Below are 57671 nucleotides of genomic sequence, written 5' to 3'. Positions count from 1 at the left end.
GCCCAGTCGATGGAGTCTCTGAGCAGCGGCACTTAAGTAAGGTTTAAAAAGTGAGTAACAAAACATAGATTTGACCTTAGCAGATAGTTGCTATTATATTTCGCGGCTCCTAAATTCTTCAACAATCGGCGATCGCGCCTCCCAGATCTATCCGATTGTTCCGAGTCCCCAAAACACGGGGGATTGAAATACCGCCGAGGCAGGCAATCGCCAGCCTAGGCGGAGGAATTATTCTTGATTGCGATTCCTCCGGACATAACATTAACTCTGCCCGTAGCAAAAACCACCCGATCCCACGGTTGCGAACGCCAGAGTCGTGACCCTTTCTCGAAAAAAGGCCACGACTCCTGGTCATTCCATCCCTGACGCTTTACCCTTCAGCAGGGAAGTAGCTGGAAAACATCCCTCGTTTTACTCTTCCCCCACTGCCAAAGTAATACCCTCGGGTTGTGCGGTTTCGATGAGGATTTGCTCCACTTGAGCCGGACTCAAATTGGGATTGGCTTGCAGCATCAGCGCCACCACCCCAGAGACATGGGGGGTTGCCATCGAGGTTCCCTCCTCGAACTGGTATTTCTGATTTGGAAAAGTAGACAAAACCTCAACTCCCGGCGCGACTACAAAATCCAAAGGAGAGGGACCTGCTGGGTTAGAGAAGGTGGCCAATTCCTTCTCGCGGTTCACGGCCCCGATCGCGATCGCCAAATCGTTGCGCGCCGCAAACGCTGGATCGTCGGGTCGGGTCGCACCATAGCTATCCCGTTCGTTTCCGGAGGCAATCACCGCCACAACCCCCCGTTCCCGGGCAAACGCGAGAGCTTCTTCATCTACCAGTGAAGGCGGATCGCCGGGATTGTTGCCAAGGCTCATTTGCAAGACTTGCGCCCCATTCTCCACCGCGTAGCGAATGGCATCGGGAAGCGGATCGAACTCCTCATCGGGATTAGACTTCGACTCACCAAGTGCCCGAATTGGCATAATCGTGGCATTGTAGGCCACTCCATTCATTTCAGTAGATTCACCGGTTACGATATCTACCCCATTGCGTTGCGCCGCAACCGTGCCTGCCACATGGGTACCGTGAGCGTCCTCGGGGCCGCCGCTCGGATCGCTATCGTTATCCACAAAGTCCCAGCCTCGTACATCATCCACGAACCCATTGCCATCATCATCGATGCCGTTGTTGGCAATTTCATTCGGGTTCACCCAGATATTATCTGCCAGATCCGGGTGCTTCCAGTCCACCCCATCGTCCAATACCGCTACCACCACGCCTTCGCCGGTAAACCCTCGGTTCCAGACTTCTGGGGCATTAATCAAGTTCAAGTCCCCGGTGTTGTTCCGCGTGGCGCTACTGGTAATCTCGGGAACCTCGGCTAAAGCCGATTCGCCGAGCGCTCGGGTGACGGCGGCGGCAGCATCCACTAACCCATAGCCAAACAGGGTGTTAAATTTCCCGGTGGTAGGCGTTGCGGAAAGGGTGAGATTGTAGTTGGTCTCGCCTTGGAACTGATTGACTCCGACAAAGTAGTTACCCGCCGACAATCCAACAAACGAAAGCGCTTCTGAATCGCTGCTATAGGTGCCAACTTCATTCACGATCGGAATCGCCTTTTCTGGCCCGGGGGCGCTGCTGAGAATCTCACCACTCTCCACTATACCATTGCTGTTGATATCCTGAATCAGATACAATTCAGCACCAGCCGTGAGGCCATCGAGATTGAGTTGGATATCGCTGGGAGTATCGAGACTGAAGCGGTAGGTATCTGCGGGATTTGCCGAACCTAACTCGCCCGTCACGCTTTGCGGCGTAGGGTTCACGCTACCAACCTCTGCCGCTTCTGAGAGGGGAAACTGAATCGGTGTGGTTTCCAGGGTCACGTTATAAGTGGTATCCCCCTCGAATTGCTCGACAATGATGTAATACTCGCCTGTAAATAGAGTTGGAATGAAGATCTCCTCGGACTGATTCCCTTCATTTTCGGAACTGGCGATAATTTCATCCAGAGATATGCTGCCATCGTCGTCGAGATCCGTAGCGATCGCCACATCCGCATCGGCGCTGAGTTCGTCGAGTACCAAGCGAAATCGATTCGGTACTAACATCGTAAAGCTGTAGATATCGGCGGGGTCAAAATCGCCCACCTGTTCCGGCGCTTCGATGCCTACATTTTCCAGAATCGAATTAATGGTAAAACTTCCCAGATTATCAAGGGATAATACCTCACTCGCCTCATTCAGATCGAATGCTTCGCTTAGGGTGTTGCCCACATTATCGGGGGGGACGTCGGGGCGCGGTGTGGCTGAGAGGTTCAGGTTGTAGGTGGTGTTGCCTTCAAACTGCTCGATCGCCACAAAGTAGGTCCCCGGACGCAACCCGCGCGCGATGGTTTCCGTGGCGGTTCCTTCTTCATCGGACCAATCCACGATATCTTCAACGTCGATTTCGCCATTGTCGTTGAGGTCTTGCAACAGCGTCACGTCTGCATCGGCGCTCAACTCGCCAAGTTCTAAGTTGAAGTCGCTGGGAGTGTTTAAGGTGAATCGGTAGAGTTGCTCTGGGTTGCGATCGTCGATCGCGCCAATAACTTCGGCGGTTCCCAGATTCCCTAACTCGATCGCCGCATTCAGATCGGCGGTGGGGTTGGCGATCCGTCCTTCTGCTTTGCCAAACAAAAAGTAATGGGCGATCGCGCTTAACTGTCCCTCATTGACTGCTCTGGCCACATCCGGGTTATTCGCCAAATAGAACGATCGCTCGAACAGCAAGCCGCGATCGCGTCCCTCTGCCAAACCGAATTCCACAAAGTGCTGATAGGGAGTTAGCTCGCTGCCTGCTACTGCTGCGGCTACGTCTGGATAGGTTTCCACGTAAAGCTCGGTAAAAAACTCGAAGATCGGATCGCGACCTTCTAATTGTCCGAAATTGACAAAGTGTTCGATCGCCGCGATCGCACCTTCTGCCACTGCCTCGGCCACATCCGGGTACTGTGCTAAATAATACGCCGTGTCAAACAAAGCGCTCGGATCCCGCCCTTCTCTTTGACCAAAGTTCAGGAAGTGTTCTAACCCACTGGCAAAAACCCCTGCGGCAACTGCCTCCGCCACGTCCGGGTTTTGGTTTAGATAATACCGTTCATCATACAACTTGCTGATGTCTAGCATTCGGCTGCTCTTTTTTGCTGGAAACTGATTGATTACTCAATCTTAAAGCATTTTCATGTTTCATTATATTAATTTATGTTAATTTTTTTTTGCTTTTGTCAATGTCAGAAAAAGCCAAGCTCGAAACAAGCTAACCGTAGATTTGCAAGCTTAACTCTTTGCGAACCCTCTATTTACAATCAATCCTTTTTTACCCTCTTTCCCCCTACCTCCTAGTGGATCGGATTTTTTACTTCATCCCGAAACCCAACTCTTTTGCTCCTCTTGCCCCCGGGAAACGCCGCTTTTCAATTGTCTTAACCCTAGCAAAATTATTGGAGCTTGACACGGATAACTTCATCGGTTAAAATAATTGCTTTTTCAAGTAAAGCAAGGGTGCAAATTATTTTGCACATTTATTGGGGGAGGGAGGCAAAGCCTCGTTAACTCGTTCCCAGGCGACCGCCTGGGAACGAGTTAACGAGTTAAAACGTGCTTGCTTATTTTGCATAAGTGCTTAACTTTTTCGCGGTCAGGCAAAGGGGGTGGCGAAAAACCGGGGGAAATTCGGTACGGGGAAGGAGCGCCAAGATGAGTCTCGGCGTTAGGGCGATCGCTAACTTATCTCACATGAGGCGCGATCGCCCTAACGCCCCCGATCGGTGCAGTCTCGGTCACGCAGAATGCAGGTGGGAAGCATCATTAGTAATTGGTAATTGGTCATTGATAATTGGTTAGTGGTAATTAGTTATTGGTACTCCTACAAATGACAAACCCCAAATGACAAAGGACCAATGACCAATGACCAACCACCGCCCCTGTTGCCAAATGGCGTGGAAATGGTAAAACAGCAATAGAAAAAGCGATCGCGCGGCGATCTGAGGGGAAAAACTGCATCTAAACCACCAGTAGCTCGCGGAGGGTGCGCCAGGATAGAGTAAACTACGGTGAAAATCCACCGGGTGTTAGGGAAAAATGGGGCAAACTGGAGCCGAAGAAGCGATCGCGCTTTGGGGAAAACCTAACTTAAAATTGAAAATCGCGCTCAACACCGAACAGGAGAGAAAGAGATGACCAGTTTCAGTAGCAATGCCTACCCGTCAATGCTAGACCTAGCCAGGGCCGGTAACTTTCGGGCGATCGCCTACCTGATCAACTCATACCTTGCCCCGCAAGGCATTTACGCCCGGGTCGATCCGGTGAAAAGCGGATGTTTGCCCATCCGCCTGGAACTCAACGCCATACCCGCGCAACCGGACCGAGCCCACCAAATCCGATCGGGGCTGATTAAATTCATCTGTCACCACATTTGGCGGCTCAACTCAGAGGCGATCGAGGGAGTTCGTATCATCGCCACCTGCGTCAACCCCGCAGGACCGACCAATCTGCTATGGCAACAGTCGGTGAGAATCGTCACCCCAGCCAACCAGCAGCGGCAAAATCGCCACGTGCAACGCTTGAGTAAGCTATTTGCCAAAACCACCGAGTGGCTAAAAACCTTCAAACTCTTTCGCCTATTTCTGCTCACCGGGGTTGTCGGTTCAGCCTTTGGGGTAGGACTGTTCGTCAGCTACGCTCAGATGCGCCTGCAAGAGCAAAGCACCCGCCAAACTGCGCCGATTATTCCCCAAAACCGGGAAGGCGACAATCGCGAAAACCCGCAAATGGTGCAAGGAGCATTAGAAAGCGTGCCGGTGGTGGAACACACCCAACTAATGAACCCCACCGATCCCACCGTCACCTTAATGATGAGCGGCGATGTCACCCTGGGTCATGCCTTTGAAGACCTAGTAGGCGAAGACTACACCTGGGCATTTGACGGGATGCCAGAATATCGCGAAGCCGATGTAGCAATGGTCAACCTAGAAGGCACCTTAACCACCAGCGACACCAAATTAGAAAAAACCTTTAATTTCAAAGCCAATCCCGAATCCATCGAAGTTCTGACCCATGGCGGCGTGGATATCGTCAACCTAGCCAACAACCACGCAATGGATTATCGAGAAGCGGGACTGCAAGACACCTTAAACACCTTAGAACAAGCCGGGATTCACGCCGTGGGGGCCGGGATGGATGTCACCGAAGCCCGCCGACCGGAAATCCTGGAGGTAAAAGGGCAGCGGATTGCGTACTTTGGGTATTATACCGCAGATTACCACGCGGCGGGAGCCGGAGTAGCCGGCACCAACCACGGTTTAGAAGAGCGGATCGCGCAAGACATTAAAGCAGTGCGCGACGAAGTAGATTGGATTGTGGTGAATTTCCACTGGGGCGTGGAACTGGCGAACTATCCAGAAATTTGGCAAAGCGAACTCGCCTATTTCACCATTGACCAAGGAGCGGATGTGGTGGTGGGTCATCACCCCCATGTTTTGCAAGGGGCGGAAATTTATCGGGGTCGTCCGATCGCCTACTCCTTGGGGAATTTTATTTTTGGCGGCAATGCGCGCAGCGATTACGATACCGCAGTGTTGAAAGTGTCCTTGCGCGAAAAACAAATGAAGGTGGAGTTTTTGCCCGTGGAGGTGCGAAAGTACCAGCCAAAAGTGGTAAAAGGAGAAAGGGGCGATCGCATCCTCGAACATATTGACATGCTCTCGGGCATTTTCGACGAACCGATGAGCTCGCCGATGATTCTCGATGTCCGCAATTCTCAGGTGGTGGAATCTGCCGAAAATTCTGTATTTGAGATGCCAGCGACGGCAGAAAATTCCAATGCACCGGCACTAGGCGATGTAGAAAACTCCGACAGCGATGCATTTGATGCCTCACCGTTTACCTCCGAGTTGGACGAAGAACTCTCCTTTGGCGAAACCGAACCCCTGCCCTCAGAGGCAACCGAAGCGGAAACCCCATCGTCGAACGGCCCTCGTGCGGCAGGAATGGCCCTAGCGGCGGCAGCAGCAGGCGGGGCGATCGGGGCGGCAGGTCGCGCCAAAAAGAAAATTCAACTGCCTCGGTTGACCAATAGCGCGGCTTCAAATTAATCCGGTTCTGGGTGGTGATGGGTCAGTTGTCCGAACGGAATTGCCCATCAATGAATATGCTAAGAACAAAGGACAATAGATAAGGACAGCTCCTCTCAGCAGGATGGGGCCTCCGATTCCCGGACAACTGACATTGGACAAAGGACAAGGCACAAACAGTGTTTGCGATCGCAGTAAAACAACAACAGTACAAAACCTACATCCTCTCCGATGGCGAGGGGAACTCCCGCATGGAAATCGTTCCCGAACGCGGCGGGATGGTCACCCGTTGGCAAGTCCAAGGTCACGAGATTCTCTACCTCGATAGGGAACGGTTTGCCAATCCGGAATTAAGCGTGCGCGGCGGGATTCCGATTCTGTTCCCCATCTGTGGGAATTTGCCCGAGGATACCTACACCCATAACGATAGGGAGTACCGCCTCAAACAACATGGGTTTGCCCGGGATTTACCCTGGGAAGTGACCGAGCAAATTACCAAAGAGGTGGCGAGCATTACTCTGGTCCTCAAAAGCAGCGATCGCACCCGCGCCGTCTATCCCTTTGACTTCGAACTGGCATTTACCTACAAGCTCAAGGGCAATTCCTTAGAAATCGACCAGCGCTACACCAATCTCTCGGACGAACGAATGCCTTTCTCCACCGGTCTGCATCCCTACTTCTGGGCACCGGACAAGTCCCAACTACAGTTTAAAATCCCCGCCGTCCAGTTTTGCGACCAAAAAACCCAAAAGCTTCACCCCTTTACCGGCACCTTCGATTTATCCCAAGACGAAATTGATGCCGCCTTCACCAAAATCACCGGCTTATCCGCTACGGTGAAGGATTTCTCCCGCCACTTGCAAATCGGGCTGCTTTACAAAGCCAGCTATTCCAATTTGGTGTTCTGGACTATCAAAGGCAAGGACTTCTATTGCCTAGAACCTTGGACCGGACCGCGCAACGCCATCAATACCCGCAAACACTTGCTGCACCTGAATCCTGGCCAGAAATGGGAAACCCAAGTGCGCCTCAGCGCGGACTTTTTAGAAAAAACTTAGATTTTTTTTAAAAAACCCCTTGCATTTTTCCAGAAGGCTGTGTTAGGGTAGTCAAGGTGTTGAGAAAGACACCAATGGGTCGCTAACTCAACGGTAGAGTACTCGGCTTTTAACCGATTAGTTCCGGGTTCGAATCCCGGGCGACCCATAGAATAGGCAAGTGGTTGGGAAAAAAGCGAAATTTATCGCTTTTTTTTTCGCGATATGTCCCAGAATCCCCACCAGCTCTGGTTAAATTTTTTTATAATCGGCTGAAAAATCCAAATCTCTTCCGAAAGGAGAGGATTTTTGTTTTTGGGAAAAAATTCGCCTCTACCCTTGCCCATGCTGGATTGTAGCCATTCAGCAGACAGGGACGAATGCAAAAATCCTGATTTGGCCCTTGTCCCGATTTCAGATATAATTCGCATAAATCTGAAATTTGTCTTAAGATTGTCTGTAACAATTTCAGCTTATTCATACCCAAATCGCTGAAAAAAAAAGAAACGAGGAGGATCCCATATGGCGCTAGTACCAATGCGATTGCTGCTGGATCACGCGGCAGAAAACGATTACGGCCTTCCCGCCTATAACGTCAACAACATGGAGCAGATCCTGGCAATTATGCAGGCTGCTGACGAAACCAATAGCCCGGTGATTCTACAAGCTTCTCGCGGCGCTCGCAAGTATGCTGGCGAAACCTTCCTGCGCCACCTAATTCAGGCGGCGGTGGAAACCTATCCCCACATCCCCATTGCCATGCACCAAGATCATGGCAACGAACCTTCCACCTGCTACTCCGCCATGCGCCACGGCTTCACCAGCGTAATGATGGATGGCTCCCTCGAAGCAGATGCGAAAACTCCTGCTAGCTTTGAGTACAACGTGAACGTCACCGCTGAAGTGGTGAATGTGGCTCACGCCATCGGCGTCAGCGTTGAAGGCGAACTCGGTTGCTTGGGTTCCCTGGAAACCGGCATGGGTGACAAAGAAGACGGTCACGGGTTTGAAGGAAAACTGACCCGCGAACAACTGCTCACCGACCCGGATCAAGCCGTGGAATTCGTGGAGCGCACTCAAGTGGACGCTCTGGCAGTGGCGATCGGCACCAGCCACGGCGCTTACAAGTTCACCCGCAAGCCCACTGGCGAAATCCTGGCCATCAGCCGGATTGAAGAAATCCACCGTCGTCTGCCCAACACCCACTTGGTGATGCACGGTTCCTCCTCCGTGCCCCAAGATCTGCTCGAACTGATCAACCAGTACGGCGGTAAAATCCCCGAAACCTACGGTGTGCCCGTCGATGAAATTAAAAAAGGCATCAAGAGCGGTGTGCGGAAAGTGAACATCGACACCGACAACCGTTTGGCCATCACGGCGGCAATCCGCGAGGCGGCTGCTAAGGATCCGGCTAACTTTGACCCCCGCCACTTTATGAAGCCCTCGATGAAGTACATGCAAAAAGTGTGTGCTGAGCGCTATCAGGCTTTTGGCACCGCAGGGAATGCCACCAAGATCAAGCAAGTCACCCTGGATGAGTTTGCGGCGAAGTACGCTAGCGGCGAACTCAGCGCCAGCGTCAAGAAAGCTGTGACGGCTTAATTCAATACTCCGAAAAGGGGGAGTGCGGTGTTTGCCTCTCCCTCTTTTCCCTCCGAGAAAGAGAGAATATCGGGTGGCGCTTGGCGCTGCCCGCTTTTTTTATGGCCACAGTCGCCAAATTTTCACCGTCTGGTCTTCACTCCCACTGACTAAGGTTTTTCCATCGGGACTAAAAACGACTGCTTTCACCGGTCCGAAATGCTCCAGGGTTTGCAACAGTTTGCCGGTGCGATAATTCCACAGTCTCACCCGGTTGTCTTTGCCTCCACTGGCGAGGGTTTCTCCGTCGGGACTGAATGTTACCGCTAGGGGGTACCCCTCGGGTTGGGTCACGGTCCGCAGGAGTTTGCCGGTTTTCAGGTTCCATATCTGAATCAGCTTTTGCCCGGTATCCGCACTGGCGATCGCTTCTCCATCGGGACTGATGGCGAGGTCCCAAATAAATCCCACGGTCGTATCAAACCAGCCTCTAAATCCCTGCAACCAATCCTCTGCGCCCTTGAGGGTCTGCTCTCGTTTTTCTCCCCGCCAATTCCAAGTCATAATCGCCCCATCGTTACCCCCACTTACCAATTTTTGACCGTCGGGGGTAAAGGCTACTGAATGCACTTCCCAACCATGTCCTTTTAGGGTAGATTTTACTTTGCCACTGGGAAGATGCCAAAGGTAAATCGCGGTATCCAAGGCGGTAAACCCCAGATGTCCGCTGGCCAAATGTTGTCCGTCGGGACTAAATGCGACGCTAGCCGCACGCAGGGCTAACCAGGACTTTCCCAGGTTTTGTTTGACGCTTCCGCGCTGCAAATCCCATATTTTGATGCTGGCATCCTGAAATTCCATATTGCTGCTACTGGCCAGGGTTTTTCCATCGGGGGAAAAGGCTAGGGAAAGCAGGGCACTGGTATGTCCTTTGAGGGTGGTTTGCAACTCGCCGGTTTGCAAGTTCCACAGCTTAATCGTGCGATCGTAACTTCCACTGGCTAGGGTTTTCCCATCGGGGGCGATCGCCAAACATTCCACTACGTCCGAATGCTCCCGGATGGTTCGTTGCAGTTGCCATGACGGTGGCGGCAACAATCCGCTCCAGGTTGGCGGCATCACTGCCGGATTTTGACAAATCGTCGGCAACCAACTCGCTCCCGGATACTTTTTATCCCAAGTATCTTCTAACTTCAGGCGAGTTTCGCGCATTGTTGTATAAAGTGCGAGGCCCGCCGCAAATAATGTGAGAAAATGACGCAAAAAGTCTTTGGCTACGGCGTCGGGTATCGGTTGACGCATGACGATACTTTGTGGCAAGTGCAACTTGGCCAACTGGTGAGCCAATCCCAACCCATCACAGGAGTTGAAAATCGCCAGTTGCAGCCCGTGGGCGATCGCCCCGGTGAGGCTATTTCTTAACTCCTCAATCGTCAAATGCTCGGTCCGATTTAGGGCAATTTTCCCCGATTCCTTCTCCGTTTTGCTGTGACCCGCAAAAAAGAAAATTTGCCAGCCGCGATTTTGCCACAGGGTTTCGAGTAACTGTTGCTTGGTCGGTTGTTGCAAAAATTCCAATTCCGCACCGCGATTTTCCAGCCCTTGCACCTCCTGGCGGTCGAACTCGATATCGATACCCTCACTATTGCCCAATACCGCTAAAATCCTCACGCGATCGCGCCCCAGGGTTGTCTGGATTTTTGGTAACTTATACTCCGGTTCGCTCAACCCCACTTCCACCCGGCGATCGCGGAATAACTCCCACACCTGCCAGGGCAACTCACGCATTTCCCCCACTTCACTTTGAACGATAACCCGAATTTCCGCCTCGGATTGACCCAAATTCTGCTGCAACCCATCGCGAATTTTTTGCCATCGTTCATCCCCAGAATTAAGCCATTGATTCATCTCCTCCTTTAACTGCTGCGCTGAGGAGGTTACCGAAGATTTACTCTGTTTTCGCTTAGTTGCCCGCGCCCCACCTGCCCCGGAAGACCCGCACTTCTTATTCAACTGCTTCTCAAACGCAGCTTTCCACCCTTGCAGGGATTCCGGAATGTGCGGTGCTGGTGGCAAATGACCTTGCAGGGCAATTTCTGCCCGCGCCCCATCCGCACCGATTTCCAACAAAGCCGGAAATCCGTCCTTGAAGTTGCCCTCCAGCAATTTCAGCACCACCAGTTTTCCCATCCTGTCTCCCCTTCAACTATGGATTGCGTCTATTATAAGCGATCGCCGGATAACCGGGCGGGGAATGAATTCCCCGACAGGTGTTGCAGGTTCATTCCCATCGATTATAACTCTTGGGCGATCGTCACATCGCCGAGGGAGACGCGGATGGCAATCAGTTCCCCCGGTTCCATGCCAAACTCGAATCGCATCGAATCATCCACCTCCCCGGCGCTATCTTCTAGCACGATTTCATCCGACTCGTCCAAAATCGCCACCTGCAGCCCCGCAGGCAGGTAGCGGGCGTCCTCCGCCGGCTCCACATCCACGATCGCTCCCACTTCTGACTCAGTTTCTGGGGTCAATTGTGCGACTAAGACCACTTTTTCCCCGCCGCCCAAGTCAATTTCCTTGGCGCGGGTGATGGTGCCTTCTGGGAGGATGCCCTTGGCACTTCTGGAACGACTTTGCCGAGAGGGCGATCGCACCGCTGTTTCCGGTTGCCAATTTTGAGCCACTTCCGCCGCTGCTAAATCGATTTTCTGTTGTTTTAGCATCACATTGGCTGACAGTTGTTGGATGCGAAACACCAACTGGTCTATCTCTTCTTTCACCGTATCTTCAATAGTGGCTTGCAACTGAATCTCCCACTGGTATTCCAATTGGTCATTGCTTGCCGAAGTTGGCGCAGGCGCCGGGGCAGTGTCATCCACAATCTCTTGCCAGTTTTCCACCCCCACCGCCTGACAAATCCGCACGAAGTTTTCCTGCGTAATCGGGATACGCCGCCAAAATCGCCGCAAACCCGCTTTGCCCACTAAGGCTTTGTCAGACCAAGCTGCAGCGGTTTTAGTCCAGCCTTTTTTTCGGCGCGCTGCATCCACGATTTCGAGTCCTGCTTTCGAGGCTTTTAGAGAAACTGCCATGTTTGTCCTCTCCCCGGGTGGGTAATTAAATTCGCTTTTCGACCAGTTTATCACTCATTGCGATCGCTTTGGGAGCGGTTTTTCCCGAGAAACAAAGTGGGAATTAATGTGTGCCGTTTGTTCTTCGATATATCAGCGATTCTAGAGTTGTGGAGAAAAAACAGCAGTTAGCGCTAACTCGCTTCTCCTCTCCGATTTACTTTTGAAAGGAAGCGAGATATGACTGTCAAACAATTCTATATTATCCCCCTGTTGGTGTTTCTGTCTCTCACCCTCCGGGTTAACATGGCATCCAGTGCCTATCGGGTTAACTCCGTGAGTACCAACTTCTCTATCTCTCGCAGTAGCGAGTCAGACAAGGAGGAAGAATCAGACCTGCTCCCCACTAAAATGGCGCAGGTTTTCAACCAAAGCGGCGCGATCGGGCAATCTGTACCAGTGGAACCATGCCCCGCTGAAGAAGGGGAAGAAGCGGGAGATATTATTTGCCCCAGCTAATCTCAAGTGAGTTAAACCCCCTTTCTACTCGTTCCCCCCTGGGGGGAACGCTCTCCCCAAGCTACCGCCTCCCCGCCCAGTAATATCGACTCCGAAATCAACTTATACCAAAAGTCCGCGTAGGCGGACTATAGCGCTGTCGCGGGCTACGCGCTTGGCTTGCCCAGGCGCGATTTCAATCCCCCGCCTATATTTCCCACCCAAACTATGGCACAACATCGATCCACTCTTGGGCTTCCCGAGAAACTGTTGCGTTCGGGTCGTATTTCAGACAGTTTTTCCCTGCCCGGTTGGCGGCTGAAAAATTCTCTTCCGCGTCCCACACTTGTGCTAACACACAGTAAGCGGGGGCACGGTTGGGAATTAGGGAAATTGCCCGTTGTAAGTGCACTTTGGCGGCTTCAGAGTTTTCCAATTTGAACTGCAGCCAACCCATATTTTTCAAAAAGGCATATTGAACCCGATCGCTGCTGGCAAGTTGCAACCCTTCTTCGAGCAGGTCAATTGCCTTATCGTATTGTGCTTCTTTTATATACAATCGCGCCCGATTATTGTAGGGTGCAGAGAGATTCCCGACGGCGATCGCTTTGTCGTATTCCGCCGCCGCTAACTCCAGCTTTCCCTGGTTTTCGTAAAGCACGGCACGATTGTAGCGGGCTTTGGCATAGTTTGGGTTCAAGAATACGGCGCAATTATAGGAGAGTTCGGCCAACAATTCTCGACCGCTCACATGGTGGTGGACGCCGCTATTGTTGCAGGCTAAAGCAATTTTAGGCGAGGTCAATTCTGCTGTCGTCACTGTAGCGATCGCCAACAGTCCTACCAGACTTATGCCCAAGCCTATGACAGTTTTGCGGCGCAGTTTATCCGAGGGGTTGCTGTGGATTTCGCCGAGAGATTGGGGATTGACAATTGTATCTAATTCTGATAAAATTTCTGCTACGGTTTGCGGTCGATTGGCGGGAAAGGGAGCCATCATGCGGTCGAGTAAATTCGCCAGGGAGGCAAAATTTTCCAGGGTATTTCGGGAGGATTGAGGAACGCAATTGTGCCACAGCAGTTGACCGGCGATCGCATCGGTTTCCAAATCTAAGGGATGTTGGCCGGTGAGTAAATGAACCAGGGTATGTCCTAATGCAAAAAAATCGGACTGAGGGACAGCTTTTCCGTAGGCTTGTTCTAGAGGCGTATAACCGGGAGAAATCAGTCCAGTAATTTCGCGATCGCCGCTAATTTTGGCCAGATAGGTATGGGTAACTTGTCGCACGCCGCCGAAATCAATCAGCACCAATTGTCCGTCGGGTTTTAACATAATATTCGACGGTTTGATATCCCGGTGAAAATACTGCTGCTGATGCAAGCGTTGTAAAATATCTAACAGTTGTTTTAACCAGTTAATGGCTTGTTGTGCGGTAATCGGAGAATGGTTTGCAAGCCACTGTTCTAAATTCTCGCCAGGGATTTTTTCCATCACCAAGCAGTGGAAAGGTTCGCTGCAGTTTTCCCGTTCTACGGTAAAATATCCGTCGGGTTCGACTTGGGGAATGCCCGGGTGATTCAGGTGGCTTAACACTTCGGCTTCCCGCTGAAATAGAGCGATAGCCTTGCGATAGCCTTCGTCAACGCTGGGGGGAATTTTCAGCACTTTAAGCAATTTAACCGCAGGTTTTCCTCGGGTAAATTTGACGCGGCGATCGCTGACTTCAAAAGTGTGGGCAAATCCGCCGTTACCGAGTTTGCGACGGACTAAAAAGCGATTGTTAAAAAGAGTTCCGGGATAAATCATAGCGGATTAAACTCCATTTATTGCGGGGAAAAGCGATTGAGTACGTATTTCCTAATCACCGGTTGCAGGGAAAAGCGAGGTTGAGCGTTTTCCCTGTGGTTTTCCACCAGCGATCGCCCTGCTAAAGACTCCAGGGCTTCCATTAAACTAGAGGTACGAACCGCGTCAGCAAAGGCGGTTTTCAAGTCAGGGAGAGAAAGGGCGGTGGTGGCGATCGCTAACTGCACCATTATTTCTATTTCTAATGGAGTCAGGCGCTCGAACTGCGCGTCGAGTACCTTCTGTAATTTTCCCACAAATACGGTATTTTGTTTGAGAAATTCCGTGACATTTCCCGCAAAAAGCTGTAGTATCGTGCCAGAAACAATTTTCAGCGCCAAAGGATTGCCTCGGTACAGTTGAATCAGTTTGTCCAATTTTGCGGCGGGAAATAAGCCTTGTTCTTGCAGGAGCGATCGGGCGGCGGGAGTTTCTAAATCCTTCAGCAAAAAAGAGCGCACTGGTTGCCTTTTGCCTTCCATCAACCCAATCTCGCTGGGTTTTTCGCAACTGGTGATTAGCAAGCAACTTTGATGCGGTTCTTCTCCCACTCGTCGCATGAGTTCGCCGTAGTTTTCATACCCCGGGCGATAGGAACCGACGAGAGTATTGCTTTGCAAAATTGCTTCAACGCTATCGAAAATTAGCAGACATCGGCGCTGTCGCAATACCTCCATCAGTTGGGTCATGCTATGAGTTATAGATGCGGGATTTTCTCTGTACTGCTGGGGATAAAAAAAGCACCGCAAATCGGCGAGCAAATCTGCAAGAGATGGTGCATACCGCAAACTGCGCCACACCAAAAAATCGAACTGGGTTTGCATCTGTTGTGCCAATCTCACCGATAAGGCGGTTTTGCCAATTCCCCCCAGTCCCAAAATTGCCACCAATCGGCATTTTTCGACGACTATCCAGTGCTGTAAACGGGTTAGCGGTTCCTGGCGATCGTAAAATCGGGAAATATCCGGCGCACTTTCCCAGTCTTGACGCAAATTGAGCGGCGGAACATCGCAGACTTTATCCCAGGTTTCGCTTTTGCCCGGAAGGGGGAGGGAATTAATCGATGGATCTGCGGTTGTGTAGAAATTTGTAGATGGGAAAGTTTTGCGCTGCGATTGCGATTCAGACAGGGGTGGTGTGGGATTGGGTTGAGTGAGGGAAGCGAGGGTTTGCGATCGCCCTAATTGTTGCCAAATATTCTTTTTTCCCACTTTTTCTCCCGGTTCGATAATCCCGGCATTTTGCAATACTTCCCCCAGCATTCCCCACAGCTTCGGCGCAACGTCTCGCGCCAGATAGCTGGTTTGATAGTTGCGCGCTTCTATCTCGGTGGCTTTGATTTCTTCGTAGGTGCAATCCGCCAACGCGCCGCGCAGTAACGCGACTTGCAGCCCATTCAGGCGATCGCCAGTCTGCTGATACACCAACTCATCCGCAATTTTTACCGCTTCTTCAATATCCATCGCTTCAGTGCTTCTATCCTTTTAACTCAGTATAACCTCAAATTTTGCATGGCGAACCCTTTCACCCGCCAGGGATTCAATTTTGAGTCGTCTTTAGACAACTTGAGCGATGAGGCTCTGACTTTGAGTCCCCGCCCGCCTTTTCCGAACCAAACTGATTTTTCCGATTTTTTCCCATCGAGGGGCGAGTTCACCTCCAGAACTTTTGCTTTCAAAGTCCTGAATTTATGAATTGATATTTTTGGCGGCTTCAGCCAGAATCGAGTTATCACCTTACATCGGCATCAAACTATGGCTCGAATAATCATGCATTTCGGCAAAAGTTACTCTGGTTTCAAGACAAGCATAGAATCAATTACCCGCGAATTATTATTTGGTAATTATGCAAAATATTCAGGGTAATAGAAGAGGCGGAGCCTCGGAGAAGGCGTTCCCAGGCTGGAGCCTGGGAACGAGTATGCGGCTGGAGCCTGGGAACGAGTATTAAAACTTTCCGTTCTTCTCCCGCAGGTATCTCCTTGTAAGTTTCAACTGTTATTTACCTTGACAGGAGTGAATTATGGTATCTTCTCTCTTTTATGACAAAGGTGGAGTTCGCATCACCAAGACAATCTTTGAAGTGCCTTCCGGTACGCAGTACCAAATTAAAAACATTGATTCGGTTTCTATACTCAAAGAAGACCCCAACCGCAAAGGCCCGCTTATTTGCATCCTTGTGGGAGTATTATTGCTGGCTGCTTATGGTTTGGGTTTGATTTTCATTGGATTGGGTATCTGGTGGTGAACGCAGCAGAAACCGATGTATTGGATTGCAATTACTACCGCCGGCACCCAAAAACAAGGATATGGCTCTAACAATTCTGAAGAAATTCGCGAAATTCGCTCGGCTTTAAATGCGGCGATGGAATAACTCTGCACCAATTTTGCTGCTGATTATGCAAGTGATTCGGCTTGCTGGAGTCGGCGGCGGAGCCTCGCAAAATGCGTTCCCAGCTCATGCTGGGAACGAGTATGAAATAGTCTGCTTAGGCGAAATTTAATTGCCTAAGCAAGATTTCAATACCCCGCCTTTTGTTGTTGATTTTTAATGGGAGAAATAATGATGGCTGTTGACCGAGATTTGTTGGCAAAATTTAACTTTCGCCGCACTATCGATCGCTATTGCGATCGCCTGGGATGGATAATCCAAGACTTGGACGATCGCAGCGCGGTTTTAAGGTTTAATGCGGCTTCTGGAACCACGCAAACACTATTTATCGTTGGCTACGATACCACTTTGGAGTTTTCCGTGCCCAGTGCTTTAAAATTTGATGCCCTAGAGGATATTCCCGGCTGGATATCCACCCTGCTGCTGTGCCGAAATAGCGAATACCGCATCGGGTTTTGGTGTGTGGAAAAAATAAACCACCGTCACGTTTTTTCCGTGATGCACAATGCCGAAATTAACCGCATGGATGTTGACTACTTCCGCCAAATCGTGTTAAAATTGATTAAGGATTGCGATGAATTCGAGCAAGTGGTGGAAACTGCGCTCCTTGATGCATAAGAGTGGAAAATAATGACAACCGCCACCTTGTGACACCCGATCGCCGCCGTTTCCCCCCGGAGAATGAACTGGGGGGCAAGGTTTTGTGGGCACAAACTTTAACTATTGTTGCTAAATGCGGTCAATTTTGGAACTTGATGCTTTAATAGAAGTCAAGACAGCTTATAACAATTGCTCCTAGGAACTTGACCGATGGCTCTAGAACTGTTTGACGCCAACTACTATTTAGCCGCAAATCCCGACTTAGCCGCAGCCGGTATCGATAGTCCGGACGAATTATATCAGCATTTTAGAAACGCCGGCTTAAACGAAGGGCGGGCGTTTTCACCGTTTGTGGATATCAACTACTATCGCCTGAGAAACCCGGAATTGGCGAGCTTTCGCATCACCAGCAACCGCCAACTGTACGATCACATGCGAGAGTACGGTATCGGCGAAGGTCGAGACTTTTCGCCGATTATCGACCTAGATTTTTATTTAAGCAAAAATCCCGATTTAGCGCAAGCCTTCGGGAGCGATCGCACCCTCGCCTTACAACATCTGATCGCCAGTGGTATCAATGAAAATCGCCCCTTTTCCCAATTTATCGACTTAGACTTTTATGCAGCAGCAAATCCCGACTTGCAGCAAGCATTGGGCAATAATCGAGAACAATTGCTCGACCATTTATTAAATGTAGGAATTTTTGAAGGGCGACAATATTTACCCGGAGACTTGGGCGTATTAAATGGCGCGCAGACTGTGGGAGAAAATCCCCAAGCGCGCCCGGTGGTCAATAGCCTGGATTCGGAAGATTACTATCACTTTCGCCTCAATGAGTTTCGCGATGTGAGGATTAACGGAGAGGGAAGCGAAGCCACCACAGAGATTGCCTTGTTTAGAGATAGTAACAACAATGGCATCCTGGATGAAATCGACCGACAAAATGCGATCGCCGGCGATAAAACCCGCTTATCCCAACTGGATTTATTCGGCGTCGGACCGGGAAGCTACTTCGTAAACGTCTCCCATTTAGAAGAAGACACCCCCTACAAACTGGATGTATTTTCCACCCCCGCCAGCATCCTCTCCCAACCGGATATTGGCGGAAACAGCCTCAACGCGGCACATTATGTGGGAGATTTGCTCTATCCCCAAGCCGTCAACGGTTACATCGACAGCAACGATCCGGTAGACTTTTACAGCTTTACCCTCAGCAGTCGCAGTGACGTGAGCTTGAGACTCAATGGGTTGAGTACCGATGATGTGTATTTGCGAATCGTTCAAGATTTAAACGCCAATGGAGTACCAGATCCCGGAGAAGTGGTGGCCTCGATTTCCGATGAAAATCGCAATCCCAACGATATTAATGGCGATGGGAGAATTGATGTAGACGAGTATTTTATTTCCCTGCTCGAACCCTCGAGTGAGGATATATTTCCCAACGCGATTCGCGCCTTCGATCTGAACCCGGGAAACTATTTTATCAATGTGTCTCGCCTAGAAGAGGATACCAGCTATGACTTGCGGATGGACTCGATTCCGGTTGACGTGCCTACCTCCGGGGCGCGAAACCTGAATCCCGTGGGATTTGCCACCATCGGGGTATTGCGCGATCGCTTTGAAGTCGCAGACTTTATCGGCGAGGCGAATCCCTACGATATGTATGAATTTTCCCTGGAAGATACCCGCAATGTGAACTTCCAACTCGATCGCATCGTCCAACCCACCGATTTCTTCCTGATTCACGATATCAACAAAGACGATATCTTTACCTTTCAAGAATTTCTCGCCTTTCCCACCACTGAAGGAGACATGGCCCCGGAACTCGAACGCATTTTAGGGCCGGGAACTTACTATCTCGGCGTGGCCAAAAAGGGCAGCAACACGCCCTATTTGCTCACAATGGAAGAATCCGACCCAGAAATTGCGCCAGATGCGGCGGGGAATACGGCGGCGGCGGCCCTGGATGCGGGGGTGTTAGCCCCAGAAGCGAAAATCTATAGCGATTATATCGCCACCAGCGATCCGGACGATTACTATCGGTTTACCTTGCAGGATTGGCAACAGGTAGGACTGTATCTGTATGACATGAGTGCCAACGCCCAACTCAGTTTGAGTAAAGACTTGAATGGGAACGGGGCGATCGCACCGGATGAGGTTATCTTGGCGTCGGAATCGAAAGGTGCCTATCAAGACCAACTGACCCCGATATTAGGACCGGGAACTTACACCTTGCGCGTTTCCCAGGCATTAGGGGATACCACCTACAGTTTGTGGATGGATGCCTTGACGGCGGAAATTCCTCCCCCGGTGGCGGGAAATGGCGTAGCGGATGCCTTCGATGTGGGTCTGCTGGATCGGATACATCGGCAAAGTGGCATTGTGCGAGATAACAATCCCAACGATTTTTATCGCTTCCAGGTCGATCGCCCCCGGGATGTGAGCGTATTTTTAGATGGGTTGAGCGGCAATGCGGACTTGCGGCTGATTCAAGACCGGAATGGGAATGGTCTGGTAGAACCCGAGGAAATCGTCGCCCTGTCGGCGCAAGGGGGTGCCACGTTAGAAGAATTGCACGTGAGTTTGGGTCCGGGGGAGTATCACCTGTGGGTGTCTCGCCCCAGCGGGGAGACCTATTACGACTTGACCCTCGCCCCGGAACAGTTCGATCGCAGCTATGGATATGGTATGCTGGATGCAGCCGCCGCCGTCGCCAGCGCGATCGGCGTCGCACCTTTCCCGCAAGCCGCTCCCTTGGGCGGGTCGAATTGGCACCTGGATATGGTGAATGCCCCAGCAGCTTGGCAGCGGGGTTATACTGGTGCGGGAGTGACGGTGGCGGTGATTGATGGTTCCCTGGACTATACTCACCCGGATTTGCAGGGGCAGGTGTGGCAGAATGTAGACGAAATTACCGGCAACGGAATTGACGATGATGGGAATGGATTTATCGATGATGTGCGAGGCTGGAATTTCCGGCGGAATACCCCAGAAGTGAGGAGCTTAGATCCCCTAGAAGGTCACGCCAGCCACGTGGCGGGGATTGTGGCCGGCAAAAATGACGGCGTGGGCACCACGGGAGTGGCTCCCGGGGCGAAAATCATGCCGGTGCCGGTGCTCGATCCGTTTACCGGCACCGATGAAGATATCGCCGCCGGGATTCGGTATGCCGTGGATAATGGCGCGCGGGTGATTAATTTGAGTTTGGGGGGTGGCGCGCCTAGTGAGATGCAGCGGGAAGCCCTGCGGTATGCCAACGATCGCGGTGTGGTCGTAGTGATGGCGGCGGGCAACGATGGGTTGAGCCTGTTAGGCGGCGGGAAGCGGTTTAGTCCGGTGAATTATCCCGCTGGGTTGGCCGGTGAAAGCGGGATTTCCGTGGGGTCCGTGACTCGCGATCGCGCGATCGCCGAATTCACCAACCGCGCCGGCACCGAGGTGCTAGATTATCTGGTGGCACCAGGTGAGGATATTTATTCCGCCTTGCCGATTAATCGGTATGATTTTTGGGAGGGCACTTCGATGGCCGCACCAATGGTGGCCGGTGTCGCCGCCCTCATGCTCCAGGCAAATCCGAATTTGACCCCGGAACAAGTAGAGCAAATCCTCACCGGCACCGCCAATCCGAATGGGATTATTGAGGATGGGGCGTTCGATTTTTTGGGGTAAGGATTGCCCGCAATTGGCGCGATCGCCCCCGTAACTCACCGGGGCGATCGCCAAAATTATGAGGGTTTAAATTGGGGTGTTTCATGGATTCGGTTAACCCCGATTCCACCGTTAATTTATTATGATTTTCCTCAACAACGGTTAATTTATGTAACCCTAGAGAGAGCCTCATGGAAGCTCAATCACCGAGTCTTTGGATCGGGTTTATCCAAAATGCGATCGCAGTATTCCTCGCCTCATCAGCCAATACCGTCTCTAACCTGCAGCGCAACTTCTCCCGCCCCCGGGCGGTTCAACCCCCAGGGAAACACCGAATATTGGATCCGTTCCCCATGCCCTTGCCGCATTTTGTACGCCTTGCGCCCGCGCTTCGGGAATATTGGGAAAACACCACCCAAGCGCGGGCTTCACTGATTGTCCCAGCTCATGAGAAAATCAACTAACCGAACGCACCGAGTTCTGTGCCAAAATTGATGTCAACCCGCTCAGCCAATCTCTGGAGGCGCAGAACGCGGATAGGTTCGCAGAGATTGGAAACCCGAGAGTTGTGAATTGCCCTGGCGATCGCCCCAGGGAAAGTCTTGCAGACCGCAGTGTAGCGGAGTTTCCCACGGAGGTTCCCAAGATGACCCAGTTTGACCAATGGCAAGTAACCGAAGCGTTGACCCCACCCGACTCGCCGCCGGACACTTCGCCACCCGCAAAACCGAGTTCGCCGCTTTGGTCGTTCGTCACCCACTTATTGGGAGCCGGATCGGACTACGAACGGGGAAATCGAATGTACGATCGCAAAAATTATCCGGCGGCGATCGCCTTTTACGATAAAGCCCTGAAAAAAAACCCGCGACTGCACCGGGCATGGTTGAAACGGGGCGCGGCCCTAATGAATTTGCATCGCTATGAAGAGGCGATCGCCGCTTATGACGGGGCCATTCAACACCATGCCGATAATTATTGGGCTTGGACTTTCCGAGGGCGATCGCTGTTTCACTTGCACCGTTACACCGAAGCGCTTGCGTCTCTCGATCAAGCAATTCAAATTAAAAACAATCAATACGAAGCCTGGTATTACCGAGGGCGATCGCTCCTGGAAGTACAACAACCCAAAGCTGCTTTATCGGCTTTCAACCGGGTGGCCAAACTCAACCCGAATTTAGCCGGACTCTGGTACTATCGCGCCCTTGCTTTAATGGAATTGCAGCGCAATCAATCAGCGGTAGATTCCCTCAACAAAGCGGTGAAATTACAACCAGATAATGCCGCCGCTTGGTATAACCAAGGGCTGGCATTGGAGGGCTTAGAGCGCGATACCGAAGCAGTAGCGGCTTACGAAGCGGCGCTGAATTTGGTGCCGGATAATGCGGCTTGTTGGTTTAATCGCGGCTTGTGTCTGGAACGGTTGCAGCACTACACGGAAGCGGTGGCATCGTTCGATCGCGCCTTGTCTCTAGCACCGAACAATCCGGTGATTTGGTTTTATAAAGGAAGAGCGCTCAAACATCAATGGGCCGAAGCCGCGATCGCTTGTTTCGATAAAGCAATTGAATTGCACGCCAATTGGCCAGAAGCTTGGATGAATCGCGGCGTGGCACTCTCTGATGCCCGTCAGTACGAAGCCGCTTTAGCCTCTTTCGACCAAGCCACTAAAATTAATCCCAATTTGTCTACCGCTTGGCTGGGTCGCGGGATGGCACTTTACGGTCTCGGCGCTTATCAAGATGCGATTCAAGCTTATAACAATGCCATTTTAATTCAGGCCAAATTTCCCGAGGCATGGTATCACCGAGGCATGGCATTAGAAAAATTAGAAAGATATGAGGATGCTTTAGCTGCTTATGAGAAAATCGGTCAAATTACCTCGGATCCGACATTTATTTACCGCGCTTGGGTGAAACGCTCGGAAGTGTTGGAAATTTTGGAACGCTATGGGGAAGCACTGGATGCATTTGCTAAAGTGTTGGAAGTCAAGCCCAATGACGCTCGCGCCTGGATGAAACGGGGGGATTTGTTATCCAAAGCACAGCGGTATATCGATGCCCTGGTGGCTTATGATGAGGCGATCGCGATTTGGCCAAATCATTACGAACCTTGGATGAAACGCGCCCGAGTGCTAGGAAAAGTGGGTCAATACACCCAGGCGATCGCCGCTTACGATACGGTCATTCAACTCAAACCCACTCACTCTCTCGCCTGGTTGCGTCGTGGGGAAACCCTCGAAAAATTACATCGCTATCCGGAAGCCGTTCGATCTTATGGGGTGGCGATTGAAGTAGATCCGAATGCCACGGATGCGATTGAAAAGCGCAACCGACTCCAAGAACAGCTCGATAGCGGTCCGTTTCTCCCCGAAGAACGGGATTACTCTTAAAAATCACAACCGCATTTATCTTGTTTCAGGGTTTTTTCATGCTCAAAAAATTTATTTTTACCACCGCAATACTTATCCCTTCGGTGGCGGTTGTCAAACCTATGGCTTTAGCCGAAAATCCCGAACACCTCCTGCAATTGCAACGGGGAAATGAATGTCGCCATTGCGACCTCACCGGTGCGGATTTAACGGGGATTGATTTACAAGGTGCTGATTTAATCGGCGCTTCTTTGCGAAATGCAGTGCTCGATGAGGCGAATTTGGTTCGGGCCAATCTCACGGCGGCTGACCTGCAAAGTGCCAGTTTAGTCGGAGCTAATTTGTTTAGTACCAACCTCAGTTATGCTAACCTCAGCAGTGCGAATCTGTACAATGCAATTTTAGTCAGTGCAGATGTTACGGGAACTGACTTTACAGAGGCAAATTTGGTTGGGGTGACTGGATTGGAAACGCAACCGCCACCGAGAACCGAAGAGCATGAAGAATGGATATTTGAAAATGGAGAATTGAGACGGAAAACGCAGTAGCAAAGTGCGCTCCCGCCCGGGGTCTCGGTTCCCTCGAACAAACGTTGCTCATTCCTAACGATTTATAGCGCTTTTTATCGGGGCGAGGGAGAGTGTTTCTCTCGATGAGGTGGCGACGCGGGTGGGGCACGAGAGACTTCTTCCCCCATCAATTCGGTGGGAAGCGTCCCATTATCGAACCGATCGGGGATTATAATGAATCAGAACCAACCCCGGCGGCTAGGTCATACTGCTGCGGGGTGACCCGTAAAGTGATTCGATCCCCCCATTAGCCCGGTTGGCGTTCCAGGGAAAAAGCGTTTAAATTGCATACTTTCATCGAGGTAAATTTTCCTCATTGTCCCCGATTTCACTGAGGGAGGAACGCGCCAGGTAGGTTCCCCAGATTGTTTGATGCAACTTAAACGAACAACAGCGATAAAGTTAAAATCGAAAGTTAACATCGAGGGTTGCATGAAAACTAGAAATTCGCAAGCGGTGGGGGGAAATATCGGAACATTCTTTTACAATGAGATAGAGAAAGGTTGAGCGAACCGGGGCTTTTCTGCAAGTCTCCCGGAAGAGCGCAATTTTCCTCTTGAACGCGCGAAAACTTCCTGAATTGAGAAGATTAATGCAGTTGTCTCATCTCCAATTGAGTTTGTTGTTGCCAATTCTCGCCGCCGTACAGTTTGCCATCGGTATCGTTTTCGTCGAAATGATTTTTGACGAAAAATCCTTGTTTGGCATGGTGGAATGGGGTGGATTCCTCACGCCGAATCTGGGAAATTGGTGGTTGCTTTTTTTACTTCGCAGCATTGTGGGAGTCTGTGGAATTCCCCTACTGGCAAAAGTGCTTTATCCCCTCACCGGGCAAGATTTGAAACATCAGTTGCAACATCCCACTCGTTCGGTGTTGTGGGTGGGGATAATTAGCGGGTTGTGTTTGTTTGTGGCGGAATGGTTTATGTATTTTGCAGTAGGATTCGTTCCACTCGCAGTGGCGATCGCCTCGGGGTTGTTGTATCCGACGATCGCCGCGATCGGCGCTTGGACATTGTGGGGCGATCGCCCGACTCCACTGCTTGTGCTGGCGATGACGATGGTGGCGATCGCCAGTTTTGTAGCAGTTCCCCTCCCCCGTTTTTTCGTCGGTACCTTGAGCGATATTCTGTGGGGAATAAGTGCGGCGGCTGTAAGTTCTCTGGCATTTGCCAGCTATCTGCTGCTGACCCAACGCGCCACCCGTCAGTTGCACCCGCTTCCGTTTACGGCGATCGCGTTGGGCACGGTATTTGTCTTGTCTTGTCTCGTGGGAATGTTGCCAGTTGACTTGATGGAAATTACCCTAGAACCGAGACAATTTCCCACCCTTGTGGTGGGTGGCGCAATCGTCGGCGTACTCACGTTAGTGGGATATCTGCTGAGTAATTATGGCGTGGTTTTAGTGGGGGCTGCCCGCAGCGCGATCGCGATCGCCAGCATGCCGGCATTTACCATTTTACTGACTGTGATTCTATTTCAATCCGCTTTAGAATTCAAGCAAATTCTCGGAATTTTAGGCGCAGTTTTGGGTTTGGTGGTGCTGATGAGCGAACCCCCGGCGGATGGCTAGGCACTTGGAACCAAAACCCGGATTTTTGCACCTGCAATTTCCCTTTTACAAGACATTGAAGCAATCACCCCGTTTTTTGTGGTTTTTTCTCTTATCTCATTTTCTCAACCCTTGATAGATAAACGGGTTGGCTAAAAAAAGAAATCGAAGTACCCCGTCGATTTCGAGTTAGAAACTCCCCTTTTTGGAGAAAAAGCCGCCTCAACGTTTTCTTTTTTTTGCCAAAGGTTCTAAAATAAGGGACTGAGGTTTTTGCAAAGGAATTGTTATGTCAGAAATTGCCGATACTTTAATGTTGCGCCGATGCCGACTGCTGACCGGTTCGGTGGTGGATATAGAGATTCGCGCCGGCAAATTTGTCGCGATCGCCCCCAAACTATCTCACTTTAGCGAGCGGGAACTCAATGTGGGCGAGCGGTTAGTGAGTCCGCCGTTTGTGGACTCCCACATTCACCTGGACTCCGCACTCACGGCGGGGGAACCGCGCCGGAATCAAAGCGGCACGTTGTTTGAAGGCATCGAAATTTGGGCGGAACGCAAGCGCAGTCTCACCGTGGCGGATGTGAAGCAGCGGGCGATCGCCACCCTGAAGCAGCAGGCAGCTTGCGGCGTGCTTTACGTGAGAACTCACGCCGATGTCAGCGAACCGCAGCTCACTTCAGTGCGGGCATTGTTAGAAGTGCGCGAAGAAGTGAAAGACTGGCTCACCGTGCAAGTGGTGGCATTTCCCCAGGATGGCATATATGGGGGAACCCAGAATGAGGCATTGTTGGAAGAAGCGTTAAAATTAGGCGCGGATGCGGTGGGCGGTATTCCCCATTACGAGTACACCCGGGAAGATGGGGTGCGATCGCTGCATCGCATCTTTGAACTGGCGCAACAGTATGACAAACTCATCGACATTCACTGCGACGAAATCGACGACGAACAATCGCGCTTTTTAGAAGTAGTAGCCGCTTGCGCCCTTCGCAGCGGTCTCGGTTCGCGCGTGACGGCGAGTCATACCACGGCATTTGGGTCATATAATAATGCTTATGCCACCAAATTAATGGGCTTGCTGAAGCGATCGCAAATTAATTTTATCGCCAATCCCTTGATTAACATTACCCTACAAGGACGCAGCGATACCTATCCCAAACGGCGCGGCATCACCCGGGTAAAAGAATTGTGGCAAAATGGACTAAATGTCTCCCTCGGCCATGATTGCGTTTGCGACCCCTGGTACGGTTTGGGCACTGGAAATATGCTCGATGTGGCATATATGGCGCTTCACGTCTGCCAGATGACCGGCGTAGAAGAAATCAATGCCTGTTACGATATGATAACCCATCATGGCGCAAAAACCTTAAAAGTTGAGGATAACTATGGGCTTGAGCCGGGAAAACCCGCGAATCTGATTATTTTTGATGCCGAGAGTAAATTTGATATTTTGCGCCGTCGCCCCCCGGTGAGATATGTCATTTCGCGCGGGGAATTACTCGCCCAAACCGAAACCCCCGCCACCCAGTGGGAAGCCGATCGCTTGGGTTAGGTGCATTCTGCAAGTGGCGATCGCCCGCCCATGCGCGGGCGATCGCCTGTCGGTGCGCTCCCGAACTGGAGTGAGCATGGTTTCCCAGAGAAAAACAAGGGGTTGCTATCAATCCATCGCCCCGATGTCAAAGCCAATCGCCAATTCCCTTCGCTATTATTATTCTAAGAGAGGAAAAATTCAGGCGATCGCAGCCACCAAACCCGTGACCCACGGTGTTACCTCGGCGACAGACGCCACTTTTGCCGCCAGGGCAACCCGATCGCCCTCATTCACGATTGGTGATATAATTGCGATCGCTAACGATTTGGGTGCGCTACGAGTAATTTACTCTTTTACTTGACAAACCAAGAAAACTATGGTACAGGCGCAAACTGTTTACTTGCCAGCCAAAGGATGGCACCTGCTGCAAAAGCTGCAATTGCACGGCTTGAGAATCAGGCCGATATTATCTGGCTTGGTTTTACTCGCCACAACCGTATTATTCCTGCCCCCCGGGCGATCGCAAATCCTCCCTGATGGCAGCTTACCAAACAACTCCAGCATTGTCCCCGAAGCCAATACCCTGCGGATCGAAGGCGGAACCGCGATCGGCGACAACCTCTTCCACAGTTTTAGCGAATTTTCCCTACCCACGGGAAGCGAAGCCTTTTTTAACAATAGCTTAAACATCCAGAACATTTTCACCCGCGTCACCGGGAGCAACCCCTCCCTCATCGATGGCATATTGCGCGCCAACGGGACCGCCAATCTATTTTTACTCAATCCCAATGGCGTGGTATTCGGTTCCAACGCCCAACTGAATATCGGCGGTTCCTTTTTCGCCACCAGTGCCGACGCCGTAGTATTTGACGATGGGAACCGCTTCAGCGCCACAGATCCGGAAGCGCCGCCCCTGCTGACCATGAACGTCCCCGTGGGATTGCAGTACGGACCGGCCCCGGGAACCCTGGTCAATCAATCCCAAGTGAGCGATTCCCAGGGTGCAACCACCGGATTGCAAGTTGCTCCTGGCGAGACCTTAGCCTTACTCGGAGGAAACGTTATTTTCCAAGGGGGACATCTGCAAAGTCCCGATGGACGGATCGAAATTGGCAGTGTCGGGGGGAACAGTAGCGTCAGCCTCACCCCCACACAGAGCGGATTTGCCGTAGGCTATGAGGGAGTGGAGAACTTCCAAGATATCGGAGTGCTGCAACAAAGTACCCTGAATACCAGTGGTGAGGGGAGCGGCGCGATCCACCTGCAAGGGCGGCGGGTAGCGGTGCGCGAGGGTTCCCGAGTCAGCGCGATCGCCCCAGGCTCGCAACCGGGAGGAAACATCCGGATTCAAGCCAGCCAAGGGGTGGAAGTCAGCGGTGCCGATCCGGAGAACTTTACCGCGATCGCCACCGATACCCGAGGAGCTGGGGACGCCGGCGACCTCACCATCGAAACCGGGCGATTTTTGCTGCAAGGCACCGCATTTTTATCCACCTCCAGCTTTGGCAGCGGAAACGGCGGAAATCTCACCCTCCGCGCCCGCGACTCCATCACCGCGATCGGCGTGGGAATGGAATTTCTCGATCGCGCTTTCCGTGCAGGCTTCTCGGGAGAACTGCAACCCAACACGCGCCTAGGCGGACTGTTTAGCGAAACCCTCGGCTTTGCTCCCGCCGGAGACCTGACCTTGGAAACTGCCGGAGATGTGAGACTTTATAATGGCGCGATCGCCTTTAATGGTACCTTCGGCGCAGCCAACAGCGGCAAGATTACCATTCGGGCAGGAAACGCCGTAGAAGCGATCGCGTCTGGCGTCTTCAACTTAAACAGCCTCGGCAGCAGCGGATTGGGCGGTCAACTCACTATCAATACCAACCGCCTCACCATCCGCGATGGCAGCGTGATGGCCAACGTCACCTTAGGCAGTGGCGCGGCAGGAGATTTATTCGTCAATGCCGCAGACTCGATAGAAATTAGCCGCACCCTTCCCCAAAACCTGCTCCCCACCGGACTGTATAACAATACCCTCTTCGGAAGCGGTGCGGCAGGAGACATTGAGATCCAAACCGGACGATTGGTGATGCGCGAGGGGACATTGCTTGGCTCCAACAGCGGCTCGGCGATAGACGGGGAAGTGATTCCCGCCTTTGGTGCGGGAGGAAACATCAATATCCAAGCCACCGACTCGGTGGAAATCCTGGGGGTTTCGCCCGATGGACGAGTCACCAGCGGTCCGGGCACCAGCACATTTGGCTCCACCCCTGCCGGCGAGTTGACGATTTCCACTGGCAAATTAATCTTGGGAGACGGGGCGATTATCTCCAGTGCCACCTTTGGCAGTGGAAACGCCGGCACCCTGACGGTGAATGCTTCGGAATCGGTGGAAGTCTATGGCACTTCCCCGCTGACCGGCCTGCCCACCACTATCAATTCCTCATCCGGGCGCGCCGACTATCCGCAACTGCGACCTACCGGCCCGGGAGGCGACGTGCGAGTGAGAACGCCAGAATTAATCGTCCGCGACGGAGCCAGCCTGGATGTGAGAAGCGGGGGGATTGGAGCCGCAGGGGTGCTAGAGATTGACGCCGATCGCCTGCGATTGGAGAGTGGGGGAAGCTTAAGTGCCGCCACCGTCGCCGGCACCGGGGGGAACATCCAAGTGCGATCGCGCGATATCCGGTTGCAGGGGAATAGCAATATCAACACCGACGCCGGCAACACCGATGGCGGAAACATCACCATCAGCACCGAAACCCTAACCGCCTTCGAGAATAGCGATATCACCGCCAATGCCTTAGAAGGGCGCGGGGGTCGCGTCAGCATCAGCGCCGAGGGCATTTTCGGGATTGAATTTCGTCCAGCCCAAACCGCCAACAGCGACATCACCGCCACCTCTCAACTCGGTTCCGAGTTTAGCGGGATTGTGGAACTGAAGACGCCAGAAGTGGATCCGGCAGCGGGATTGGTGGACCTCGCCGATACGGTAAGCGATCCGAGCGATCGCATCGTCCAGGGCTGTACCCCTAGCGATCGAAACCAATTTATCGTCACCGGGCGCGGGGGTTTACCGAACAATCCCACCCAACCCTTCTCCCGGGCACTGCTGTGGCAGGACCTGCGCCCGGTGACCGGAACCTCCGAAACGCCCACTTCGGAAAAACCACCTTCCTCCCCGGTTTCTGCGGCCCCAACCCCCCTCGTAGAAGCCCAAACCTGGAAAATGAATCGGTTCGGCCAAATTGAATTGGTGCCGATCGCCCCTCATCCAGTGGCGAATCTCCATCCGATTCCGAAATGTCCCCAATAACACCGCCAGACCACTTCCGGCAATTTCCTTGACAAAATAGCACAGTTGTGTTATTCCTAGTAGAAAATTGCCCGAAGAGTGCGAGACCTGTAGGAGGGCAATGCCCACCATCCCTTATCTGTAGAGTAATGATTTCCTACCGCCCCAACCCGGGAGTAAAGAGAGAATGCGCGAGACAGCAACCACCCAAATTCGCAGATGGCGCAAGGCGCTGCAGTCTAGCCTCTGGCTGGCTTTACTCAGTTTTGTAGTCACCACCAGCTTCCTGCCAAGCTTAGCCCAACAGCCCCCCGAAACGGCCATCGTCCAGAGCCGAAGCGAAGCCCAAACCGCACTCGATCGCGCTCGAGTATTATACGAGGGAGGCAGATTTGCCCAAGCGGCGCAACTGTGGCAACAAGCCCGGGAAGCATACCAACGTCAGGGCGATCGCCTGCAAGAAGCGGCTAGTTTAAATTACCTGTCCCTCGCGTATCAAGACCTAGGAGAATGGGAACGCGCCACCAGGGCGATCGCGGAAAGTTTCGCATTACTCGGCGCACAGAGCGACCCGGGCAATGCCGAGTCCGCCCTGATTTTAGCTCAAGCCCTGAATGCGCGCGGCACCCTAGAGCTAGCCCGAGGACAGATTGAAGCCGCCGCCAACACCTGGAAAGAAGCGCAAGACGCCTATGCGATCGCCAAAGACGACGCCGGAAAACTAGGGAGCCAAATCAATCACGCCATCGCCCTGCAAAAACTAGGGCTTTATCGCCGATCGCGCCACCTACTAGAAGCCGCAAACCAACAACTTCGCTCCCAACCGGATTCCGAGATTAAAGTCAGTGGATTGCAAAATCTGGCGATCGCCCTGCAAGTGGTGGGAGACCTAGAGCAATCGCACGAGATTTTAACCCAAAGTTTGGCCATCGCCCGGGGACTGGAAGTGCGAGAGCGGATATCCCCCCGACAAACTGCTGCCATTCTGTTCAATTTGGGCAATATTTCGCGATCGCTGCAACAGCCGCAAGCCGCTTTTGAATATTACCAACAAGCCGCCGAAAAAGCCAAAGACCCGCTGTTGGGCGTGGAAATTCAACTCAATCAGCTCAACCTGGCGATTCAAACCGAAGATTGGCCACTGGCTCGCACCTTGTTTCCCAGCCTCCCGGGACAACTGGCGGAACTCCCCGCCAGTCGCGCCTCGGTGTATGCCAAAGTGAATTTTGCCGAAAGTGCGATAAACTACCAGCAGAAAACCAACGAATCCCCCTGGAGCGTGGAAACCGCCCACCTGCTAGCCAGTGCCGTGCAACAGGCGCGCTCGCTGCAGGATGCGCGAGCCGAATCCTACGCCCTCGGGCAATTAGGGCACTTATACGAAAGTGCGAACCAGGGAGAAGAAGCCCAAAAGCTCACCCAACAGGCCCTCGCGATCGCCGAAGGCATCAATGCCACGGATTTGGTCGCCCCTTGGCAATGGCAACTGGGGCGAGTGTTAAACCAACAAGGAGACACCGAAGGGGCGATCGCTGCCCTCAGCGAATCCGTCAACAGTCTCGAAGCCCTTCGCAGCGACTTGGTAGCGATTAATCCCGACGTGCAATTCTCCTTTACCGAAACTGTCGAACCGGTCTATCGCCAATTGGTCAGTTTGCTGCTCAAATCCAATCCGAGTCAAAAAAACTTGAAACAAGCGCGCCAAACCATCGAAGCCCTGCAACTGGCAGAATTGGATAACTTCTTTCGCGAAGCCTGTTTGGACGCTCAGCCCGTGTTGCTCGACGAAGTAGATGCCACGGCGGCGGTGATTTATCCGATTATTTTACCCGATCGCCTAGAAGTCATCCTCTCCGTGCCCGGACAACCCCTGCGCCATTACAACACCCAGGAATCCCAGGCAGTTGTAGAACGCATCCTGCTAAACTTCCTCGAATCCCTCAATCCCTTTTTCGCCGACGAAACCCGCTTGGAACTGTCGCAACGAGTCTATGATTGGTTGATTCGACCGGCACAAGCAGATTTTGCCGCCAATAACATCGAAACCCTGGTGTTTGTCCTGGATGGAGTCTTGCGAAATCTGCCAATGGCGGCCCTGCACGATGGGGAACAGTATTTGGTGGAGAAATACAATCTGGCCCTCACCCCCGGGTTGCAGTTACTCGCCCCGCGCGCCATCGCCCGCGAGGGGTTACAAGCCTTCACCGGGGGACTCACCGAAGCGCGTCAGGGATTTAGTGCCTTGCCCGCCGTTAAGTCGGAAATGGAGCGCATCGCCGCCAAGCTACCCACAGAAGTGTTTTTAAACGAACAATTCACCACCCAAACCTTGAAAGAACACATCGAAACGGCTCCGTTTCCCTTGATCCATTTGGCCACTCACGGGCAATTTAGTTCCAATCCCGAAGAGACATTTGTGCTGACATGGGACGATAAAATTCTAGTCCGCGAGTTTCAAACGATTTTGCGATCGCGCGAAGACAGCAAACCGCGTCCGATTGAACTGTTGGTATTGAGCGCCTGTCAAACCGCTGCCGGCGATAAACGCGCCGCCTTGGGTTTGGCAGGAGTCGCCGTGCGATCGGGCGCGCGCTCCACTCTGGCAACCCTCTGGTCCGTGAACGACCGATCCACTGCCGAATTAATGGCCGAATTTTATCGCCAGTTTACTGAAACAAGGGTTTCCAAAGCACAAGCGTTGCGCGAGGCACAGCAATTTTTACTCAAGAACCCGGAATACGCCCATCCCTATTACTGGGCACCGTTCATTTTGGTCGGGAATTGGCTTTAATTCAGGCCGTAGGGTGCGTCATTTTGGGTCTCGCCAACCCTCCCCGCTCATTGTCACGAGCGGACAAAAACACCCACTCATCGAGTCCGGAAATATTTCTTTGTTAGCGCAAAAAAAATGACCGAAACTCGATCGCAAAAAAAAATCTCTAAAATAGAGAAGGTGTATGGTTGAAAATCACTAGAAACAATCAATCAATAAGGGGATAATTATGAAGATTCGACAAAACACATCAACCGCGATCGCCCTCGGTTTTCTCTCAGTATTCTTACCCCTAGCTTTGGGGGGAAGCTTGGCACAACGCACCGTAGCACAATCTGAGCCGCACAGAAGCGATCGCCGAGTGCAAGACCAAACCCTGGTGCAAGTGACGTTCGAACCCCCCGGAGACGGAGAACCCACAGACACCGCCGGGGGAGCATCTCGCGACGAAGATATCTGCGCCCAACAGCCCCTCGAGAGCAGTCCTTGCGTCACGCCATTGATGCCCGGAACCCAAAGCGGGTTAACCGTCGCACAGCATCCGGAATTTTACCTGTACGTGCCCGAAACGGAAGCCACCGAGCTATTTTTTGCCCTCAAAGATGCAAATAACCGCCATCACTATCAAACCAAAATTCCCATCTCTGGCGGTGGCGGAATTCTGGCGGTTCGCTTACCCGAAGAGGTGCCGGCGTTAGAAATCGGTCAGACCTATCGCTGGACGTTTATTTTGGTCGGAAAAGACGGACTGCGCCCAGACACTCCCGGCGTGCAAGGAGGAATCGAGCGGGTGGAACTCAACCCGAATTCGATGGGAGAATTAGAGGTTCTGACCCCGTTAGAAAAAGCCGCCTTGTATGGAGCTGAGGGGATTTGGTACGATACGATGAGTACCCTCGCGCAACTGCGGCGATCGCAGCCTGACGATGCGATCGTGGAAGAAAATTGGCGCGAGTTGTTAGCTTCGGTGGGACTCGAAGCGATCGCCGAGCGACCTTTATTGTCCCCCTAGTTAAGGGCGATCGCCACCCTTGCAACCGACGCTTTCAAGGTACCCATCGGCTTGTTTTCTGCAATCCCAGTCAGGGGTTATCTACAATTTGGTAGGAACCCCATTTATCAATCCAGTGGTGGGTGCCGAATCTAAATGTGGCGAACGTTAAAAAAGCAAATGTGGAAATGGCGAGGGGTACTGATGAGTGCCCCCACCGTCGCAGTGGTCGCGATCGCGCTCAATAGTACGGGACTATTTCAATTATTGGAGTGGGCCACTCTGGACCTGTTTTTTCAATTGCGCCCCTCAGAACCCATCGATCCGCGTATTGTTATCGTTACCATTGACGAATCGGATATTACTAAAATCGGACAATGGCCAATTCCCGATGCCGTACTCGCCGAAGCGATCGAGAACATCAAACAACAGCAACCGAAAGTTATCGGCATGGATTTGTATCGCGATTTGCCCGTAGAACCGGGACATGCCGAATTGGTGCAGGTCTTTGAATCTACGCCGAATTTAATTGGTGTAGAAAAAGTCGTGGGGGGAAAAGTGGCCGCCCCAGAAAAATTGCAAGAACTAAATCAAGTGGCGATCGCCGATTTAGTGATTGATAAGGATGGCAAAGTTCGTCGCGGTTTGCTATCGGTTAAACCGCAAAACCAAAGCACCCGATTGAGTCTTGCCGCGACGGTGAGTTTGAGGGTTCTCGAATCCCAGGGCATCAGCTTAGAAATGGTAGATGCCCAACAGAATCATTTGGGATTGGGAAAAGCAGTGTTTATTCCCCTGCGCGGCAATGAAGGCGGCTATATTAATGTAGATGCCGGGGGATATCAAATTTTGATTAACTATCGCGGGGCGGAAGAGAATTTTAAAACCGTTTCTATGACCGAGGTTTTGGAAAATGATATTCCCCCAGATTTGATGCGCGATCGCATTGTGTTGATTGGCGGCATCGCCGAAAGTCTGAATGACTTGTTTTTTACCCCCTTTAGTGGCCGAAATTCCCAGTCACCGCAGCGCACTCCCGGCGTGGTGATTCATGCCAATGTAATTAGCCAAATCCTCAGCGGGGCGCTAGAAGCGCGTCCGTTTATTACATTTTTACCCGAAAGGTTCGAGTGGTTGTGGACCGTGATTTGCTCCTTGGCGGGGGCCAGCATTTCCTATGGGTTATTGCAGACTAAGCGATTTAAACCAAATCTTTCCCTAAAATGGGCGATCGTCGTTATTTGGATTGGGGCGGGAAGCAGTGGATTGATGGGGGCGAGTTATCTGGCATTTTTAAATAGTTATTGGATTCCCGTAGTTGCGCCGATTGTGGGGTTAATTGGGTCTTCTGTGGCAATGGCGGCCTATTACTCTCGCGGAGTACAGCGCGAAAGCGAACGTCGGTTGGCGCAATTTCTCGAAGCAATGCCGGTGGGAATTGCGGTACTCGACGCCGGGGGTAAACCCTATTATACCAATAAAACTGCCGAGGAATTATTGGGAAAAGGAGTGGTGCGATCGGCCAATCCCCAGCGCTTGGCGGAGGTTTATCAGTATTATCTCGCCGGGACTGATTCGCTTTATCCTTGGGAAAGTTTGCCCATCATTCGGGCGTTGAAAGGGGAAACTTCTACCGCCGACGATATCGAAATTCACCGCAGCGATCGCCCGAGTATTCCCATCGAAGCGTGGGGAACGCCAATTTATGATGAAAATGGCAATATTTCTTATGCGTTGGTTGCTTTTCAAGATATCACCGAACGCAAACAAGCAGAAGCCGATCGCGAACGGTTTACGAAAGAATTGTTCGCGCTCAATGCTGATTTAGAAAAAGCCCTCGATGCGGAATTTGAATTAACCGATGCCTACGGACGATTTGTTCCCCATGAATTCCTACATTTTTTGGGGTATGAAAGCATTGTGGCGGTCAAACTGGGCGAAGCGGTGGAAATGGAAATGTCGATTTTATTTTCCGATATCCGCGATTTTACTACCCTCTCCGAAAGCATGACGCCGCAAGAGAATTTTAAATTTATTAATTCTTATCTCAGTTGCATGGAACCGGCGATCGGGGAACATAGAGGGTTTATCGATAAGTACATCGGCGATGCAATTATGGCCTTATTCGGCGAGGGCGCGGATAATGCCGTGAAAGCGGCAATTGCGATGTTGCAGCGACTGCACAAATACAACCTAGAACGTCAGCAGCAAGGGGAAAGTCCGATTAAAATTGGAATTGGCATCAATACTGGTTCCCTGATGTTGGGTACCGTGGGCGGACCGAAGCGCATGGATGGCACGGTGATTAGCGATGCGGTGAATTTAGCCTCGCGCATCGAAGGATTGACGAAAAATTATGGCCTGTCTTTGTTGATTAGCGATCGCACCTTTTACAGCTTGCAAAATTCAAATCACTACAATATTCGCCTCATCGATCGCGTTAAAGTCAAGGGAAAGTCGGAAACCGTGTCGGTGTTTGAAGTTTTCGATGCGGATCCGATAGAACTCAGAGAAGGAAAGTTAATCACCCAAAGCATTTTTGAGGAAGCTTTGTTACATTATTCTCATCAGCACTACGCCGAGGCGCATCGACTGTTTCAAAAGTGCCTGCGAATCAATCCCGGGGATAGTGTGGCGCGCATTTATCTCGATCGCACTCAGCACTATCGGTTTTAATGGTAGGGATTGGTTTGGTGCGTCACTGGCGAATGCGACGGGTTATTGATTTTTTGGCCCTTTGTTGGTGCGTCACCCCCGAATGAGATTAAGTGGTGTGGCGATTGATTGAGTGGCGGGGGTGACGCACCCTACGGGTTTTGGGGTGGGGTATCGCGTCTGGGTTTATCCGTGTCATAATTCCAATGATGCTTTTTTTACCCCGAAGCTGTCCTGATGACTTTACGCAAAAAAACACTGCTGGCGATCGGCGCGACTCTGATTGGTTTATTTGGCGCGGTGCATGTGACCTCCTCTACCATTTTACTGGCGGGATTCACTCGCTTAGAAAAACGCGAGGCGCAGCGCAACGTGCAACGAGTTCTGGATGCATTTTCCAATTATCGCGATGAATTAAACGCGCTGAATTATCAATGGGGGATTTGGGATGAAACCTATCAGTTTGTTGAAGATGGAAATCGGAATTATATTACGCGGAATCTGGGGAAAACCAATATTCGCTCGATTCGCGCTAACTTGATGGGATTTATCAATACAGAAGGGGAATTGGTGTATGGGGTGGCGTTCGATTTAGAGCGGGATAAAACTGTACCGGTGCCCGAAGATATTTCGGGTCATTTGTCGGCGGCGAATCAAGCGGATTTGCAAGATGCAGAGAATCGGTTTACCGGGATTGTCATGTTAGCGGATGGCCCGATGGCGATCGCCACAGGTCCGATTCTCACTAGCGAAGGAACCGGTCCGAGTCGCGGTACATTGGCGATCGGCAGATATCTAGACGCGCAAGAAATCAAGCGCCTCGGGGAATTAACCCATTTGGATATTACCGGTTATCCGGTCAATTCCGGTGCAATCCCGGCGGAAATTAATCGGGCGATCTCCAGGTTATCCAATCCTGACGCCGACAGTTCTATCCTCGTAGAAACCATCAGCGAACAGCTCTTAGTTGCTTATACCCTCCTGGGCGATATCTATGGCAACCCCGCCGTTTTATTGGAAGTAGAAATCCCCCGGGATATTTATCGTCAAGGTCAAATTAGCCTGCGCTATCTGATTGTTTCGTTAATCGTGGTAGGCATCGTTTTTAGCATCAGCACCTTATTGCTGTTAGAAAAATTGGTGTTAGCTCGGTTAGCGCACTTGAGTCAAGATGTGAAGAAAATCGGCAGCAACAGCGATTTATCCCGGCGAGTTTCTATGTCCGGAAATGACGAACTCTCCAATCTCGGCAATACGATTAATGGCATGTTAGTGGCGTTAGAATCTTCCACAAAAGAACTGGCCGCCGAACGGGAAAAAGCCGAACGCCTGCTGTTGAATATTTTACCCGAACCGATTGCCGATCGCCTGAAATTGCAAGAAAATACCATTGCCGATAATTTCGCAGAAGTCACGGTTTTATTTGCCGATATCGTCGGATTTACCAACCTGTCTTCCGAAATCGAACCCGCCGACTTAGTACGCTTGCTCAATGAAATATTTTCCCGCTTCGACCGCTTAGCAGAACGACATCAATTAGAAAAAATCAAAACCATTGGCGATTGTTATATGGTCGTCAGTGGGTTGCCGGTTCCCCGGGAAAATAGCGCCGCCCCGGTGGCAGATATGGCATTGGATATGCAAGCAGAAATCGCGCGATTTAATGCGGATTTCAGTCAAACTTTGAGTATGCGAATTGGCATCCATACCGGACCGGTAGTTGCTGGGGTAATTGGCATCAAAAAGTTTATTTACGACTTGTGGGGCGATACGGTGAATATTGCCTCGCGCATGGAATCCCACGGAATTCCGGGCTGCATTCACGTTTCTAGTGCCACTTACGAACACTTGCGCCATGACTATGTTTTGGAAGAACGCGGCGTTATTCAGGTGAAAGGGAAAGGAGAAATGACCACGTATTTGCTGCAAGCTAAAGCAGCGAATTCCGTTCCTCTGGTGTCTTGAGGAAGCGGTAAGGGGTTTCTCGGTTTACCGCCGTTTTTCCCATGCCGATAAAACGCAATTTCTCCCATCCGTCCACAGTAAAACCAGGGGGAATAATGATGAGAATTGCTTCAAACAGGCACTTTTTATCCGGACTGTGCGTCTGCATCTGAGAAGTCAACGATTGCATCAACGATTGTGGAGTTTGCCCGAATGAAAATGAATCGAAAAGGCTGGGCGATCGCGGGGTTAATTTACTTGGCCATTTTGCTGACAATTATGGGGTTGGCCAATGGAGGAAAATTGCCCTTGGGTCGAGTAACTCTGATTCCAAATTATGACTTAATCGGCCATTTTATATTGTACGGCATTGCCTCATTTCTCAGCCATCGGGCATTGGGCAAAAAAATGATGGTTTTGTTTACCGTTCCGGTTCCCTTTGGCCCGTTTATTTTTAGTTTGTTTACCATTGCAGAGGAAATGCTGCAAGTGATTTTTCCCACCCGCAGTTCTACGGTGGCGGATTTAGCGGCGAGTCTGATGGGGATTATCGCCTTCTACGCGATCGGGGAATTTTGGGATGAAAGTCGCGAGAGAATCCATCATTAAAAATATTGACGAATCAGCTCTAACTGGAGGGTGGGCAATGCCCACCGACAAATTATAAAATGAAGTGGAGGTAAAATGGCAAAGGAAATATTATCGGGTGATGAGTATCGATAAATCTTTCGCAGACATTAAAGAAATTTACCCTTCTCTGGGAGATGAAAAAACCCTTTATATGTTAGAGCATTTGGGGGTTTGGGTGAAGCTGACTGCCCCGCATCCGCCCACGGCGTTGCGGGTACAATTATGGACGAATCTGTTAACCAAATTTAATAGTGAAGGGTCGTGGTACGGCCTAGATTTGGATTATAAAGGGGAAGAGTCCGGGGTGTATTTATTTGCCGGTTCTTTTATGCCCACCAGTGTGGGAAATTATGAATTCACCTATCGGGTGGGAGAGGGGTTAAAGGAAACAGAATGGCACTGGATCGGCGAGTTTGGAGATAATGGACGGGTGAAGGTGGAACCGCCGTCTGAGTCGATGCAGTGGACCCAAGGTGCGAGTGCGGTGGAAGTGTGGGAAAATGTGTATGTGGGGAATTTTATTGCGGCGTCAAATGCCAGAGAGTTGGGATTTGATGCGGTTTTGAATTTAGCGGCAGAATTATTAGTGAATTTCGAGGAACATGGGGAAATCGCCTATCGGAAAATTGGCTTGTTAGATGGCGCGCATCATGGGATTCCGGAAGCGGAAATGTTAGCGGCGATCGCCTGGATTGAAGAACAAATTGAGCGCGGAAAAAAACTCTTGATTCACTGTCGCGCCGGAATTGGGAGAAGTGGTTCCCTGGGGGTGGCGTATTGTTTCCGCCAAAATCCGCAGTGGACCTATCAGGAAACTCTGGATTACATTTGGAGCAAAAAGCCGGATATTTACCCGCACAAAAACCTGCAAGCGACCTTGGAACGACTGTTTCCCCGAAGTTGAGACGGTGGCGCGCGGCGATCGCCCATTCTCCTCGGCGCGGAAATGCCAATCCGGTTGTTGAGGCGTTGCGCCGATAATCTCGGCGAGTTGCAGCCTCCTGCAAAAATCCACCATCCAAGTTAAAATGTTGACCGAAGACCCACCGAGCGGCGATCGCTCGGTGGGGTCATAGATGTCTGGGGGGAAATTTTGCCGAGTTTCCAACCCTTAATCATACCTCATCAACAATCATCTGACAAGCAAGAGGGAAAAATCTTCTTGAATTCACTCCGGGTCGATTGATTAACCTGATTAAAACGTTGGTTGATATTGGGAGGTCTTATAAAACCAGACTCGGAGTCGGCAAAGCACCTGAATAGTAGGAGAAATAAGAATGTCACAGGCAAAACAGGGCGATATCGTTAAAGTTCATTACACGGGTAAATTATCCGACGGTACGGTGTTTGATTCCTCAACGGAACGCGGACCGTTAGAATTTACCCTAGGCGAAGGACAACTGATTCCCGGTTTCGAACAAGCAGTGATTGGAATGGCCCCGGGAGAAGAAAAAACCGAACAAATTCCTGCCGATCGCGCCTATGGTCCGCGTCGCGAGGATATGGTGGTACAGGTTGAGCGCGATCGCATTCCGCAGAATATCCCCTTAGAAGTGGGTCAGCGACTGCAAATTCAACAAGCGCCAGACCAAGTGATTCCGGTAACCGTCACCAATATTTCCGATTCCCAAGTCACCTTAGATGCGAATCCCCCCCTCGCCGGTCAAGACTTGACGTTTGATATCCAATTGGTAGAAATCGGCTGATTGACAAAATTGCCACTCCGTGGTGAATAAATAAACTCCATCCGATAAAAGTAGAGACGCCTGGAGGCGTCTCTACTTTTAGTTTGGCGCGCCACGAGAGTTACAAATCTCTGAGTTTTTCGTTAATCATTTCTACCATACTTTGAGTCGCTTCGCGCACGCTTTTCATAGCTTCTTTGTCCGGTGAGGATAACTGCTGAATTTTGGTTTCCTCAGTTCGACCCACCAGAAAATAGGTGTTCATTTGGCCTTTGCCTTTGATTAAAATCGAACCGCGTTTTTCAAACTTGTAGCGGTCCTTGAGAAGCTGATAGGTGGCATCGCTGACTTGAATTTGGCCGGCGATTCCGTGGGATTCCATGCGAGAAGCCACGTTAACCGTATCCCCCCACAAGTCGTAGATAAACTTTTTGATGCCAATCACCCCCGCAACCACCGAACCGCTATGGATGCCGATCCGGATGCTGAAATTTTTGTGATTGGCGGCGTTAAATTGGGCGAGGGCGGTTTGCATTTCCAAGGCCATTTCCGCGATCGCATCCGCGTGATCCGGGCGTCGTTTGGGCAGTCCGGACACCACCATGTAAGCATCGCCAATGGTTTTAATTTTTTCCAATTCATGCTGTTCGGTGAGGCGATCGAAAGCAGAAAAAATTTGATTGAGCAAGTCTACCAATTCAATCGGCGACAGATAAGAGGCAATTTGGGTAAATCCAACGATATCGGCAAACAAAACTGACACATCGGGGAAATTTTCGGCAATACTTCCCGGTGTCTTTTTTAAGCGTTCGGCGATAGTTTCGGGCAATATATTGAGCAATAAGCTTTCGGTTCTGGCCTGTTGCTGGCGCAGGGTAGCTTCCGCCTGGATGCGTTCGGTAATATCGCGCAAAATGGCGCGGGTGGCAATCGGTTTGTCTTCGACGATTTTACAGTGAATGCTACCTTCGACCCAGATTTTTTCTCCCTCTTTGGTGATAAACTGAGTGGTCAGTTGTTCGATATCTTCTCCGGACATGATTCGCCGAAACAGCTTCAGGCACTCGTTCTTGCAGTCTGGATGAATGATATCGACGAGTTTGAGGCGAAACACTTCTTTTTGAGTATAGCCGAGGGTCTCGCGCCATGCCCGATTCACGTAAATAAAACGACCATCGGCGGCGACGCTTTGAATCAAATCGCTGGCATTTTCAAATAAATCGCGATATCGTTCTTCGCTTTCTTGTAAGGCAGCTTCCGCTTGTTTGCGTTTGATAAATTGCCCGATTTGACTGCCAATTTCGGCGAGGGTTTGCAATAAATCCTCATCCAGGGGTAAGCGATCGCCACTGAAAAAGACAATCGCGCCGAGCACTTCCGTGGTCAGCTCATTTTCCGCTTCTACGCTCAAGTCATCGCGATCGCCTAAAATGGGAACCGCGATCGCCCCTTGTAACCCCGCCGCCATCGCCACCTCGCGCCGCGCAAAGCTCTCCTCATCGGCCATTTCTGGAATCCACTTCGGGCCACGATCCGCCCACACTTCACCGGCTAATCCCTCGCCGCGAGAAAAACTCCTCTGGGTGGTGGCGCGGATAAATCGCGGATTGGCGATCGCCTCGCTATGCCACAATTCCATACAGTGCAGGTGAAACGCCGAGTCTGCAAACCCCCACACCGACACCGACCCTTCGCCCACCGATGGGGTTGGCGATCGCTGTTCTTGCGCTTTCACCATCCACAGTTCCCCCACATCGCATTTCAAGCGATCGCAAAGCGCCGGCAACAATCGCGGGGCGGCTTCTTTAAAACTCGTCGATTCCGATAGAATCGCAGTGGTGGCTGACTGAATTTGCTGACGCTGTTGTTGGCGCACTCTATCGGTAATATCCCGCCCGATATAAACAAAATCCAGCACATTTTCCACCTCAGTTTGCACCGCCGCACAAGAAAACGCCACGTAAACTTTTCGGTCGGTTTTCGTTTTGCAGACCGCTTCGGCATGAGGTACGCTATTCTCCGGCGATTTCGACTCTCTCAAACTCGCTTCCTGTCGTAACTCTTCTGCCGCCGAAGTCAACCGGGAAATATTCTGATTCAATAATTCGGCTTCGCTATACTCAAATAACTCAACAGTAGAGTGATTAATCGTCTTAATCGTTCCCGCTTGATTGGTCACAATCAGTGCCTCGGCAATCGAGGTAATAATCTCCTCAATATAAGCCTTCGAGGTAGATAATTCTGCCAGTAACAGATTCGTTTCGTTGGTGGCCTGGACGAGCTTTTGTTCCAACACCATCCGCTCGGTGACTTCTTCAAAAAAGACTATCAAGCATTTATCCCCGATATCAGCATCATTTTTTTCGATGATGTAAATATCAAAATAAACCGGAGAATTTGGCTCGCCAAATCGTCCCAGGGATTGGAGTTTAAAGCAGGCTTCTCGTCCTTCCAGCACCTCCATTAACAACGCTTCTACGCCGATTAATTCCGGGAAGGCCACACTCACCTCATCTCCCACGCACACCTGATGGGGAGCATCGGCAAAGCGTTCCACTCCCGGAGAAAATTGGAGAATTTTTAAGTTTCGATCCAACACCAGGTGCTCGATGCCATGTACCGCTAAAAATTTGTTGAAAAGAGAGTTCATTCCCGTTGTACCACCTGACCTACAAAACTCACGACGGATTGAAAAGCTTCAGTTAATTGCGCCAATAAAGCAGCCGAATTTTCTCCTTTTCCTTGTTTGGCTTCTCGTTCTAAAAGCGCCGCCAAACCATAAAGTTTTTTGGCTCCAATATTGCCGCTAGCACCCTTGATGTAATGCGCTTCTTGTTCGACCGTTGCAAAATCTTCTACTGGCACAGCTTGCAGTGCGGCCAGATGCGCCTGGATTTCTGCAATAAAAGTTTCGAGAACTTCTTGCTTAAAGGCAGCATCCCCGGCACAAATCAACTCGAGACGGTCGAGATCGAATGGACGTTCTCCAGACTCCATTGGGGGCGGGTTGACTGTTGCTGCTGCCGGGGATTCGCTCAACTTACTGCCCCATTGGGCCAGTATAGCCTGCAGTTGTTCTTGATGGACGGGTTTGCTGAGATAATCATCCATGCCCGCCGCCAAACATTTCTCCCGGTCTTCTTTCATGGCGTTTGCCGTCATGGCAATCACAATGGTATGGGGGCGCTGTGGTTCCGGGGTTGAGGCCCGATCGCCCCCTTCCAAACGGCGAATTTCTCGGGTGGTTTGATACCCGTCGAGAATCGGCATTTGACAATCCATCAAAATGATATCGTAGGCATTTGTTTTCCACCGCGCGATCGCCTCTTGCCCATGATTCACTACCTCTGCCCCATATCCCAATAATTCAAGCTGTTTGACAATGGTTTTTTGATTCACCAGATTATCTTCCACCACCAGCAGTTTTAACGGAAATTTCTCGGCGGTAGAGTGCAGGTCAAGGTGCCCATCGCCCAGGGTCTGGTTAGATTTACTCTCGATGCCAAATACCCGCGAAAGGGTGTCTAAAAATCGGGCGGGTTTCACCGGTTTGATGACATAATCGGCAAACCCCATTTTTAATGCTTCTTTGACTTTCGATCGCTGATTGGTGGCGGCGATCGCAATTAACGGTAAATTCCCAAACTCTCGGTGCGATCGAATCATCTCCCCTAAGGCAAGTGCCGCGATCGCCTCGGTTCCCAAATCGATAGCCACTACCTGGTAAAATTTGCCCCGTTCTCGTTGCTTTTGCAACCATTGTATCCCTGTGGCACTCTCGGTTTCATCCACCTGCATTCCCCATGCTTCGGCGCGATCGCGCACACAAAAGCGCACCAGGGGGCGATCGCTAATTGCTAACAGCGATCGCCCCTTTAACCTCTCTGGCGGCGCAACCCTTTCCGGCGCTTCCCTTTGCCGCCCAAACGGTATTTTAAACCAAAACTTCGACCCTTTTCCCGCTTCACTTTCCACCCCGATTTCCCCTTGCATCAAATTCACAATTTGTCGGCAAATTGCCAGTCCCAATCCCGTTCCGCCATACTGGCGCGTGGTGGAAGCATCCACCTGGGAAAACGGTTGAAACAGTTTCTTTTGATTCTCCGGTTCGATCCCGATTCCCGTATCCACAATCGAAAAGGCGATCGTCGCACCCGGGTCACAGGATTCCAACAGTTCCACTTGCACCGTCACATATCCTTCCGGAGTAAATTTAATTGCATTCCCCATTAAATTGGTCAGCAATTGTCTCAAACGCGCCGCATCTCCGATAAGATGAATTGGTGTATTTCTCTCGATAAACGATGAAATTTCCAGTTGTTTTGCGTGCGCCTGGGGCGCGAGCAAATCTACCACATCTTCCACGCAGCTTGCTAAATCAAAGGGCAACTCTTCTAGCTGCATTTCTCCTGCTTCGAGTTTGGATAAATCTAATATTTCGTTGATTAACGTGAGCAGGGCATCTCCACTGAGACGAATCGTTTCTACAAAGTCGCGCTGTTCCGGCGTTAAAGGGGTTTCTAATAACAATCCGGTCATTCCCAATACCGCATTCATCGGCGTGCGGATTTCGTGGCTCATATTTGCCAAAAAATTACTTTTGGCTTGGGAGGCGAGTTCCGCTTCCCGACGCGCCCGTTCCAGTTCCGCTGTGGCGCGCTGACGTTCGGTCATATCCCGCCCCACATACACAAAATCTTGGTAATCTTTCAAATCGGTTTGAATTGCCGAACGAGAAAAGGAAACCAAAATCTCTTCTCCGCTTTTTGTCCGACAAATCCCTTCTAGAGTTTGCCACCCATCGGCTTCCAATTCCTTCCCCATCTGATGGCTTTTTTCTACACTATTTTCATCTTTGATTATCGCTGAAATCGGCTGTCCGATTAACTCGGATTCTGAATATTGGAATAAGTCTTGCGCCGCTTGATTGACGGTTTTGATGGTTCCGGCGCGATTGGTGACGAATAGCGCATCTCCCATTGAGGTAATAATGCGATCGGTATAAGATTTTGCAGTGGCTAGGGTACTGAGCAACAAATTGGCTTCGTTGGCTCTTTGTAACAACTCTTGTTTGAGTTGCATCGCTTCGCTGGTCTGTGCACAGACAATCAACAATTGGTTGCTTTCTTCCCCTGTATTTCCGGGATACTGTAGGGCAGAAAGGTCAAAATACAACCGAGGATTTTCTGCCGAACCTCGGGCGATTCCTTTAATTTTAAACGCACTTTTTTCCCCCCTTGCCACTTGATGTAAAATGGACTCGATGCCAATCAGTTCGGGAAAACCCTGGCGCAGGTCTATTCCGGGGGCGATGTCTTCCGGGCGATCGGCAAACCGCTGCACGCCCGAGGATGTTTCTTGAATCGAAAAGTGGCAATCGACCACCAGATATTCTAAATCCAGTGGCAGTAAAATTTTTGCGATCGGAGAATTCATAGCATGTTCGAGGATAGAACAGAGAGGTTAAAATATGCTTGGGAATTCTACCCATCCCGGGGTAAAATGACCTGAAGCTTCCTTTCCATTATCCGAACTTTTTCGGAAAAATTCAAGGGAGAACAATGCGGCAACGGCTAAGTTAGAATGGGACGCAGGCCGTAAACTCCCAAAGGGGGGATCGTCTAGACCCCGGGGAATTTTTGTGGTAAAATAGAGGGATTAACTGAGATTTTCCTCGGCCAAAAATGCCTGTAGGCGCTGGAGAATGCCCTCTAGCTGCTGCACCAACTCCATCCCACCGTGGAGGCAATTGTTTTTCCCCTGATGTTCCAGTTGCTTGGCGAGATCGGGCATGGTCAGAATCGCCACGGTGGCACTGGCCCCTTTGAGTTGATGCGCGCGATGAGCGAGCATCTGGCAATTTTCGGTAGCGATCGCGGTTTTCATCTCTTCTACATAAACTCTCGCATCCTCGTAGAAGGTTTCTAGCAATTCCCGGGCAAATTCTGTATCCCCTCGGGCAATATGATGCAGTCGGTTTAAATCCACCGGCACCTCATCCTCGGAGGCGGGGGATTGGGCGGCGGGGCGATCGGGCGCATCCATCGGGCGATCGCCATCTCCTTCCCGCCCATCGCTTTCCTCCGTGGGGGCGTTTTTCCCCACGATGCGATCGCTCCAGCGCTGCAAAAGTTCGGCCAAACGATCCAACTCAATCGGTTTGCTGATATAATCATCCATGCCGGTAGCCAAACACTTTTCTCGATCGCCTTTGAGGGCATTTGCCGTCATGGCAATCACAATGGTATGGCGGGATTCAGCTTCGCGATCGCGCAGGGTTTGAGTGGCTTTATAACCATCCAGCACCGGCATCAAACAATCCATCAGCACGATATCGTAGTCCCTCTCGGCGAGGCGATCGAGTGCCTCTCGCCCATGACTGACACAATCGGCATTATATCCCAAAACTTGCAATTGATTTAAAATGACTTTTTGATTGATTGGGGTATCTTCCACTAACAAAATCGATACCTTCGCCGAGGGGGGGCGATCGGGGAGTGGGAAGGAAGAGAGATTCCCGGTGGGGGAAGGGATTTGTGCCAAACTCTCGCCGTGAACGGAATTTATCAAACTTTCATAAAGGCGAGATACTTTCAGCGGTTTGAGTAAATACCCCGTCGCCCCTTGTTCTAGGAGGCGTTTGAGTTTTTCGTGCTGTTGGATCGACACCATGACAATCCACTTCGTCGCGGATAAACTGGGGTCGAAACGAATCAGTTGTACCAGGATTTCCCCCTGCAATTCGGGATTGACTAAATCGATCAGGGCGAAATGATAAGGCGTACCGCATTCCGCCGCATTTCGCAAAGTGGAGATTGCCCCTTGCACGGTAGAATAGCGATCGCACTGCATTTTCCAGGCGGTGCAATAGCGGGAGATCGACTCGGAAGTGATGCTGCGATCGTCAAACAACAACACTCGCAACCCCGTCAACACATTCGCCGAATCTGCCATCGTCTCGCAAGCATTCAACTGCTTTTCCAAGGTTGCGGTAAACCAAAATTGCGACCCTTCTCCCAAGGTACTTTCTACTCCAATTTCTCCCCCCATCAAACTCACCAACTGCTTGCAAATGGCTAACCCCAAACCGGTGCCGCCATACTGACGAGTGGTGGAGGCATCCAGTTGGGAAAAAGACTGAAACAATTTATCTCGGTCTTCTGCAGCAATGCCAATGCCCGTATCCCGGACTTCCACATAAATGGTGGCAGTGGTATCGGTTTGCGAGTGCAGTGCGGCGCGCACCACTACTTCCCCCGTTTCCGTGAATTTGAGGGCATTTCCCGTTAGATTCATCAATACCTGACGCAGGCGAGTCGGGTCGCCTTTGAGCAAAATCGGCAGGTCATGTTCCACAAAGCCAAACAGTTCTAGTCCCTTGTTTTCGGCTTGGTGAACCAGCAAATCTACCACTTCTTCCACACAGCGATTTAAGTCAAATTCCACCGATTCCAACCGCATTTCCCCGGCTTCGAGTTTGGAAAAGTCGAGGATATCGTTAATCAGAATCAGGAGATTTTGGCCGCTGACGCGCAGGGTGCGAACGAATTCTTGTTGTCGCTCGTCGAGGGAGGTTTGTAAGAGTAAATCAGTCATGCCAATCACGCCATTCATGGGGGTACGAATTTCGTGACTCATGTTGGCGAGAAATTGAGATTTCATCCGCGAAGCTTGCAAGGCTTGTTCTCTGGCGGCGACTAATTCATTAATCACCTGGGCAACCATCGCGATGCCACCCACATTGCCTTCGGCTTTATACCAAGGTTGGATCGTCCAGTTTAAGTATAAAATCGTGCCATCGGATAACTGGAATCTATCCTCGGGATTGGAAATGACTTCCCCTTGCATGGCGCGCCGGAACATCGCTTGATACTCTTCCGACAAATCGGGGAAAATTTCGTAATGCGATCGCCCAATTAGAGAGCGATCCGCGAGATTATAATCCCGCAACCACCGTTCGCTGTGGGCGATATAGCGCATTTCGGGATCGAACATTGCCATCGCCACTGGGGCATTGGTAATAATTTGGCGCAACTGCTGTCGTTCCCGTTCTCGCACTTGCTCGATGGACTTGCGATCGCTAATATCGTGAATCGTACCGGAAATTCCGCAATAGGTGCGATCGGCAGACCAGATGGCGCGCCGTTGCACTTCCATCCAGCGGTAGCCCCCGCTTTTGGTTAAATAGCGAACCTCCTCGCGGATATCCCCTTGCAACCCCGCCAACATTGCTTGACAATTCTCGACGCACACCGGGCGATCGTCGGGATGGACGAACTCCAGATAATGTTTCCCGAAGCTTTCTGCGGGGGTAAACCCGGTGATTTGGGTCCAGGCGGGATTGAGAAAGCTCCAATTGCCGCGATCGTCGGTTTGGAAAATCACTTCTTTCAGGGTGTCTACCAGGGAGCGATATTTGTTCTCGCTGGCTAACAATGCAGCTTCGGCGCGTTTGCGTTCGGTGATGTCGCGCTGTACCGTGGCAAAACACATCGGTTCGCCGCTGTCGAGGTGCCGCACGAGAAAGACGCTGGTTTGCATGTGGATGAGGCGATCGCTTTGCAGGTGACGCAGTTGGGTTTCTCCCTGCCAATGGCCGGTTTTTCGCACGCTGGGAATCACCGTATTGCGATATTGCACCCAAGTCTCGGGAGAGAGAAAACGGGAGATGGGAGTGGCGAGGACCTCCGGGGCGCTGTCGAGTCCCACCAATTCTCGACCGGCTTGGTTGATATAAAACATCAATCCGTCTAGGGTGGTCATGCCGATAAAGTCGGTGCTGTTTTCTACCAGGGCGACGAACTTCTGTCGTTCTGCCTCGGCGGCGGCCCGATCGCGCGATTCCATTGCCAGGGAAGTCATATACGCCAGATAACTGGCAAAGTTCTGCTCTTCCAGTTTCCAGACCCGGCGATCGCCCACCTGTTCGTGACAGATAACCCCCACGGTCCGTCCCCCCAGTTGAATGGGCACATCTAATAGGGAGACGATGCCGAATTGTCGAAAGTAAGGGGAGGCCAGTTCCCGGGTGCGGGCATCTCCCTCGGCGTCATCAGCGGCGATTAAGCGCTCGCGTTCCAGGGCGCGGAAATAATTCGGATAGTCGGCTACGGCGATTTCCATGCCCTGGGAATGTTGCTGCTTGCTGTGTTGGTACAAGTCGGCGCAGCAGAGTTTGGCGCGATCGCTGTCATACAGCCAAACGCTGACCCGCTCCACATTTAACGTCTCTGCCGCTATGTGAGTCATTTCTCGCAAAGTTTCTCTCACATTACCGCCGTACGCCCACTCACTTTGCGCTAGCTGCAAAAGCGCGGAATGCTGCTTTCTCAGGCGGGTTTCGCGCTCTCGCTGCAAGGCCACGGCTTCTAGGCGTTCTCGGTCTACGGCGATCGCAGTGGCGGCAGCGCGGAGTAAATCGATTTCCAACTCATCCCACAGGCGATCGCGGCTGCAGTTCGCCCAGGCGATCGCCCCAAACAATTCCCCCCTCACCAGCAAAGGTAAAATTAACATCGACTCGATCCCCCGAGCTTGCAAACACTCCCGTTCGCTGGGGGGAAATTCCCTCCGGATACCGACCACAATTTCCCCGTTGCGAAGTTCGTGCCGCCAGCGGGGAAACAACCCCGACTCGGGCAGGTTGGGCAACTCGGGCGGCTGGGACAAGGGCAAGGGGCGATCGCCACACCACCGGGCATGCTGTGTCATCTGTGGGGAACCTGCCGCCTCTGCATCCGGTTGGAATATGCCGATCCAATCCGCACCGGCAGCTTCGGTTAAGGGGGCGAGAATCTCCCCGTAGTCGATGTCGAGTCCGTGATGCGCCAGTAAGCGCCGTTGCACTTCCACCAAGGCGGCAAGAAACCGTTCCCGTTTGGCAATCTGGGCTTGTGCCTGTTGTCGGTGGGCAATTTCTGCTTGCAGGGAGGCGTTGGCTTGTTGGAGCTCGGCGGTGCGATCGCTCACTCTCACTTCCAGGTCGTCGTTGGCGCGTCGCAAGGCGTCTTCTGCCCATTTTCGTTGCAGTTCGGCAGCCGCGCGGGCCGCAAAAACCCGGATAATGTCGCGATCTCGCTCCTCTAGCTCCAACGACTGCCGGTCCATGACGATCAAATTGCCGATAACCTGCTCGGCGCTATCGAACAAGGGCACGCCGAAGTAGCCTTCCACTCCCCAATTCTCCAGTCGGGTAAGGTTGGGAAATTGTTGAGTGAGGCGATCGCGCAAGTAATAGGGTTTCCCGGCGGCGATAACCTGCTGGCAAGGGCTTCCCTCTAACCCATATTCGCTATTTTCTTCTAGGCGATCGCCCCGCCACAGGGCCAGGGTTCGCAAGCGATCTGCCGATTCGCCCACGGTTTCTGAGACCACCACGTAGGGCACTTCTAAGGCAATGGCTAAGTGCCGCACTAAGACGGGGAAAAATTCTTCTCCCGTGACGGAAGCGGTTCCGGCAACAATGTTCTGCACCGCTTGTTCCGCTTGCACGCGATCGGTGATGTCGTGCATCGCGACCACTGCCCCGAGTTTCTCGCCGCGCTCATCTACGATCGGCTGCCCGCTTGCCTGCAAGATTCGCTTTTTGCCCCCTTTCGGGGCGATGACCAGTTCTTGGTTGCGAAGGTGCTGCCCCTCGAAGGCGCGATATAAGGGATTCTGTTCCTTGGGCATCACGGTTTTGCCGTCGGGCAAATACCAATTCGGGTTCTCCTCCCATCCTTCGTTGGAAATTGGGGCGTTTTCTGTGCTTTGAAAGTCTCGGGTGGCTCGATTAAATAGGGTGGGAATTCCTCGGGCATCACAGGCAATGATGCTATCTTGCAGGTTGTCGAGCAATGCGTTTAAAAATTTCCGTTCTTTGTTTAGGGCGGCTTCGGTTTGTTTCCGTTCGGCAATTTCGGTTTCTAATTGTTGGATGGTTTGTTTCAGTTGATGGGTTTGCACTTCCACTCTCTGGGTCAGTTCGGCATTCATTTGCGCGATCGCCGCGCGATCGCGCTGCCGTTGCGTTATGTCTCTGCCCACATACACTCTGGCTCTTTCTGCTTCGATGTCGCTGTCAATGATGGCATTGGAAAAAGCTACGATAATCTCGCTTCCGGTTTTGGTGGTGACCGTTACTTCTATCTCTTTTTCTGGGGTTTCTCTGCTCGTTTCTTCGGTTTCTCCCCCAGTGGCTTCGGCGGCAACTCGGGCGCGATCGGGAATGATTTTTTGAATCGATTCTCCAATTAATTCGGATTTTTTATAGTCGAACAAACTCACGGCAGCCGCATTCACTTGTTGGATGATTCCGGCTGGATTGCAGACTAAAAATGCTTCGGCAGTGGATTGAAATATTTTTTCTAAATAAGCGTTGGCACGGTTCAGTTCGTGTAATAATAAATAGGCTTCGTTTTCTCGCTGGACTAGGGTTTGTCTCAGCTCCATTCTTTCGGTGGCTTCTTCAAAGAAAAGGAACAATTTATCGGCTAATTCTCCCGATTCTGCATCGGCGATCGCCCAAAAATCGAAAAAATACGGATGCGTGATATCCGTGCTGCGATCGATGCCTTCTATTTTAAAGCTTTCTTGTCTCCCTTCGAGAATGTCAATAAAGGTTTCTTCTACGCCAATGAATTCGGGAAATCCCAGGCGCACATCTGCTCCAACTTCTACGCTTTCGGGCACTTCCCCAAAGCTATGCACCCCGGCGGATTTCTCGAGAATATTTAACGAGCAATCTACCACGAGGTACTCTAGCTGGCGGGGGGCTAAAAGTTTTTTTAAGAGTGAATTCATCCTCGTTTGTCCCTTTTTTATTCGGTGTTTATCCCTGAGTTTAAGGCTGTTCGGTTTGCTCTTTTTGGCAACGATTGACACAGCACTGCGCGATCGGCTCTAATCTAAATGCAGTAGGGTGGGCTGACGCCCACCCTACCATCTTAAACCCCGAATTCCCCGGGCGCGGATGACGCGAACTCCCTTAACCCACCTACGGCTTAGCTCAGTCGCACTCGGGTTTAGCGAATCATTCGGGCGGCTAATTCGTGGAAAATTTCATCCACATGCACCCCGGTTTTGGCAGAGGTGCTGTAGGTTGCCAACACGCGCTCTTTGGCGGTGGGAAGGCTATCAATGACCTCTTTCGATAAGTCATTGAGTTTGGCTATCTTGTCTTCTTCCACTAAATCGGATTTGTTCAAAGCAACAATGACCGATCCTTTGGCATTCACGGATGAAAATAGTTTGATATGTTCCGGGAGTCTTTCTAGGGTCTCCTGGCGGGTGAGATCCGCAACCACTAAGGCCCCGCTGGCTCCTTGCAGGTAGGAGGGGGCGATCGCTTTAAATTTGGTATGCCCTTCTAAGTCCCAAATTAGCAACTGCACTGTCACGATTTCCGTGGTGTTAACCCGTTCCACTTCAACGGTTTTTCGCGAAATTTTCACCCCCACTGTCGAAAGATATTGGTCGCTAAATTCTCGTTCGATAAATCGGCGAATCAGGCTGGTTTTTCCCACCCCGAAATCCCCGATCATGCACATTTTTTTAGAAATTGCAGCCATAGTTATTGACTTTCCTCCCCTGATGGGATAGGTTCAAATAATACGACGCGACCGAGCAAATGCGGTTGATGAGCTTCTACATCGTTGGGTGGCTTCGGATTCGCGATCGCTTCGAGTCGCTTCGGATCGACGCCTTGCTTCACCAAGGCGTCGCGTACCGTTGTCGCTCGTTTTAAGGCGAGTCTTTCATTCACTTTTGCCTTGCCGGTGCGATCGCTATGACCGATGATGCGAATCTTTTTCTCGGGATATTGTTGCAAAAACTCCCGCAGAGACCCCAAACTCTCTTCATACCCGGGATTTAACTCAGCCGAACCACTCGCAAAATAGATCCGCGTCCGAATGTTTAGCGGATCGAGCTTTATTGTATTCACCACCGATTTGACTCCCGGAATCTTCTCGAAAGCTTGGGTAATTTTATTCGCATCTTCCATCTCCATTACCGTTCCAGTAACGGTGACTTTTCGATTGCGATAGGCACTCGAAATCGAAACTCCGTCCATTTGATTTAACAGCGCATTCACTCGTTCCACTTCTCCGCTGACTAATACCGGATCCGGTGGCACCTCCACGGGGATAATTTGATTGTCGAGCTTTCGGTTAGGAACCACTTCTGAGATAACAGCACTGGCTTTTTCGCGCATTTCCCGGTTGGGTAGCTTCCCGCTTAGGGTCACGGTGTTTCCCTCGGTTTTGACATCGAGGGGATATATGGCGAGTTCCGGGGTTGAATTTAACGCTAACTCTACTTTTTTACTGATATTACGGTTCACCGCATTTTGATACTGAAATATTCCGAACGGAATGCAAATTAAACTCAGCAGCAGTACCGTCACTCCCACCAGCGCATAAGGTTTCGGCTTCGGTTTTTCCCCCTCGATTTCCATCAACCGCTCGATGAGCTGGTGAATTGGCAATGGTACGGACTCCGGATCGCCATCAAATTGCTCGATGGGTTCGCCATAGTCGAGGATTAGGGTGCTGACGGTTTGCCGCATTTTTTTGATAAATTTCGGCGGCGGGTCTCCTTTCACCACCACGGCTAAATAACAGTATCCGCCCACCTCGAGGATGATTTTTGAATCGCCATATTCGATTTCGTTCAGTTCGGAAACTTCTCCCGGTTGCACGATGCAGTCATTCACAAAGCTGCGAATTGCCGTGAGCATCCCGGCGACCATTTCGGATTCCAGTCGGTAGCTGCCGATTTGTTGTTGTTCGGCGATGACTAATCCGGAGGCTTTGTGAATTAAAAAGATGGCTTGAATGACAAATGGCACCGAATCGCGCAAGATGAGTTCGGCTTCGGATACCCCTTGCATTTTGGCGCGGATCTTGCGCTGCACCCCTTCCATGCTTAAGGCATTGGAGACTTTTTCGTTGATGGAATTAATCACTTCTACCATGTATTTGGAAATGGTGTTACCAATGACCGGGTAGAGTGCGTCCACCATTGCGTCGCGTTCCAGGCGAATTTGTTCTTTAATGGTGCGCCCCATTTCGGGGGCTAATACTTGGGAGATGGCATTGCGATCGAGTCGGATTTGCTCTTTTATGGCGATCGCCATTTCTGGCGCGATCGCTTTGGCCACATCTTCGGGATATTCTGTAATTTGACGGGCGATCGCTGTGGGAAGTACGGAGGCGATCGCTTCGCTCATTGCCCCTTTATCCTGTCGCGATCGGTTTTTAATCACTTCATCGATAATCGGTACCAGCGCCTCGGATACTTCATCTTTCGACTCGGCAATTTTGCGGCTAAGAATTTCGGCTATCCAGGGTTTGAGTAAATCGATTAATTCTTGCGGTTCGTAAATTTGATGTTCTAACGTTTGCAAGTTTCGGTCGATTTTTCCCAGCAGTTCGCGCAAACCGGGCAAATCCGACTCGCTCAATAAATTTTTCAGTTGATTGATTTCTGCGATTTTTGAACCGAGCAACAGGTGTTGCAAGTTCTCCATCGGATCCTCGGATAATTCCGCATTCTCCGTGGCGGGTTCGGTTTTTTCTCTTGCTTCTTCTTGCGGATTGTCTTCTCCTACAATCAGGGATGCTAATTGCTCGAATCCCGCCAGTACCGTATCCGCCTCTTCCTGCAATTGCTGATTATCTTGCGCGATTGTTTCTAGGGACTCTTCTTTGGGTGTGGGGGAACGCACTTCCGACTCTGGATTCGGGCAAGTTTCCCCCCGTTTTTCATCCCGTGGAAGGGAAGAATTCCCGATGGCGATCGCCGAGTTTACATCATCCCCGGTTCCTCCTTCCGAAGTCGGTTCGCTTTCGTCCTCTATCCCATCGGTTCTCAACCTTTCCCCAGAACCATCCTCCTTTAATCCCTCTAAATCCTCCGCCTTATCTTCGGCTACAAAATTGGGGGAGTGCTTCCCCGAAGCTTCCAGCCGTTCGTGTTCCACCGCGATGGTTTTCCAACCGCCGTCGATATTGACCAGATGATGTTTGGGCTTTTCTAGTCTTTTGTCCCAGAATAAATCTCTGGTTTCGCCCCGTTGCTTCGACTCGCTTTTTTCTGCGGCTAAGTCGGTTTTTTCCGTAGATTTTTCGGCGGCTTTTGATTGGGTTTCGCCCTCTGGCGGCGCGGCGATCGCATCCACCAACAGCTCCCGCAACGCTTCGATCGGATCTGTGCTTTTCCGAGGCGGTTGCTTTACTGGTTCGGAAACTACCCCTTCTTTTTCATTATTAACTTGAACGGTACTTTCATTTGATAAATCCATTTGATGCCCCCTTCAAATGTTATTAAACTGCTAGTAGACACCCTGATGCAAATTTCCTTAGATTCCTCTCGGAACCCATTTCCCAATTCAGCGTCCCCCGCTCAATTTGGTTGTTACTTCCCTGCTAGCAGTATCCTCGTCATGCGGATGGGTTTTCCTCTACCCTTCCTTCACACTTTGGTGACTTTTTCTCCCTGGTGCATCCCACTAGAGGTGAGTTAGTCTTCTCCATCATTATTGGGTTGCTGGGGTAACAGCAAATCGGCTGACATCTGCGTTTCTGCCACTTCCCGCAGTTCCGGCGCAAATTCTGTACCTTTCAATCTCATGCCAATTTCAAACAAAATTTCCGCCATATCGTCTCGCGCCACTTTAACCTCTTTAAGGCTAGAAAATCGGCGATCGATTTCTTCAAACACCTGTTCGCGTAAATTATGAATATCTTCTTGAGAACTTTCTCGGTTTTCTATCAATTGTTCCCGCAGAGATTTGGTTTGGTTGTCCAAAGACTCGTCCAACGATTCAATCGTCTTGGAGAGCTTGACTTTCGTGCGCTCGATTTGTTGGCGCACGTCCATCAGTTCTTCTTGGGTATTCAGATTGAGGGACTTGAGTTTCTTCTCTAGGGATTCTATGGCTCCGCGCAGTTCGGTCGCCGCCAGTCCCTTCACTTCATCCAGGCGATCGCGCATTTCCTGCTGCACCATCGACATATTGGATTCTAGTTGTTCCAGTCGATGATTGTAGTCTCTCATCTGCGAGCCGACAATAATCTCGCGAATCTGGTCGATATTCCCCAGCCTTTCGCGCATTTCTTCTCGCGTAATTTCACTCATGTGAAGCACCTCCGATTGAACGCTTGATTTTGATGCATACCAGTCAAATCCTACCGCTTTTTCAGCCAGTTGACCATCAAACTTCCGCAATTTTACGGAGGTGATGAATCGGCGGAGTCTCCAGTCCCTCCTACACCCGGGCTTGACATGACCATTGGCTGGGGTCATACTGATGAGATTAAGCGTGGTAAATCTCTAGTACGGTTCTCTCGCCACAGTAGAACAGTTGCCGGGAGAAAAACACTTTCTGCGGTGGAAACTTATCAAAGATTTACATGATTCAAATCTCCCCCAACCCCGATCGCAGACCCTTGCATGACTCCTACCCCTTCCCCAGAATGCCGATTGTGAATCGGGGGTGGTGAACCCACGGGGAAGACCAGGAAAGAAGGAACGGAAAGCATCAATTCAGCGAAGGCAAAACCAAAGCGGGCGGGACATGCCCTTGCAATCGGAAAAAGCCAGTTTCAGGCAAGCGTTTCGCAAAAACCCTCTCCCCTCCGCCAGTTCGGTGCGATGTGAAATAAGGATAACCCGTATTTTACTCCGTTTTGGGTTCCAGGACAAGACCCTCGCGCTTCAGCGTCTTTATCGGCGATCCACTGGGATTTTCCATCCTTATTCCTCCCCCTTCAACCTCCCCACCCGCCAACGCCGAACCCTCAACTGCCTGGAATCGAATGGTTAAAATAAGGTAGCAGGTGCGATTCGTTCCCGCAAAAGTGGAGGGTAAATGCCCGAAGCGTAAGCGGGGCAAGGAACACAGCCCCTAAAGGC

At 51.2% G+C, this 57671-nt stretch carries 32 protein-coding genes and 1 tRNA gene (1 of these 33 running past the window's edge); 21 read left to right on the top strand and 12 right to left on the bottom strand.

All coding sequences use genetic code 11. The features are described 5' to 3' along the window. Both LKK83_RS11830 and LKK83_RS11825 read right to left on the bottom strand, forming a co-directional pair. A protein-coding gene (locus LKK83_RS11830) for a CHASE2 domain-containing protein (RefSeq protein WP_324631330.1) crosses the window boundary here: on the bottom strand, positions 1 to 66 show its 5' portion. It extends 1887 nt beyond the left edge of the window; the window shows 66 of its 1953 coding nt (coding positions 1–66); its start codon is at positions 64 to 66; the stop codon falls past the left edge of the window. Positions 67 to 411: 345 nt separating this feature from the next. Further along, the gene (locus LKK83_RS11825) at positions 412 to 3165 is read right to left on the bottom strand and encodes a S8 family serine peptidase (protein WP_324631328.1); all 2754 of its coding nucleotides are present in this window, start codon (positions 3163 to 3165) and stop codon (positions 412 to 414) included. A 1049-nt stretch (positions 3166 to 4214) separates the two neighbouring features. Between LKK83_RS11825 and LKK83_RS11820 the strand changes: the two genes are divergently transcribed. The 4 genes from LKK83_RS11820 (at position 4215) to fba (ending at position 8749) form a co-directional block, all read left to right on the top strand. After that, positions 4215 to 6131, top strand: coding sequence for a CapA family protein (locus LKK83_RS11820; RefSeq protein WP_324631327.1), 1917 nt, complete (start codon positions 4215 to 4217; stop codon positions 6129 to 6131). 158 nt (positions 6132 to 6289) lie between these two features. Continuing rightward, positions 6290 to 7168: an aldose epimerase family protein gene (locus LKK83_RS11815; protein ID WP_324631326.1), complete on the top strand. Its 879-nt coding sequence runs from the start codon at positions 6290 to 6292 to the stop codon at positions 7166 to 7168. Between the two features lie 76 nt (positions 7169 to 7244). Beyond that, positions 7245 to 7316 (top strand) — tRNA-Lys (locus tag LKK83_RS11810). A 353-nt stretch (positions 7317 to 7669) separates the two neighbouring features. After that, positions 7670 to 8749 carry a class II fructose-bisphosphate aldolase gene (fba, locus tag LKK83_RS11805; RefSeq protein ID WP_324631325.1) on the top strand — a complete coding sequence of 360 codons (1080 nt, stop codon included), beginning with the start codon at positions 7670 to 7672 and terminating at the stop codon, positions 8747 to 8749. A gap of 99 nt (positions 8750 to 8848) precedes the next feature. Here fba and LKK83_RS11800 read toward each other — a convergent pair whose 3' ends face one another. Together LKK83_RS11800 and LKK83_RS11795 are read right to left on the bottom strand one after the other, a co-directional pair. Further along, positions 8849 to 10918, bottom strand: a complete 2070-nt coding sequence (locus tag LKK83_RS11800) for a CHAT domain-containing protein (RefSeq protein ID WP_324631324.1) — start codon at positions 10916 to 10918, stop codon at positions 8849 to 8851. Between the two features lie 104 nt (positions 10919 to 11022). Beyond that, positions 11023 to 11823, bottom strand: coding sequence for a DUF1822 family protein (locus LKK83_RS11795; RefSeq protein WP_324631322.1), 801 nt, complete (start codon positions 11821 to 11823; stop codon positions 11023 to 11025). 219 nt (positions 11824 to 12042) lie between these two features. Between LKK83_RS11795 and LKK83_RS11790 the strand changes: the two genes are divergently transcribed. Beyond that, positions 12043 to 12321, top strand: a complete 279-nt coding sequence (locus tag LKK83_RS11790; RefSeq protein ID WP_324631321.1) for a hypothetical protein — start codon at positions 12043 to 12045, stop codon at positions 12319 to 12321. 205 nt (positions 12322 to 12526) lie between these two features. Here the strand turns inward: LKK83_RS11790 and LKK83_RS11785 are convergent, their stop codons facing one another. Beyond that, positions 12527 to 14107 (bottom strand): serine/threonine-protein kinase, encoded by a 1581-nt coding sequence (locus tag LKK83_RS11785; protein ID WP_324631320.1) that lies wholly within the window; start codon positions 14105 to 14107, stop codon positions 12527 to 12529. Positions 14108 to 14124: 17 nt separating this feature from the next. Beyond that, entirely contained in the window at positions 14125 to 15609 is a 1485-nt protein-coding gene (locus LKK83_RS11780) for an NB-ARC domain-containing protein (RefSeq protein WP_324631319.1), read from the bottom strand. A 559-nt stretch (positions 15610 to 16168) separates the two neighbouring features. Between LKK83_RS11780 and LKK83_RS11775 the strand changes: the two genes are divergently transcribed. The 16 genes from LKK83_RS11775 (at position 16169) to LKK83_RS11700 (ending at position 40793) form a co-directional block, all read left to right on the top strand. Continuing rightward, positions 16169 to 16393, top strand: coding sequence for a hypothetical protein (locus LKK83_RS11775; protein WP_324631318.1), 225 nt, complete (start codon positions 16169 to 16171; stop codon positions 16391 to 16393). A gap of 315 nt (positions 16394 to 16708) precedes the next feature. Beyond that, positions 16709 to 17155, top strand: a complete 447-nt coding sequence (locus LKK83_RS11770; protein WP_324631317.1) for a hypothetical protein — start codon at positions 16709 to 16711, stop codon at positions 17153 to 17155. A gap of 192 nt (positions 17156 to 17347) precedes the next feature. Then, entirely contained in the window at positions 17348 to 20806 is a 3459-nt protein-coding gene (locus tag LKK83_RS11765; protein WP_324631316.1) for a S8 family peptidase, read from the top strand. Between the two features lie 170 nt (positions 20807 to 20976). Next, a complete protein-coding gene (locus LKK83_RS11760) occupies positions 20977 to 21249 on the top strand; it encodes a hypothetical protein (RefSeq protein ID WP_324631315.1) in 273 nt (90 codons plus the stop codon). A gap of 104 nt (positions 21250 to 21353) precedes the next feature. Then, entirely contained in the window at positions 21354 to 23174 is a 1821-nt protein-coding gene (locus LKK83_RS11755) for a tetratricopeptide repeat protein (protein ID WP_324631314.1), read from the top strand. Positions 23175 to 23275: 101 nt separating this feature from the next. Further along, the gene (locus LKK83_RS11750; protein ID WP_324631312.1) at positions 23276 to 23701 is read left to right on the top strand and encodes a pentapeptide repeat-containing protein; all 426 of its coding nucleotides are present in this window, start codon (positions 23276 to 23278) and stop codon (positions 23699 to 23701) included. Between the two features lie 613 nt (positions 23702 to 24314). Beyond that, positions 24315 to 25295: a DMT family transporter gene (locus tag LKK83_RS11745; protein ID WP_324631311.1), complete on the top strand. Its 981-nt coding sequence runs from the start codon at positions 24315 to 24317 to the stop codon at positions 25293 to 25295. 268 nt (positions 25296 to 25563) lie between these two features. Next, on the top strand, positions 25564 to 26826 hold the full coding sequence (gene codA, locus LKK83_RS11740) for a cytosine deaminase (RefSeq protein ID WP_324631310.1): 1263 nt from the start codon (positions 25564 to 25566) through the stop codon (positions 26824 to 26826). A gap of 358 nt (positions 26827 to 27184) precedes the next feature. Further along, positions 27185 to 30115, top strand: a complete 2931-nt coding sequence (locus LKK83_RS11735) for an S-layer family protein (protein WP_324631309.1) — start codon at positions 27185 to 27187, stop codon at positions 30113 to 30115. A gap of 166 nt (positions 30116 to 30281) precedes the next feature. Further along, positions 30282 to 32885, top strand: a complete 2604-nt coding sequence (locus tag LKK83_RS11730; protein WP_324631308.1) for a CHAT domain-containing protein — start codon at positions 30282 to 30284, stop codon at positions 32883 to 32885. A 211-nt stretch (positions 32886 to 33096) separates the two neighbouring features. Next, positions 33097 to 33879 (top strand): DUF928 domain-containing protein, encoded by a 783-nt coding sequence (locus tag LKK83_RS11725; protein ID WP_324631307.1) that lies wholly within the window; start codon positions 33097 to 33099, stop codon positions 33877 to 33879. A gap of 159 nt (positions 33880 to 34038) precedes the next feature. After that, complete coding sequence (locus LKK83_RS11720) at positions 34039 to 36534, top strand: CHASE2 domain-containing protein (RefSeq protein ID WP_324631305.1); 2496 nt, start codon at positions 34039 to 34041, stop codon at positions 36532 to 36534. Between the two features lie 216 nt (positions 36535 to 36750). After that, positions 36751 to 38478 (top strand): adenylate/guanylate cyclase domain-containing protein, encoded by a 1728-nt coding sequence (locus tag LKK83_RS11715; RefSeq protein WP_324631304.1) that lies wholly within the window; start codon positions 36751 to 36753, stop codon positions 38476 to 38478. Between the two features lie 192 nt (positions 38479 to 38670). Beyond that, on the top strand, positions 38671 to 39066 hold the full coding sequence (locus LKK83_RS11710) for a VanZ family protein (protein ID WP_324631303.1): 396 nt from the start codon (positions 38671 to 38673) through the stop codon (positions 39064 to 39066). Between the two features lie 100 nt (positions 39067 to 39166). Continuing rightward, positions 39167 to 39991, top strand: coding sequence for a dual specificity protein phosphatase family protein (locus tag LKK83_RS11705; protein WP_324631302.1), 825 nt, complete (start codon positions 39167 to 39169; stop codon positions 39989 to 39991). A gap of 373 nt (positions 39992 to 40364) precedes the next feature. After that, positions 40365 to 40793, top strand: a complete 429-nt coding sequence (locus LKK83_RS11700) for an FKBP-type peptidyl-prolyl cis-trans isomerase (protein ID WP_324631300.1) — start codon at positions 40365 to 40367, stop codon at positions 40791 to 40793. Positions 40794 to 40893: 100 nt separating this feature from the next. On the opposite strand, the gene LKK83_RS11695 is transcribed toward LKK83_RS11700, so the two are convergent. From LKK83_RS11695 to LKK83_RS11670, 6 genes are all read right to left on the bottom strand, one after another. Continuing rightward, entirely contained in the window at positions 40894 to 43422 is a 2529-nt protein-coding gene (locus LKK83_RS11695) for an adenylate/guanylate cyclase domain-containing protein (protein ID WP_324631299.1), read from the bottom strand. After that, positions 43419 to 46208, bottom strand: a complete 2790-nt coding sequence (locus LKK83_RS11690; protein ID WP_324631298.1) for a hybrid sensor histidine kinase/response regulator — start codon at positions 46206 to 46208, stop codon at positions 43419 to 43421. The genes LKK83_RS11695 and LKK83_RS11690 overlap by 4 nt, the downstream gene beginning before the upstream one ends. A gap of 222 nt (positions 46209 to 46430) precedes the next feature. Continuing rightward, entirely contained in the window at positions 46431 to 52556 is a 6126-nt protein-coding gene (locus LKK83_RS11685) for a PAS domain S-box protein (RefSeq protein WP_324631297.1), read from the bottom strand. 221 nt (positions 52557 to 52777) lie between these two features. After that, positions 52778 to 53323 carry a Rab family GTPase gene (locus tag LKK83_RS11680; protein ID WP_324631296.1) on the bottom strand — a complete coding sequence of 182 codons (546 nt, stop codon included), beginning with the start codon at positions 53321 to 53323 and terminating at the stop codon, positions 52778 to 52780. A gap of 2 nt (positions 53324 to 53325) precedes the next feature. Next, on the bottom strand, positions 53326 to 56058 hold the full coding sequence (locus LKK83_RS11675) for an OmpA family protein (RefSeq protein ID WP_324631295.1): 2733 nt from the start codon (positions 56056 to 56058) through the stop codon (positions 53326 to 53328). A 218-nt stretch (positions 56059 to 56276) separates the two neighbouring features. Then, the gene (locus LKK83_RS11670) at positions 56277 to 56894 is read right to left on the bottom strand and encodes a hypothetical protein (protein WP_324631294.1); all 618 of its coding nucleotides are present in this window, start codon (positions 56892 to 56894) and stop codon (positions 56277 to 56279) included. Positions 56895 to 57671: the final 777 nt, after the last annotated feature.

It is taken from the genome of Phormidium sp. CCY1219, assembly GCF_035615515.1.
In the GTDB taxonomy this organism is placed as follows: Bacteria; Cyanobacteriota; Cyanobacteriia; order Cyanobacteriales; family Laspinemataceae; genus CCY1219.
Note: the sequence above shows the minus strand (reverse complement) of the source record. Positions and strands in the feature narration are given on the sequence as shown.

Coding starts and splice junctions, on each gene's coding strand:
- LKK83_RS11700 (WP_324631300.1), top strand. CDS start 40,365: ATGTCACAGGCAAAACAGGGCGATATCGTTAAAGTTCATTACACGGGT.
- LKK83_RS11750 (WP_324631312.1), top strand. CDS start 23,276: ATGGCTTTAGCCGAAAATCCCGAACACCTCCTGCAATTGCAACGGGGA.
- LKK83_RS11670 (WP_324631294.1), bottom strand. CDS start 56,894: ATGAGTGAAATTACGCGAGAAGAAATGCGCGAAAGGCTGGGGAATATC.
- LKK83_RS11710 (WP_324631303.1), top strand. CDS start 38,671: ATGAAAATGAATCGAAAAGGCTGGGCGATCGCGGGGTTAATTTACTTG.
- fba (WP_324631325.1), top strand. CDS start 7,670: ATGGCGCTAGTACCAATGCGATTGCTGCTGGATCACGCGGCAGAAAAC.
- LKK83_RS11690 (WP_324631298.1), bottom strand. CDS start 46,208: ATGAATTCTCCGATCGCAAAAATTTTACTGCCACTGGATTTAGAATAT.
- LKK83_RS11820 (WP_324631327.1), top strand. CDS start 4,215: ATGACCAGTTTCAGTAGCAATGCCTACCCGTCAATGCTAGACCTAGCC.
- LKK83_RS11780 (WP_324631319.1), bottom strand. CDS start 15,609: ATGGATATTGAAGAAGCGGTAAAAATTGCGGATGAGTTGGTGTATCAG.
- LKK83_RS11760 (WP_324631315.1), top strand. CDS start 20,977: ATGGAAGCTCAATCACCGAGTCTTTGGATCGGGTTTATCCAAAATGCG.
- LKK83_RS11680 (WP_324631296.1), bottom strand. CDS start 53,323: ATGGCTGCAATTTCTAAAAAAATGTGCATGATCGGGGATTTCGGGGTG.
- LKK83_RS11685 (WP_324631297.1), bottom strand. CDS start 52,556: ATGAATTCACTCTTAAAAAAACTTTTAGCCCCCCGCCAGCTAGAGTAC.
- LKK83_RS11725 (WP_324631307.1), top strand. CDS start 33,097: ATGAAGATTCGACAAAACACATCAACCGCGATCGCCCTCGGTTTTCTC.
- LKK83_RS11785 (WP_324631320.1), bottom strand. CDS start 14,107: ATGATTTATCCCGGAACTCTTTTTAACAATCGCTTTTTAGTCCGTCGC.
- LKK83_RS11790 (WP_324631321.1), top strand. CDS start 12,043: ATGACTGTCAAACAATTCTATATTATCCCCCTGTTGGTGTTTCTGTCT.
- LKK83_RS11735 (WP_324631309.1), top strand. CDS start 27,185: ATGGTACAGGCGCAAACTGTTTACTTGCCAGCCAAAGGATGGCACCTG.
- LKK83_RS11715 (WP_324631304.1), top strand. CDS start 36,751: ATGACTTTACGCAAAAAAACACTGCTGGCGATCGGCGCGACTCTGATT.
- LKK83_RS11720 (WP_324631305.1), top strand. CDS start 34,039: ATGTGGAAATGGCGAGGGGTACTGATGAGTGCCCCCACCGTCGCAGTG.
- LKK83_RS11705 (WP_324631302.1), top strand. CDS start 39,167: ATGAGTATCGATAAATCTTTCGCAGACATTAAAGAAATTTACCCTTCT.
- LKK83_RS11800 (WP_324631324.1), bottom strand. CDS start 10,918: ATGGGAAAACTGGTGGTGCTGAAATTGCTGGAGGGCAACTTCAAGGAC.
- LKK83_RS11770 (WP_324631317.1), top strand. CDS start 16,709: ATGATGGCTGTTGACCGAGATTTGTTGGCAAAATTTAACTTTCGCCGC.
- LKK83_RS11765 (WP_324631316.1), top strand. CDS start 17,348: ATGGCTCTAGAACTGTTTGACGCCAACTACTATTTAGCCGCAAATCCC.
- LKK83_RS11825 (WP_324631328.1), bottom strand. CDS start 3,165: ATGCTAGACATCAGCAAGTTGTATGATGAACGGTATTATCTAAACCAA.
- LKK83_RS11795 (WP_324631322.1), bottom strand. CDS start 11,823: ATGGCAGTTTCTCTAAAAGCCTCGAAAGCAGGACTCGAAATCGTGGAT.
- LKK83_RS11745 (WP_324631311.1), top strand. CDS start 24,315: ATGCAGTTGTCTCATCTCCAATTGAGTTTGTTGTTGCCAATTCTCGCC.
- codA (WP_324631310.1), top strand. CDS start 25,564: ATGTCAGAAATTGCCGATACTTTAATGTTGCGCCGATGCCGACTGCTG.
- LKK83_RS11730 (WP_324631308.1), top strand. CDS start 30,282: ATGCGCGAGACAGCAACCACCCAAATTCGCAGATGGCGCAAGGCGCTG.
- LKK83_RS11775 (WP_324631318.1), top strand. CDS start 16,169: ATGGTATCTTCTCTCTTTTATGACAAAGGTGGAGTTCGCATCACCAAG.
- LKK83_RS11675 (WP_324631295.1), bottom strand. CDS start 56,058: ATGGATTTATCAAATGAAAGTACCGTTCAAGTTAATAATGAAAAAGAA.
- LKK83_RS11695 (WP_324631299.1), bottom strand. CDS start 43,422: ATGAACTCTCTTTTCAACAAATTTTTAGCGGTACATGGCATCGAGCAC.